Here is a 43,701-nt window from a genome sequence, read left to right as displayed (position 1 = left end):
CCGCCTTCCAGGATATCATCGTGATCTAATCGAGTATTTGATAGCATACGGTAAAAAGCAGTTTTTAGGGTATGAGTCTGGGCTAACTGATTGATAACTGCTGTTCCCGAAGATAATAAATCTGATAGACAACTTTCCAATCTGGCAGCAATACGATTATCTGATAAAAAACCCTTGTAAATACCTGAATAGCAATGATCTAACATCACTAAATATACGAAAAATAAACCGTAATTAACTGATAATCAGCGTATTAATTAATTATATCTGCTAAATAAATGTGTGTAAAGATTAGCTCCGAAGGAGAGGGAAACAAGGGATAATGCTTTTTAACCCAGCATACAATCTAAAGGACAGGGTTTTACCCAAAAACTCAAAATCCCTCTCTTTTGGAGAGGGATAGCGTTAAACTGAGCCTAGCCCTCAAACTTTCATAGGGTGAGGCTTTTCGTATGGAAATGCTCTTAAAAAAAAGCGCCTCGAATAATCGAAGCGCTTTCATTTATGATTTTTTTTTAAAATCTTACTTAGCCAATTCTTCTGCCATTGCAGCACCGATTTCAGCAGGACTTTCTACTACACGAATACCACACTCACGCATGATTTTCATTTTAGCAGCAGCTGTATCATCAGCACCACCAACGATAGCACCAGCATGACCCATTCTACGTCCGGCAGGTGCAGTTTGACCAGCGATGAAACCAACAACAGGTTTGGTACCGTTCTCTTTGATCCAAAGCGCAGCTTCAGCTTCCATTCCACCACCAATTTCACCAATCATGATAATACCATGAGTATCTGGATCGTTCATTAATAACTTAACAGCTTCTACAGTTGGCGTACCAATAATTGGATCACCACCAATTCCGATTGCAGTTGTAATACCTAAACCAGCTTTAACAACTTGATCAACCGCCTCGTAAGTTAAAGTTCCAGATTTTGAAACCACACCTACATGACCTTTTTTGAAGATGAAACCTGGCATAATACCAATTTTGGCTTCATCAGCAGTAATTACGCCTGGGCAGTTAGGGCCGATAAGCGTAACATCACGATCAGAAATATATTCTTTAACCTGAATCATATCCTTAGTCGGGATACCTTCAGTAATACAAACAATAACTTTAATACCGCCTTCGGCAGCTTCCATAATCGCATCAGCAGCAAAAGCTGGTGGAACGAAAATGATAGACACATTTGCACCCGTTTGATCAACGGCATCTTTAACAGTATTAAAAACAGGCTTATCTAAATGCAATTGCCCACCTTTGCCAGGGGTAACACCACCAACAACGTTTGTACCGTATGCCAGCATCTGCTCAGCATGGTAAGTCCCTTCGTTTCCGGTAAAACCCTGAACGATAACCTTAGAATCTTTATTTACTAAAACGCTCATGTATCAATATTTTTTTTGTGCAAAGCTAATATATTGGAGCTGGAATTCAAATCTTTTTTTAGGTTAAAATTGCTCTAATTCGTGGATTTAATATTTGTTATGCAATTTTATAGATTTCCTATTTCATCGAAATTAACAATGTTTGATCAAGCAGTTTCCGTAAAATTTTAGGCAATAAGTTAATCCAATATTCGATATTCTAGACTAATTTTTTTGAATGATTAAGCAAGAAAGTGACGTGTATTTCCAGCTATCCTATTTGGATAACTGAACTAGCGATTGAATATTTTGTACACCAACAGACTTATCGATATTTGGCTCACGCATTTTTGATACGTTAATTGCAACTGCTAAAGATGGATTGGCAGTTTTGGTGAATGCAGCAATATCCTTAAGGGTAGTTGATAAAATTTTCAAGGATAAAAAAAACTGTCTATCAGTATATTTTATCGTTTGAACATCGTCGCTCGGATCAAGGTATTCGTTATTTAATTTCTCTGCATAATAGAATTGCACTCGATCTAAAAAAATTAATTTATCGGTTATTTGTGCTAAAACCTCGTTAGAAAGATTCAATCCCTTTATACCCAATACTTGATTATCCTTCATAAGAAAGTCAAGTCCTTCGAAAGTAAATGTTGTTAAATTTTCTTTATTAAAAATATATTCAGCCTTTGGAAGATTGGTGGTATTAACCTTATTATATTTAGTTAAGTTCTTATTGAATTCATGTCTAGTGTTTACCAGGTTTTCAATTAATATATCTCCATTAATTGATTCAAAATTGACTGTAGCGATTGTATAATTAACAGTACTTGCAGTTTGAGCAAATAATTTATCAGATGTGATAGCTAATGAGGATATTAGGGTAAGAACTAAAAAGAACAATGGGGATTTTTTCATGGTGCAAAGGTAAGAACAAAAGCGCAATTCACAACATCATGTCTAACTAATATTACAGATTAACATCAATTTTGGAAACATTTATATTGATAAAAATCAAATTTTTGTATTTTTAGGCATACAGCTTCAATAATTTTTTGTCAATATTAAAAATTTATATGCCTTAAGATTTTTTAAGATACTATTCAGATCCAACCAAAACGTTTAAATTTACCTCAGAGACTAAAGCAATATGACTAAAGATCTAAGCTCAAACCTATAAATCAAAGTTCAGGCCAACAGCCAAACATCAAAATATGAAAAAAAAATGCTTCCAAATTATAATCGCTTTTGCTGTTACTTTAGTTAGTATCCACGCTAAAGCTCAAAATAATGATACGACAAGGTACATTTTGCAAAACGATGTAGATGTGGCCAAAGAAGAAGCAGGCACACACAATGGCGGTGGAAATACCATAGGTTTTAATTTCTTCGGCGATGCAAAAAACTTAAAAACCGCTTTTAGGAAGAGGGTTTTGAAGCCAGGTTCATCCATTGGTTACCACCTACAAAAAGAAGATGAGATTTATTATGTGATAAGTGGTAATGGAAAAATGAAGATGAATGGGAAAATTTTTGCTGTAAAACCGGGTGACGCAATTTTAACCAGACCAGGAAGCTCTCACGGAATAACTCCAAATGACGATAATAATTTGGTGATTATGATTGTTTATGAAAAGAAATAAAATATTAGAATCCTTATGGATTAAAGTAGCACCTCTAAACTAAGTAGCACTTATAAAATCTAATAAAAGGCTAAGCCACTATAAATGGAACTAGAAAAACATTACACCAATAGAACAGGATGGCTGAGGGCTGCCGTACTGGGCGCTAATGATGGAATTATTTCGACAACAAGTTTGGTTATTGGCATTGCCGCAGCAAGCGACACGAGAAGTCCGATTGTGTTAGCCGCATTGGCTGGTTTGGTTGCCGGAGCATTATCTATGGCAGCTGGCGAATACGTTTCAGTAAGCTCACAATCGGATATTGAAAGGGCAGACCTTGAAAGGGAAAAAATAGAACTAGAAACCATGCCCGATGTTGAGTTAAAGGAACTTGCCAAAATATATGTTGCGCAAGGACTAGACGAGGATTTGGCCATGCAAGTTGCTATAAAACTTACAGATAGAGATGCATTAGCGGCCCATGCCAGAGATGAGCTAGGGATTAATGAACATACACAACCCAAACCACTTCAAGCAGCTTTAGCCTCTGGCGCATCTTTCATTAGTGGCGGAATATTGCCATTCTTTGTTGCACTCTTTGCTCCTATTAAATCGATGGTTTTTTACCAATACGGCTTTGCAATAGTATTCTTAGCTTTATCAGGCGCTATTGCAGCAAAAGCTGGTGGCTCCGACATGATAAAAGGCATTATAAGAATCTGTTTTTGGGGAACGGTTGCAATGGTAATAACCGCATTAGCTGGATATATTTTTGATGCTAGAACAGGTTAGCTATTGGGCTTTTGGCAACTGTAAATAGTAGCAAAAACCCAATTAAACTAAACCGGATTGAAGTGTTATCTCCCGATTCTTCATCGAGAATAGAAACAAAAAGCCGGACTAACTTTAATTGTTAACCCGGCTTTGCTTTACTAATTATTTTAAATTTAAAGGCCTTTATCTTCAGTTTTAATTTTTGGTTCTACTTTCCAACCTTTTGCCCACTCTGCCTGAGCAGCTTCATCATGAAAAGTCCAGGCAACAAAACGACTTACTTTTTGTCCTTGCGACATTTGTACAGTGGTAACCTCAAAAGCATTGGCTTTAACTAAGGCGCTATATATACTTTTTAAGTTCGCACTTTTTGAAACCAAAGAAGTAAACCACAGAACTTGATTTTTAATTTGCTCGCTTTGGATAATCATTTGCTCTACGAAAGCACGTTCGCCACCTGGGCACCAAAGCTCTGCCTTGTTTCCACCAAAGTTTAAAACGTGTTTAACTTCCTTTTCATTACCACCTAAATTACGCCATTTTTGGCGAGTGCCTTGTTCAGCTTCCTTTAACGAAGAGTGAAAAGGTGGATTACAAACAACGGCATCGAAACGCTCTCTGCCACCAACAATACCTCTAAAAATTCCCATTCTCGAAGATTGCTGACGAATTTCTACAGCACCTTGCAAGGGTTTATTGGCTTCGATAATGCGTTTGGCAGAATCTACCGAAAGCGGATCAATCTCCGAACCAACGAAGTTCCATCCATATTCCTGATGACCAATGATGGGATAAATGCAGTTTGCACCAACACCAATATCAAGTATGTTAACATTAGCTCCTTTTGGGTTTTTACCCTTATTGCTAGAACCTAAAAGATCGGCTACATAATGAATGTAATCTGCTCTACCCGGGATTGGCGGACAAAGAAAATCTTGAGGAATATCCCATTGTGAAATATTGTAAAAGTATTTCAACAATGCTCTGTTAAGTGCTTTAACAGCATCTTGATCTGCAAAATCTATAGAATCATCATTGTGTTCGTTTTTGAAAACGAAACGTTTTAGTTCTTTTGAAGTTGCATTAAGTTGTTTGAAATTGTAACGCGAACGGTGTTTGTTGCGTGGATGTAACTCGCTTTTTTCTTTGCGGTTATTTTGTTCTTGTTGAGCCAATGTGATCTGGTTTAATTAAACAAGCTGTGTGCATGTTTCTACTGCAAAGGTAGGATAATTAGTTTAGAGTTATGAGTTTTAAGTTTGGGCTACCAACCGCTGAGGCTATTACATGAACACAGAGTCGCAATTTTAATAAACTATCTCTTTGAAAAGGATAACCTGTAGCGTTGTCAATGGTCTTCTCGGGCTTTACATTAAATCTTTTTGTGGGTGTTTTTGCTAATTTAATTTTGCTGCATCAAAAAGGATATCATTCCAATCCCGTTTAGCAACGCCGGCTTTTTGCTACTATTTGAGGTTGCATTATGGCAATGCGATAGTTTTAAATTAAACAGTTCATTTAGGTTTCCGCAGCATACAAAGAGCTGTGAATGCTTCCGCGCAAAACTGAAAACTCCAAACTGAAAACTCCCAACTAACTTTCCTCGTTCCTCTCGATCATAGCTGGTTGAATCGCTTTCAAATACTTCGCCTCATCGAACTGATTTTCGCTTTTAGCAATTACGATTGTTGCGACTCCATTCCCAATAACGTTGGTAATTGCTCGTGCCTCACTCATAAAACGATCAACTCCAATTAAAATAGAAATGTGCTCAATCGGCATAATTTTTAGTGCCGTTAAAGTAGATACCAACACAATAAAACCACTTCCTGTTACACCAGCAGCGCCTTTTGAAGTCACCATTAATACACCCAAAACTGTAATTTGCTGTCCGAGGGATAAATCGACATGAAAAACCTGACAAAGAAAAATTACCGCCATGGCCAGGTAAATCGCCGTGCCATCGAGGTTAAAAGAATACCCTGTTGGGATAACCAAACCCACAACCGATTTATCACAACCTATCGCTTCCATTTTCTGCATCATACTTGGCAAGGCAGATTCTGATGAAGAGGTTCCCAATACAATTAAAATCTCCTGACGGATGTATTTAAGGTATTGCCAAAGGCTGAATTTATAATACCTACAAATGCCATTTAGAACAATAAAAATGAACAGGATACAAGTTAAATAAACTGAGCCCATCAATTTTGCCATGCCAACAATGCTTTGCAAACCATGCGTACCAATACTAAAAGCCATTCCGCCAAAAGCGCCGATTGGTGCCAAACGCATAATCACTTTCATAATCTTAAAGAGCACTTTGGAGATTTTATCAAATGCATTTAAAACAACAGTTCCTTCTCCGCCAAGCTTATTTAATCCATAACCAAAAAGAATGGCAAACAATAAGATTTGCAAAATATTTCCCTCAGCAAAAGCTGCAATAACATTGTGTGGAATAATGTGCAAGAAGAATTCAGCCCAATTCATTTCCTTTGCCTGTTCTGCATAACCCGCAATTTTTGTGGCATCGCCCGACTTGGCAATCATGCTTTCACCAGGCTTAAGAATATTGGCAACAAGCAAACCGATGGCAATGGCAACTGTACTCACCACTTCAAAATATAAAAGTGCCTTTCCTCCTACTCTACCAACCTTTTTCATATCGCCCATGTGCGCAATACCCAAAACAATGGTGAAAAATATGATTGGCGCTATGAGCATGCTAATCAAGTTAATAAAACCCTGACTAATTAATTTCGCTGTTGGCGCAAACTCAGGAAAGTAGGTTCCAACCAATATGCCAATGGTAATGGCAACTAAAACCTGAAATGTTAAATTGGAAAGGATAGATTTCATTTTATGCCTTTAAAATTGAAATATAGATTAATTTTTTCTTTGCCTAAAATTTATGAAAAGAAAGCCTTTCTTAAAATAAAATGAATAATGTACCAATTGTAAATTTGCTTTGTGCGCTAATAACATAAGCAATTCCAATTAAGAATAAGGGCAAACATAGCTTCCTCATTATTTATAAATGTTCACTTCAATTTTACCATCTGCAGTAACTGTTCCACGGTACATGCCTTCGGTATTAAATGGCATGGCCACATTTCCTTTCTTATCCAAGGCAATAAGGCCACCATCGCCACCCATTTTACCAACTTTATCCAATACAATCTTTGAAGCTTCGGTTACAGATAAATTTTTATATTCCATTAAATCGGAAATGGTTTTAGCAACCACATTGCGGATGTAGTATTCGCCCCAACCGGTGCAAGAAATTCCTGCTGTTTCGTTATTGCAATAAGTCCCTGCGCCAATAATTGGTGCATCTCCTACCCTGCCATATTTTTTGTTAGTCATACCACCAGTAGATGTTCCAGCAGCTAAATTTCCTGCTTTATCCAATGCCACGCAGCCAACTGTTCCGAACTTATAATCGTGGTTTTTAACACCAAATAATTCCGATTTTTTACTTCCATGATCTAAAACCGCTTTGGTAGAATCTTCTTTTATCGCTTGTTGCAATCCATCCCAACGTTCTTTTGTCCAGAAATATTTTGGATCTACAATTTCCAAACCTGCTTCTTTTGCGAATTGATCTGCACCTGCGCCAACCATCATTACATGTTCAGATTTTTCCATTACGGCTCTTGCCGCAGAAATTGGATTTTTGATCTTAGTGACTCCTGCCACAGAACCAGCCATTAAATTTTTACCATCCATAATAGCGGCATCAAGCTCATTTCTACCGTCGTGGGTAAAAACAGCACCTTTACCGGCATTAAAATGAGGATCATTTTCCAGGACATGAATTGTTGCTTCCACAGCGTCTATGCTAGATTTACCAGCTTTAATTTCTGCATAACCGGCTTGAAGCGCCTGAGTTAAGGCAGCGATATAAGCTGCTTCCTTTTCGGGAGTCATGTTCTTTTTTAAAATGGTTCCGGCACCGCCGTGAATAACCATTACATATTTTTTCTGCTGCGCAGAAACATTCAGCGCCATTACTGAGATTAACAGTACTGCAAATATTTTTAGAAATTTCATCCTCAATAGATTTTATGAAGACGTTAAATTAAACAATTCTCTCGGGATAAACGGAATTAAGCCTTAGCAATGCCTTCTGATGAGAATTGCAGATCGTAAAGCTTTTTGTAGTAACCGTTTAGTTTAAGCAACTGTTGGTGGGTTCCCTTTTCCTTGATTTCACCCTTATCGAGCACAATAATTTGATCAGCCTTTTGAATGGTCGATAATCTGTGCGCAATTACGATCGACGTTCTTCCCTCCATTAAGTTATCAATCGCTTTTTGAATAAGCAATTCCGTTTCAGTATCTACTGATGAGGTGGCTTCATCTAAAACCAAAATAGCAGGGTTGTGAACCAAAGCTCGAATAAACGAAATTAGCTGTGCCTGACCAGCAGAAAGCGTTGCTCCTCTTTCCATTACATTGTATTGGTAGCTTCCGGGCAATCGCTCTATAAACTCATGGGCACCAACTTTTTTGGCGGCGTTTACCACGTCCTCTATAGTAATTTCGGGATTATTTAGCGCAATGTTATTTAAAATCGTGTCGGAGAATAAGAATACATCCTGAAGAACGGTAGCAATATGGCTTCGTAAATAATCCAAATCAAAATCTTCGATAGGAATGCCATCAACTGTAATTTCTCCCTTTTTAACCTCGTAGAATCGATTCAGAATATTAATTGTTGAGGATTTCCCAGCACCAGTTGCACCAACCAAAGCAACTGTTTCGCCAGCTTTAACATTAAATGATAAATCTTTTAAAACATAGCTTTCATCATTATAAGCAAACCAAACATTTTTAAATTCTATGTTTCCAGCCAATTTTTCTGGTTTCTGAGTTCCCTCATTTGGAGTAGTTTCATCGGTATCCAAAACCTTAAATACCCGTTCTGCGCCAACCATGCCCATTTGTAGCGTATTAAATTTATCAGCCAGTTGACGAATGGGCGTAAACACCATACCCAAATACATAATAAACTGCGTGATGGTTCCAGGCGTTACATCCAATGGTTTAGCCAAGATACTTTTAGCACCATACCAAACCAGCAAGCCTAAAGACATTGCCGAGATTAATTCTACAACAGGAAAAAATATCGAATAATACCAGTTAGAACGAATATTGGCATCGCGATAGCGTTTATTTATAGCGTAGAACTTTTTGTATTCCTGTCTTTCTCTCGCAAAATACTGCACAATAGAAACACCCGTAATGTGTTCTTGCAAAAAGGTATTCAGGTTAGAAACCTCATTTCTTATCTCTTGGAAAGCTACCTTAATTGCTTTTTGAAACTTTCTTGTAGCAATAATTAATAGTGGGATTGGCAATAAAACCACCAAACTCAATTCCCAATCGGTATAAAGCATTACCCCAACAATTACTACAACCTGTAATGAATCGCCGATCATGGAAATTAAACCCTCAGAAAAAATATCGGCAATGGTTTCCAAATCGAATACTGTTCTGGTGATGAGCTGTCCAATTGGGGTCTTATCGAAGTATTTTAAACGAAGTTTAGTAATGTGGTTAAAAACATTAATCCTTAAATCTCGAATAACCGATTGACCCAAAGTATTGGTTAAAAGTGTGTGGTTATATTGTATTAAGGTTTGCAATATTAACATGAAGATCATGAGTATCGTCATGTTTACCAAACCAGAATATTGTCCAGTTAAAATATAATGATCGAGCGTATATTTTATTAAAAACGGACGAACTGGAGATATTGCCGCCAATAAAATCGTTAAAATAACCGACCAAACAAAAACAGCACGATAAGGCTTTACATATTGAAAAATACGTTTCAGCAATCCTGTGTTATATACCTCTCCTGTTACTGCCATTTTTTTAATTTTGAATGAATGAGTTTTGAATGAGTAAATGTTGCCATTCCATCATTCTCTCAATCTCTCATTATATGTACGGGTATTCTACTTTCACTAAGTACAAACCGCAAGCAGGTACCGATTGTCCGGCGTTGCTGCGATTTTTGCTTTCAATTATCTCACTGAAATCTGTTAGGGTAATCTCGTGTTTACCAATCCTAACTAAAGTTCCCATAATGGCCCGAACCATATTTCTGAGAAAACGATCGGCTTGAACGGTAAAAACCAAACCGTCTTCTTTCTCTTCGAATCGAGCTTCGGTAATTTTACAATTATTGGTAAAAGTTTGCGTGTTCGATTTGCTGAAACAAGAAAAATCGGTATAATTTAATAACAAATCAGCTGCTTGATTCATTTGCTCAACATCCAATCTATCTTTAACCAACCAAGATCGGTTAAGCTTAAAGGGATCTTTTTCAAAATGAATATAATATTTGTAGGCACGAGCAGTTGCATCAAATCGGGCATGAGCATCATCATTAACCGAAATTATTTTCTTCGCTGCAACTTGGTAAGGCAACATTGCATTTATTCCTGCAATTGCATTTAGAACCTTAGCTTCCTCTAAATTTTCTACATCAAAATGAGCATAGAAATCTGTAGCATGTACACCAGCATCTGTTCTGCCGCAACCTAATGTTTCTATGGGCTGGCGGTAAAAAGTTGACATGGCTTTATCCAACAACTCCTGAACAGTTATTGCATTGGGTTGAATTTGCCAGCCGTGATATAAGCTGCCATCATAAGCAATTTGTATGAAATACCTTTTTTTACTCAAAGCGATGCAAAAATACGTTTTAGAGCGTAAGGAACAAAGAATTAAAATGGTGGAGTTTGGAGCAAATACATTAAAATTAATATTGGTTGACATTTAAATTGAATACGCTGTGAGCACATTTTTTTTGAAAACGTACGTTCCTCCTTTTTATGGCGGTCTGCAGTCCTGCTAATAGCCCAAAGTCCTCCCCGATGAAGAATCGGGTCCGGGCTATCTGGCAATATCAGGTTTAGGAAAAAAATTTGCACCTTTCTAAGGCATTAGCAACCCCTTTATGCATAAGCCCCAGCCTAAATTTATAAACCCGACAAAAGTGGAAATCCTTTTTTGTTATTCCGGCTTCAATTACATCAAAAACAAAAAAGATTGGAACATTGCGGGACTGCAGAAAATTCGGAGTTCTTCCCTCCATTTGCAAATTAAGTTTGTATTAAAAACAATCCATTTTAATGCGCCAGCCCTGAGCGTCCGATCATTATTCCCTTTTCTTTGCTCCATTATCTTACTGGTTCTTTTATCCTACAGATAAAAAATCTAAATTTGTCTGAAATATTTGATTAACATGATACAAAGAGTACAATCTATCTGGCTTTTTTTGGCCGCTATCGCCTTGATTTTGATGTTGTTTTTACCAATTTTATCCAAAGAAAATAAAACAACAGAAACTACTATACATACAGTAGGTTTGTACCAAGATGCTGTTGGCAAACCTGGCCCGGGCTTCATGAAAGAACAATTTACGCCACTTTTAATTACGAATATCGTGGTGGCTGTTCTTTGTTTCTTTAATATTTTTAATTTTAAAAGAAGAAGTTTACAAAAGCGGATTGCCATATTCTCTATCGTTGCTATTGGCGGCTTTGCTTTTTGGTGCAGCATTTTTGCTCAAAAATTACCTGGAGGAATAGCAGGTGCACATTTCGATTTCGGCGCTTATTTACCGGCACTTTCGATTTTATTTTGCGTACTTGCCATTTTCGGAATTAATAAAGATGAAAGGTTAATTCGTTCGGCTGAACGATTAAGATAGTTTACATTGATCAACAATAAAAGCCAATCATTTTGCAATGATTGGCTTTTTGCATTAAAGATTTCTACACTACTTGATCTTCTTAATCAGATCGTTTGCAAAGCCCTTTACGCTTAAATCGAGTTGAGCTTTACCAATATTACCCAATTGGGTTTTAAAATTTTTGGCAATATTTAGGCTCTCGACCGATCGAATGGCGACTTTCAAAACCCCTGGGTCGGTATCTACCAAAGATTTTTCAAGCACCTTACTTGCATCTGTAGCACTTAACTTCTGACTTCCATAAGCTGCAGCCACCCTTACCGCTGTAAATTTATTCGAGGCCGCATCTGTAATGATATCCTTTACAGAATCGTGCTTGATGTAACCCGCCAGATACGCCGCCTTAATGGCTAGATTTTCATCATTCCCATCAATTAAAGCTTTTAGTAGGGGTAAAACCGCCGGACCAAACTTTGCGGCTCCTCCAGGATAATCAAGTTCATCTTGCCTTAAAAAAGCAATTACTTGTTCATTTAATTCTTCTATAGTTGGCATAATAGTTTTATTTAAAGTTTTACACTTAAACCGCTACCTATCATGGTATTTTGCTCTCCACTTGCTAAATCAGGTGGTGGGTTCGTAATGTTAAAAGTTCCATTTCCAGTCATTAAGCGGTTATTATCGTTAACATGAGGCAACCCTAACACATGCCCCAATTCATGACCTAAAGTCCAGCGAGATGCCGTTCTAACCACTACAGCCCCAGGTCTTCCGTTGGGATAAGCAGCGCAACCATTATAGCCCGGCACCGTACTGCGAACCATGTAAACCACCACCTCATTGGCCCCAACAAAATTTCTGTTTCCAAACAAGGTAACTTGCTCTGCAGTTACGCTACCCATCGTACATCCGCCAACATCTACATCGGTTAACGAAGCTAAATTGAGGTTTTCTGTTGTTGCCCAATCTACTCTGATCCCAGCGATTGCATAAACTTCCTGCATGGCGGCAAACTGCTCATTCATGGTAAAAGTAGTTGGCTGAGCTAAAATTTTAATATGCACACGCAGCCTTTCCTTTAAAACCCTTGAACCTGCCGTGGTAGACCAATAAATGCTGCCATGCTGGAAGTTGGAGATTCGAGCTGCACCTCCAAAAACAACCATTTCATTGGATATGGGATAGCCCAAAGCACTTTTTTCCCAGCCTAGAGACGACCAGTGCTGCCTGATGTAGCCATGCACCTCAAATGCGCCTGTAAAAGGGCTCCAATAAATGCTTCCGCCTTGAAAATGATTGTATTTGCCAACGCCATCGGGGCAGGTACTTTCATTTGTTAAAGGATAGCCGAGGAAACTTTTTTCCCATCCAAGTTGAGAATATTTGGCCCGAATGGAGCCGTGAACTTCCCAGGCGCCAGTAGATGGGCTCCAATAAATACTCCCATATTGAAAATGATTGTAACGCCCTATGTTGTCCGGGCATTTAGATTCATCGGTAATTGGGTAACCGAGTGCACTTTTTTCCCAACCGAGGCTTTGCCATCTGGCCCGAATAAGGCCATGTACTTCATGCGCACCAGCGTTAGGATGCCAATAAATAGAGCCATTGGCATAATGCTGATACTTACCAGTTCCATCCGGACAGGTAAGAATTCCAGTTAGCGCCGGGCCAAGCCAGCCAGTTGCACCGCCCAACGAACTGTACTTAGCCGTAATTGGATGCAAAAAAATGTGTGGAAAATCTCGTTAAACCACGAGTTTCCCAGGGTCAATTTTGGTAATTTTTGACATTTTCAGAAAGGTTTTTGTTTAAGGTTTGTACTTAATCAAGCGATCGGAATAAAACAAGGAAATAGATATGAGCACCTTTATGCGGAAGAAATTATAATTAAATATAGCTATTTTGTTTAAACAAACCTATAACTTATTTATATTCAACACTTTTTATTTCACTGACTTACTGTAAAATACGAAATATTAACCTTACCTTTGCGGCTTAAATAAATAAAAGACGAATGACAAACCCATTTCAATTATTGGGGATAAGTGATGACGTCGTTAATGCCGTAAAGGATCTTGGATTTGAAACTCCAACACCTATTCAGGAGCAAAGTATTCCTGTACTGTTAGAAGGCACTAATGATTTTGTTGGTTTGGCCCAAACAGGAACAGGAAAAACAGCCGCATTTGGTTTGCCGCTGTTAGAACTAATTGATTTTAAAAGTAATAAGCCACAGGCACTAATTTTGTGCCCTACTCGTGAGCTTTGCCTACAAATCACTAACGACCTTAAAAACTTTTCTAAAAACGTTGCTAATGCACATGTGGTTGCCGTTTACGGTGGCGCTAACATTATGCAACAACTACGCGAAATACGCCAAGGCGTTCAAATCGTAGTGGCCACGCCTGGCCGTATGTTGGATATCATTGGCCGTAAAGCCATCGATTTTTCTGCAGTTAAATATGTTGTGCTTGATGAAGCTGACGAAATGTTAAACATGGGTTTCCAGGATGACATTAACGACATTTTATCAACTACTCCTGATGACAAAAAAACCTGGTTATTCTCGGCTACAATGCCAGCAGAAGTTCGCCGTATAGCTAAAAACTATATGGACAACCCTGTAGAATTAACAATGGGCACAAAAAACACTGGTAACGTAAACATCGAACACGAATATTATATCGTTCGTGCTCGTGATAAATACGCGGCCTTAAAACGTATTGTAGATTTCAACCCAGAAATTTTTGCAGTGGTATTTTGTAAAACCAAATTGGATACACAAGATGTTGCTGAGCATTTAATTAAAGATGGCTACAATGCTGATGCTTTACACGGCGATTTATCGCAACAACAACGTGATAAAGTAATGCAACGTTTCCGTGAGCGTAACATGCAATTGTTAATTGCTACTGATGTTGCTGCCCGTGGTATCGATGTAAGTGGTGTTACTCACGTAATTAACTACTCTTTACCTGATGAGATTGAAAGTTATACCCACCGTTCTGGTCGTACCGGTCGTGCTGGTAAAACAGGTATTTCAATCTGTATCATCAACTCTAAGGAAGTTGGAAAAATCCGTCAGCTGGAACGCATTATTGGTAAACAATTTACCAAAGCTGAGTTACCTACGGGATTTGATGTTTGTGAAAAACAATTATTCTCTTTAGTACATAAAGTACACAACGTAGAAGTTAATGTAGAGCAAATAGATCAATACATTCCTCGCATAATGGATGAGTTTAAAGATTTATCTAAAGAGGATGTGATTAAACGTTTTGCATCATTAGAATTCAACCGTTTCCTAGATTACTATTCTAAAGCACCAGATTTAAACGCTGCAGTTGGCGATGATCGTGGTGAAAGAGGTGAACGTGGAGAAAGAGGTGCTGGACGCGGACGTGGTAGCGAAGGTTATACACGTTTGTTCATCAACTTAGGATCTGTAGATGAATTTACACGTGGCGATATGTTATCATTTATCTGTAACAATGGAAAAATTGGTGGCAAAAGCGTTGGTAAAATTGATTTAAAAGGTGTTTTCTCTTTCTTTGAAGTGGAAGATGCTGTAGCTGATACTGTTTTCGAAGGCTTTAAATCTGTTGAGTTTAACGGACGTGCAGTACGTATCGAAAAAAGCGGAGATAATCCTCGTGAAGGCGGCGGCGGTGGCGAAAGACGCGGTGGCGGTGAAAGACGTAGCGGTGGTTTCGGCGGTGGCGGCGAAAGAAGAAGTGGCGGTGGCGGTGGTTACCGTGGTGGAAATAGCGGAGGTGGCGACAGAAGAAGTTCTGGCGGTAGCGGACGTAGAGAAGGTGGAAGTCGTGATGGCGGAAGCGGAGGCGGTTTCAGAGATTTCTCTGGACGTAGCCGTGAAGATAAAGGCGGAAGTCGTGAGGGTGGAAATCGTGAGGGTGGAAGTGGCGAACGCAGAAAAAAATGGTAAATCACTAAACCAAATATTTTACAAGCCGGTTTCGTTTATTCGAGACCGGCTTTTTTGTGTAGTGTTTATAAATACTTAAAAACGAAATTTGGTTCCGTACATTACAAGTAAGCGCAAAGAGCGCTAAGTTTTTCGCAAAGGATACAAAGTTTAATCCTAGTCGTTCCATTTGGAACGACTTTTTTGTTTAAAAAAATCCAGCTTCTCTTTCTTTGCGTTTTCACTTTGTGTACTTTGCGGTTAATAAAAAAAAACTTAACTGAACCATGGCCAGAACAAAAAACCACATCGAACTTCAATTTTTAAGCGAACCATCAGATGTCAATTATGGAGGCAAAGTTCATGGTGGAATGATGATGAAATGGATTGACCAAGCCGCTTTTGCGTGTGCGTTACAATGGAGTCAATCGTATTGTGTAACCGTTTATGTTGGCGGAATTCGGTTTTTTCATCCTGTGCATATTGGTCATTTGGTTAAAATGGAAGCGAGGATTATTTATACTGGCAAAACAAGTATGCACATTGCTGTTGATGCTTATTCCAAACCCGTTGGTCAGGCAGAATTTGTTAAAAACACCCATTGTATTATTGTTTTCGTTGCAGTTGATGATGACGGGCAGCCTAAACCAATTCCAGTTTTTAAGCCAAAAACAGAAAAGGAAATTGCCATGCATGGTTATGCAATTAAATTAATGGAGCTACGTAAAAGTATTGATAAGGAGATGGAACCCTATATCGTTTAGTTTATATTAGGGCATATCCTTTTAGCAAGGAACTTATATTCCAAACCCGGTTGGAGCGGATACCTGCCTTGAGCATAAGGCCTGCAGGCGTATGAGCATAAAACGGGACTAACCTTAAAATGAAATACAGGTTTTGCTTTTCAAAATTTAAAAAAAAATCTTTCTGCATAAAAACGCAAAATGACGTGGGATAATTCTTATTTGGGCAAATTTAAAACCTGATAAATTTATCAATCTGCTCGTTTGTGAATTTAATCGTGTCTTCTTGAATTAAATTCCCCTCGATGTCCAATTCGGTTTTGATGTTTGGAATGTGAATCCGTAAGGGCAAAACATTTAGGTGGATATAATGACAAACGCCTGTAAAGTGATCTACACCTCGAATATTTCCATATTTACCAGATGAAACGCCAACCAGAGCGGCCTTTTTATCGTAAAAACTATTCGGGAAATCGCAGGCATCAATTAAAACTTTTAGTACGCCCGGATAGCTGCCATTGTACTCGGGCATAACGAAAATAAACTTGTCGGTTTCCGAAATCAAATCCTGTATTTTTTGAAAAGCCATAGAGCGTTTGCCAAACATATCTGTATTTAAAACATCGGCAGGCAAATGCTCCAAACTGAATAAGTTAGATTCTATACCTTTTATTTTAAGTTGTTGTTGGTAATATTTGGCAACTTTTAACGTATTGCTATTGGGTCTATTTGTGGCAGCTATAATTGTAATCATAGGGAAATTGTTAATAAGATGTTTAAAACCCGAATCTCCTTAATGCTAAAATTGCCATATAGTTTGTATCTTAGCTGATTGAGAAAAAGGGCGTAAACAGTGCAAAAATAGAACTTTTTGCCGATTAAAACGCATGAATAACACAGCCCAAATAAACGTTACGTAAATTTCGGAAAGATAGATGAGCAAAATTATTGCATTAGCAAATCAAAAAGGTGGCGTTGGTAAAACAACTTCATCTATAAACTTAGCGGCTAGTTTAGCTGTATTAGAATACAAAACCTTATTGGTAGATGCTGATCCTCAGGCCAATTCGACTTCTGGTATCGGTTTCGATCCCCGAAATATAAAAGACAGTATTTACGAATGTATCATCAACGATATCGATCCCTTGCAGGCGATTCAGAAAACGGACACACCAAATCTTGATTTATTACCAGCCCATATTGATTTGGTAGGTGCCGAAATCGAGATGATTAACCTCAATAACCGTGAGTATAAAATGAAAGCGGTTTTGGAGAAAATTAAAGATCAGTATGATTTTATTATCATCGATTGTTCTCCATCATTGGGTTTAATTACAATTAATGCCTTAACGGCTGCAGATTCGGTTATTATTCCTGTGCAGTGTGAGTATTTTGCTTTAGAGGGTTTAGGGAAATTATTAAATACAATTAAAATTGTTCAAAACCGTTTAAACCCTGAGTTGGAAATCGAAGGTATTTTGCTCACCATGTACGATGTTCGTTTACGTTTATCGAACCAAGTGGTAGAAGAGGTGAGAACGCATTTCCACGAGTTGGTTTTCGATACGATTATTCAACGTAATACCCGTTTAAGTGAGGCGCCAAGTTACGGCGTTTCGGTAATTATGCATGATGCAAACTGCAAAGGCGCTATAAATTACCTTAACCTTGCCCGCGAAATTGTGAAGAAAAACGGTTTGTTAAAGGAAGAAGAAAATATAGATACAGCAACTTTATAAATTATAGATGACATCTTTTCAGCGAAAAACAGGTTTAGGAAGAGGATTAAGTGCGCTTTTAGATGATAGCGAATCTACTCATCCGCCTAAGCAAAATGTAAATCATTTAAGCGAGACCGAGCAGATTGGCAATATTAGTCATGTAAGCTTAACGGATGTTGAAACCAATCCATTTCAGCCGCGTACCGAGTTTGATCAGGTTGCACTGAATGAACTTGCAGATTCTATTAAAATCCAAGGCTTAATCCAGCCGATTACAGTTAGGAAAACTGGTGCCAATAAATATCAGCTAATTTCTGGAGAGCGTAGGTTTAGGGCTTCCAAATTGGCAGGCTTAACGCAAATTCCAGCTTATATTCGCAGTGCTAACGACCAACAAATGTTGGAAATGGCATTGATAGAGAACATTCAACGTGAAAACTTAAATGCAATTGAGGTTGCCTTGAGTTTCCAAAGGATGATTGATGAAGTGGGTTTAAAACAAGAGCAATTGGGTGAACGTGTTGGTAAAAACCGTACAACGGTTACTAATTATTTGCGACTATTAAAACTTCCGCCAGCCATTCAGGCATCGATTCGCGATCAAAGAATTTCGATGGGCCATGCCCGTGCTTTAATCAATGTAGATGGTGTTGATAAACAATTATTCATTCATCAAGAGATTTTAGAAAAAGGTTTATCGGTTCGTAAAGTGGAGGAAATGGTTCGCAACTTGCAACATTCGCCTCTAAAAGTGGAGGATAAACCTAAAGTCAAAGCCAATTCCTTTCAATACCAGAAATTACAAGATGATTTGGCCTCTAAATTTGCCACTCGTGTAAAATTAAAAGTTACTCAGAATGGCAAAGGAGCGATAGAAATTCCTTTTATGAGTGATGATGACTTGAATAGAATTTTAGAATTATTAGACTGGTAATGCAAAGGACTAAGCTTTTAACGCTAATTTTTTTATTTACATGTTTGTTTGTAAACTTGGCATTAGCTCAAGTTAAGGATTCTGTAGTAAAATCGGTTGACACTGCCAAAACCAAGGTAAGGCCGCCCATGACTAGGCAAGATTCTATGAAAGCCAAATATGTTAATCCTGGTAAGGTTGCAGGTAGAAAAGCAATTTACAGGTCTTTAATTATTCCAGGTTGGGGCCAATTGTACAATATGCAACTACTTAATGATGGTTATGGAACACGAGCGGGTAAAAATCAAACTTTCCAAAAAATTTATACAGGTGGCAAAATAGTTGCCATTTACGGTGGTTTTACGGTGCTAACGATGTCTTTTATAGAGAGTTCTAAAAACTACAAATTATACCTAACAGAACTTCAATACAGAGATATCAATAATGGACGCCCTGATCCTAACGGGCCCTTTGTGAATACCGACGGCGTTACATCCCGTTATTCAACACAAGGAATAACTACTGGCAAAGACACTTTTAGAAGAAATAAACAAATTGTACTTTTTTCTTATGGCTTGGTTTATTTGGCGAATGTGGTGGATGCATATGTTGCAGCCCGATTACATTTTTTTAATATTGATGATGACCTTAGTTTTAAGGTTACACCAACAATGATTAATACCAATACCGTGTATGGATTTAGCAATACTCCAGCTTTAAAACTTTCCCTAACATTTTAATATTATCACATGAAAATTGCGCTTTTAGGATATGGCAAAATGGGGCAAATTATAGAAAAATTTGCGCTTGAACGTGGTCATGAAATCGTTCTAAAAATAACGGTTGATAATCAGGAGGACTTAACCAGGCAAAACTTAAAAGCTGCCGATGTTGCCATTGATTTTAGTACACCAGATTCGGTTTTAAAGAATATTGATGCCTGCTTTGATGCCAATGTTCCAATTGTTGTTGGTACAACGGGTTGGTATGGTAAACTGCAAGAAGTAAAGAATGATTGCAATAGCAGTAACAATACCTTGCTATATGGGTCTAACTTCAGTATTGGCGTAAATTTGTTCTTTAAATTAAACCAAACTTTAGCAAAGCTGATGAATAACTATCCAGCTTACGAGGTTCAGGTAGAAGAAATTCACCATACGCAAAAACTGGATGCGCCAAGTGGTACTGCAATTACGATTGCCGAGGGAATTGTAGATAATCTAGATAGAAAATCGGAATGGTTAAATGAGGTTGTAGGAACAAATATAGAATTGTTTCCTAAAGCTGAGCAGTTGTTGATAGAATCGCACAGGATAGAAAATATACCAGGAACGCATACCGTAATTTACAGTAGCGAGGTTGATGAAATTGAAATTAAACATACTGCGCATAGCAGAGCAGGCTTTGCGTTAGGTGCAGTTGTAGCGGCAGAGTGGGTAAAAGACAAAAAGGGATTTTTTAGTATTACAGATATCTTTGAGTAAAAAAAGTTGGTAAGTCGGGAGACGAAAGCCGAAAGACAAAAAAAGAAATAAAACGAATAGCGTAAACGCTTTGCGCTCCCTCTCCTCCGGAGAGGGTTGGTGTGAGGCTTTTAACCATCAAATAGAAATATGAATTACAAATTTTGGCAGAAGAAAACCGATGCCCCAAAAAAGAAAAAAACTAAAACCCGCGAATGGGTTGATGCCATTGTTTTTGCTGTTGTAGCTGCCACCATTATTCGTGTATTTTTTATTGAGGCCTATACCATTCCTTCTGGATCAATGGAGCGCTCATTGTTGATAGGTGATTTTCTTTTTGTAAGTAAGGTAAATTATGGTGCTCGTATTCCAATGACACCTGTTGCTTTCCCTTTTGCACACCACACACTACCTTTAACAACATCAACCAAAGCCTATTGGGATGGCGTTCAATGGAAATATCACCGTTTGCCAGGATTATCAGAAATAAAAAGAAACGATGTAGTGGTTTTCAATTTTCCAGAAGGAGATACCGTTGCGGTAGAAAATCAGGCAGATAGCTATTACAATATGGTTCGAACAATGGGTAGAGAACAGGTAAGAAACAGTTTCACAATTGTAGATAGACCTGTTGATAAACGTGAAAACTTTATAAAGCGGTGCATTGCCATTTCTGGAGACGTAATTTCCATGAAGAATGGTGTAGCAAACGTAAATGGAAAAGACGAGCCATTAAAAAATACAGGCATGATGCCTTACAAAATTTCTTTTAAAACGAACGATTTTAATATTACTACACTAACCGATATTGGTTTAGAAACCGGAACAATGCAACAAGTAGTGGGCGATCCTAGTAGTTATGTTGCAAATGCCTCTCCAGAAATGGCAGATAAATTAAGATCATTAGATTTTATTAAATCTGTTGCTTTAAGTCCAGATTCCATTGGTCCTGAGCAGGGTGGAGTTTTTCCGAACGATCCCAATCGTGTATGGAACCGAGATAACTTTGGTCCGATAAAAGTACCCGCCAAAGGTTGGACGGTTAAAATCGATAGCCTAACAATGCCGCTTTACTATCGGGCAATTAGAACTTATGAAGGCAATAAAGTAGAAAAGGTAAATGGTGTTTGGTACATCAACGATAAACCTGCAACAACCTATACATTTAAAATGAATTACTTTTGGATGATGGGTGATAATCGCCATAACTCTGCCGATTCACGTTACTGGGGCTTTGTGCCAGAAGATCATATTGTTGGTAAAGCATTATTCGTTTGGATGAGCTGGGATAGTACAGCATCTTTCCTGCATAAGATAAGATGGAGTAGATTATTTATGGGGATTCATTAATCTAATTTAACACGATAGATAAAAGGGCTTGCAAATTAAATTTGCGGGCCTTTTTTGGTCAATAGCTTTAAAGAAAACAAATTCTTTTAATAGGCTAAAGCTTATTTCAAGCTATCTATCCCCAACTTCTCCGCCAGTTCATTTAAGTCTTTAACCACTACATCAATAATTGGAATTCCACTTACTTTCCTTTCCAGTTCAAATTCATATTCCGGTTCTCCTGGAATAATTACTTTTTTATTGGGATCTACAGTTTTTGCACTTTTAAAACGCTCAACCCAATTGTCAAGGTGGTTTTTAAAATCTTCCGCTGGGCGGAAACCATCAACCCTCATGGCACCTAAGAAATGACCAAGTCCTTCGCCAACCGGATTTGCCGAGGGCTCTAAGAAAGCAACAAAAGGCGGTACCCATGGGCCATAATTCGCTCCAGAAAGCACAGCTGACAAAATATCTACCGTAGCACTTAAGCCATAGCCTTTATGGCTTCCGTGATCTTTGTCGCTGCCCAATGGCAACAACGATCCGCCGCTTTTTAACTCGTTAGGATCATTTGAATTTTCTCCATTTTTATCTTGAACCCAGCCATCTGGAATACTTTTATTCGCTCTTTGAGCAATTTCCAATTTTCCGTTTGCAGCAGCAGCAGTTGCCATATCTACAATAACCGGTGGATATTTTCCTGCTGGAAATGCATAACACATTGGGTTGGTTCCCAACAAGCGTTCGTTGGCATAGGTAGGGGCAACCAGCGGACTAGCATTCGTCATGCTAATGCCGATCATGTCTTTTTCTACAGCCATTAAAGCATGGTAACCTGCGATACCAAAATGGTTGGAGTTTTTAACTGAAACCCATCCACTACCATATTTTTCTGCTTTTTCTATGGCTACTTTCATCGCAAATGGTGCAACCACTAAACCTAATCCTGTATCGCCATCTATAGTGGCTGTGGTTGGTGTTTCATGAACGATTTTGATATTTGGAGTAGCATTGATTCTATTCTTTTCCCAAAGGCGAACATAACCACTTAAACGAGCAACGCCATGCGAATCTATTCCACGTAAATCAGAACGAATTAAAACATCAGTGGCAAGGTCGGCATGTTCATCAGAACAACCCATTTTCTTGAAAACGTTGTAGGTGAAAGTTCGAAGACTGGTTTCTGTAAAGGTTATGAAGTTCATTTTAGTATCAAGTATTGAGTAACAGGTATCAAGTTCAACTTCGGACATCGGACTCCCGACTTCGAACTTTTTATGGCAATAATAAAGTAAAATCTCCGCCCAATGGCTCAAAGTTTTCAATACAGGAAGAAAGAAAATCTTCTCCATAATTAACATACATTGGAGCTATGTTCAGCGTTCTCTCCTGCATTGTTCCGCTTGGGAAAAGCCTTTTCTTAACATTATCAATTTGAGTTAAGGCAGTTTCGTGTTTACGTTTCTCGGCCCTGAATAATTTTTTCTCAAGGTTTGCCAACAAGTGATTAGTCTTTTGCTTGGCCGAATCTGTAGATACAGAAAGTGTCTTATCTATTTTATAGGCATTGAGTTTTATTTGATCGAAAATGCTATTAATTGCCCTCGTTTCGTCAGCCAAACTTAATTGTGCCGTTGAGTTTCTCTTAACCCAAATGTTTTTCAACTCCTCCACGGGAAGAAAAATATCTTCTAAGGAAAAGCCTAAATTATAAAGGTTTTCAGCACTGCGTGGATCGATTAACAAAGCAGAATTACGAAGTAAAAGCACAGGGAAATCCACTTTATAAAAATCAAAATTCGCTTTTAACTGCATCCAATAGGCCACTTCTGCGCCGCCACCAATATAAGCGATATTTGGCAAAATAACTTCCTGGTACATAGGTCGCATCACTACATTCGGACTAAAACGTTCTGGATGTGCTTCAATTTCTGCCCGAAGTTCTTCTTCTGTAAAACTGATTTCGGTATGGTTGACAAGGTATTTGTCGTTTTCGAGAATTAAACGTTCACGTAAATCATCTTTTAAATAAAAGAAATTTATATCTCGTCCATTAACTTGAGTTTTGTATCCTAAATCCTCCAGCTTTTTAGAGCTTTGTTCGATGTTTTTAGCGCTGTTATGTTCAATAACATCGGCAGTAATAATATTGGCGAAAAGCTTTTTTAAGGATGGTTCATCTGCATTTACAATCACCAGTCCGTATTTTTCAAATAAATTATTTACTAAATACCGGGTTGCATCAGCTAAATTATCGTGTTCTAAGTATGCATTTTCTACCAATTTAGCAATGTGTTTACCATTTTTAGAGATTCCCAAATAACCTTTATAGGCGGTTACAGCGGCGGCAACTGTTTTAGTGCTTAATCTGCCCGTTGCGCCATTTGTATTTTGAATCCAGCTGATATTTTTTTCATCAACGCTTACATGGTTAATCTCCTCAAAATCATGATCTTCGGTTGCCATCCAGTAAATGGGAACAAAATTTTTGTCGGGATGGGCAATCTTCAACTCGATAGCCAAGTTGATAGCAGTTACAATCTTATAAATAAAATAAAGCGGGCCGGTAAAAAGATTAAGTTGATGGCCTGTTGTTACTGTGAAAGTATTTTCTTGCCCTAAAAGATCGATGTTTTTGTTAACTGATTTATTGGGGTTTAGATTTTGGTATTGGCTTTTTAATACCTCAACCAATGTTTCTCTATTGCCTAGGAAGTTTCTTTTCTCTATTGCCTCTGCCAAACCATCCATATCTGGGCGATAACTGTAGAAAGCCTTAAGCTCTTCCTCGTTATTGATATAATCTAAAACCAATTTCGAAAATGAGCCAGTTTCCTGATAGGAGATATATTTTGCCTGCATAATTAGCGAAAGTAATGCAATTTAAGCATAATTATAAAGCCAACTAACTATTTTACAATTGTTAAATAATTACAGATTCTAAGAATAAAAATTTGATGAACATAAAAAAACCATTCAGAATTTTAGAATGGTTTTATGTACTGAAATTTAAGAGAAATACTGCTATTCGAAAGCTCTCTTAAATGCACTTATCCTGGCAGCATTAAAGTCTTTTGCAGCTTTTGAATCAGGAACCAGCGCATCGAAAACATGTGTCATTCCGGGATAAATATGCAATTCTGTAATTACACCAGATGCTGCTAATTTTTGTGCGTACTCAATGGCTTCATCGCGTAAAACATCCATTGTACCAACTGCAACAAATGTCTGAGGAAGATTCGACAAGTCATCAACCAAAATTGGTATTGCAAGATCTGGGATGTTATCTTTTACATCTTTTAAATAGCAACTGAAACCATAAAGGTTCATATCTCTATCCCAAACACCAACATTGGTAATCTCTTTACTACTTTCTGTAATGCCTCTATGGTCGAGCATTGGATAGGTTAATGATTGATGTACAAGTTTAGGTTTGTTATTTTTTCTGGCCAACAATGCACATGAAGTAGAAAGTAAACCGCCTGCACTGCCGCCGCCTACAGCTATTTTATCGGGATTAATATTAAATAGCGATGCGTTTTCTGAAACATAAACCAATCCCTCGTAACAATCATTAATGGGTGCAGGATAAGGATGTTCTGGTGTTAATCGGTAATTTACTGAAACGATTACACAACCAATAGCCAAAGCCATTTGGTACAAGGTAGAATCTTCTTGTTCAGGCAAACCGCTCATTGTTCCGCCGCCATGCATCCAAAAGATACAGGGTAATGATGAACCAATACTTAGCGGTGTAAAAACACGAAGTTGTGTTTCAATGCCGTCAGAATTGGTGAAGTATTTATTTTCTACCGTTAACTCGTCGGTCGATTTTACGCCGACTTGCTCAGCCATCATTTTCAAATTGTTTCTGAAAACCTCTTGTAAAGGCGTTCCTTCAGGCGGTGCCGGCTGACTAGTGTAAGCTTTTAAAACAGGCACCAACTCAGGTGCTAATTCAAATTTGTATTTCATGGTTTTTAATTTGCTTGTCCGATATCTAAACGATTAAATTTTCCATTATCATCCCCATTGAATTTAAAATAGGTTTTGAAATCTCCCCACTGCGGAGAATGAAAGTTGCCAGTAATTTCATATCCATCAGTAGATACATGATCGATGCTTGTGAATTTTTCTTTCCCGATGGTTTGAGTAGAAAACTGGTGAAAATCTCGGGGATTGCCATCATCGTACAGTTTTGCATCTGGGGTGAATAGAGAAAGCCATTTTGCCGAATCTCCACTTTGCCAGGCTTCAAAAGCTCCTTTTACTTTGGTATTGGTTAGTTTTGATAAATCCATATTTTATTCCCTTTTAGATAGAAATTTGCCATAGCATTTATAATCAAATACTATTAAGCATTGTTAATATGGGATGATAGGAAATAGGAAGTATCGGATTGGGAAATCCTAAACTAAAAGATGATTTACACGAATTTAAAAAAACTTATTGCTGCTTACGGAATTCGTTTTGTAACATTTTAGAATGTCAAAATCAGGTTTTTCCGAATTAACTAGCTAATCATTGATTTAATACTCGGAAAGTTCCAGAAAGGCATGTATTACCAATCGAAGAACATGGGAAAGATGAGGTGTAAATGGCGCTGAGGCGAAGCTGAGTATTCGTTGAATACAGTAGCTTTAACCAATTTTTCGTCGGATGTTTTCATCATCGGCTTGTCCACTTGCGGATATTACTGTAAGTGTTAATGTTAGAATAATAGAAAGGGTACGTAGTATTATCATAAAATTTCCGGTTAAACCAAAAATTATTTCGCTATGATGCTTATCGCATACCCACCACCCGGTGCACAATATTGGGTTAACTTAGTTTTATTCGTTACTTCCATTTTACGAATAGTATAAGCTTTTGGATTGGTTTCATAGTTCGCATCTTTTGCATCAGCATAAATGGTTGCGGTATATTTTTTACCGGCATCTAAAAAGCTGAAATCGATTTTCGAAGTACGTGCCTCTTCATCATTCGTACGACCAACAAACCAATCGTTTTTGCCCTTTGCTTTACGGGCGAACGTGATATAATCTCCAGGTTCAGCCTCTAGAACCTTGGTATCATCCCAATCAATGGCAACATCCTTAATAAATTGGAAAGCATCCATATATTTATTATAGGTTTCAGGTAAATCGGCAGCCATTTGCAATGGACTGTACATGGTAACATAAAGTGCCAACTGACGAGCCAATGTAGTGTGGACAAATGAATTATTTTCAGGATTGTAAGCACTTACTTTAGTTTCGAAAATACCAGGTGTGTAATCCATCGGACCGCCAATTAAACGGGTAAATGGTAGAATGGTGGTGTGATCTGCATTGTTTCCACCAAAAGCTTCGTACTCCGTTCCACGGGCAGATTCATTTCCAATTAAGTTTGGATAAGTACGGGCTAAACCTGTGGGGCGAACCGCTTCATGGGCATTCACCATGATTTTATATTCTGCCGCTTTTTGAATGGCATACAGATAATGATTGTTTAACCATTGCCCGTAATGATGTTCGCCACGAGGAATCATATTGCCTACATAACCACTTTTTACAGCATCATAACCATTGGCTTTCATAAACATGTAAGCGGTATCCAAATGTCTTTCATAGTTACGAACCGAAGAAGAAGTTTCGTGGTGCATAATCATTTTAATGCCCTTACTTGCCGCATAACGATGTAATTCCTTTACATCAAAATCAGGATATGGAGTAACGAAGTCGAAAACATAATCTTTCGTTTTGCCAAACCAATCTTCCCAACCTTCGTTCCAACCCTCAACCAAAACAGCATCCAAACCATTTTTGGCAGCGAAATCTATGTATTCTTTAACATGAGCCGTATTTGCTGCATGTTTTCCGTTAGGTTTGGTTTTGGAATAATCAGTTACACCCAATTGAACACTGGTTAAATCATTGTAGGCCCAAGTGCTTTTTCCAGTAATCATTTCCCACCAAACACCAACGTATTTTGTGGGTTTAATCCACGATACATCCTTGAATTTTGTGGGCTCATTTAGGTTGTATGTTAGTTTTGAGGTTAAAATATCTCCAGCTTTGTCGCTTACAATAATTGTTCTCCATGGCGATAAGCAAGGCGCTTGCATATATCCCTTATCTCCTACTGCATCGGGCGTTAACCACGATTCTAAAACCATGTTTTTATCATCGAGATTTAACGACATTAACGAGTAATTTATTAAAGCTGCCTCGTGAATATTGATGTACAAACCATCTTTACTTTTCATCATCAAAGGTGTTTGCAAACCTGTTGGTGAGAAAGTAGTTTGCGATGCATTTGGTGTTACCGCGGCTTTCATTTTACCACGAACTTCTGATAAGTTTGAAGTTACCGTGCTGTATTCCTGCGTGTCATAATCGCCTGGCAGCCAAAAAGCTTTGTGGTCGCCTGCTAAGACAAATTGCGTTTTCTCTTCTTTAATTACGAAATAATCCAAGTTCTTCTGTTCAGGAAACTCATATCTGAAACCCAAACCATCGTTAAATAAACGCAAGCGAACAATAATAAAACGATTGGTTTCCTTTTGTGTTAACGTTACCGCCAACTCGTTAAAATGATTTACAATTTCCTTTACTTCGCCCCAAACTGGCTTCCAGGTTTCGTTGAAAGTGCTTGTTTTGGTATCGGTAATGGTGAAACCGCTCATTAACGATTTGCCTTCCTTAAGTTCCAGCCCCAGTTTACTCGTTTTGATTACATCTTTGCCTTTATATTTAAGACTATAAGTTGGCACACCACCATCAGCTAAAGAAAAGTTAGCAATTAAATTCGTATCGGGCGATTTCAGCTCTTGTCCGGAAACGTTCCCGAAAAAAAATAAAATGCAAATAAATGCTAAAAATTTAGAGAGATTAAGGGATTTGTTGTTTAGGTTTTTATTCACTGTATATAGTTTATTTTATGATTCTTTTTCATTCGCTCGTCATGCTGAATTTACATCAGCATTTTTTTTGCTAAGCCGCCTTGTTATTAAGACCCTGAAATGAATTCAGGGTGACGACCGACTTATAGCGCTTTGTTTCTAATCCAATAACAAAGCCTCGTCATCATCCGTCAAGCTTAACTGAATGCTATCACTCCCTGCAATTCCTTCAATTGAGCCACGAATATGCGTTGCGTTTAACAACACCTTTTCAAGCTGCTTTTCACGAGCTTTCCATAAACGCTCCATTGCATCGCGTTCGCGTTGGATGGACAATTTCATACTCATAAATCCCTCACGAATGGCTTTCCATTGTTCAGAAAATTCAGTTCCTGTTAAATAATCGTAAAGCATGTGCATTTTATCTCCACGATTTTCTTGCGATTTTACGGCATTTGCCAAACGCAAAATACCTTCGCGTAAAACAAAGGCCACCGCATTAACTTCTTCAAAAGAGCAAATCCAAATCCCATCTCGCTGACCAAAGCAATCCATTCCTTTCGGGTAACATTGACTTACGATTACCGCTACATCAACGCCCATGCTGCGCATGTCTTTTTTCAGTTTTTCAATCCAATCTCCGCCAAAATCCTTTGTTCGTTTGCTTTCATAAATAATTTTGCCACACTCCTGCCCAAACTGGTTCCTTACCACTTGAACGCAATCTGCACCACGAACACCTTTACCAACTTCCTCTATTAAATCGAAAGGGAAATTACTACGCAACAGCTCTTCTAAAATCAGCTCTTGTACCTCGCCTTGTAACTGCATGCTACCTTGCTCCGCTTTACGTTTCATTTCTTCAGCCAGTTTTTTCTGGTCGTCGAGTTGCTTTTCTAATTCCTTTAAACGTAATTGATGCTCGGTATCTTTAATGCTGTTTTTCTCTGCTTCTTGTTTACGAATTTGCTCCACCAACTCTCCTCTTTGTTCTTGCATTTTACGCTGAAAAGCCACTTCCATTTCCTCTTCCTTAACTTTCATTCGCTCTTCGCGACGCATAAAATCGAGTTCTTTTTCCCGGGCAAGTTTTAATTTCTCTGCATTATCTTTCGCATTTCCCTCTAACATTTGCAGTTTAGTTTCAAAATCCGCAGAAATACTTTTACGGAGATTTTCTTCTAAGTCGCCTTTAAGCTTGTTTTTTTCTTCTACTAGTTTAGCATCAAAAGCTTTCTGTTGCTGTTGTTTTTCTGTTTCGAAAACCAACACCTTACGTTGATATTCTTCGTCTTTTTGTCTAGCATAAGCGGCCGCTTTTTCACGTAACTCTTTCTTATAATCTTCGGCCATGGCTTCTTCCATCGGAAAAACATGTGCACAGTTGGGGCATTTAATTTCAGTAGCCATAAATATTTTTTTACCACAGTAAACTTTGCGGCTTACGCAAATATATTAAAGCTTTTTAGGATTGCATACACGAGTTTTGCACCATTTACTTCTACAGAACTTTCGAGCGGACCTCATGCCCAACTGTTAAAATTTTACTCACAGGGCATTTGGAAGCAATGTCTTCCAGCCTAATTTTTTGTTCGGCTGTTAAATTTCCTGTACAAACAATTTCTTCAAAAAAGATGGTTTCGCCATTTTCAGTATCAATGTTCACCTCAACCTCAATTTTATCAACCTCCCAACCTTTTCTGTCGATATACATCCTTAAAGTTATTGCCACACAAGATGCCAAGGAAGCCATTAACAATCCTTTTGGGGCAAATCCTTTGTGCGTTCCACCTAGTTCTACGGGCTCATCCACAATAATATCATGCGACCCATTACTTACCGAACATGCATAATGTTCTTTATTTATCGTTGCTTTAACCATCTTTTTCTTATTAAACTTTCCAAATATTATGCTTTAACTTTAAAAGTTAGCAAGATCATAATCTTTTTTTTGAAAACGGGCGTTTAGCATTTCATTGATGCTGTAGCCCTGCCATTTGCTTTACTTCGTTGTTAACCTCGAGGGTTAACACTACGTGCTCGCGTCTGTCAGGTTTAGAAACCATGTTTCTGCACCTTGCAAGCCATTAAAATGAAAAACTGTTTTTTGTGTATTAGCCCCGATTGAAGTGTTACCCTGCAGCAAGGAGGTACGACGAGGCGAAGCGTAAAAGCAAAAAGCGGGAACATGGTTTGTTACCTTTACTGCACTTGCGCTACTAAAAAAATTTACAATTTTCAAACATTATAACATAGCGTTTGTTGAAATAAAAAACACATAGTTATGAAATACAGAAAGTTAATCGGAAAATACTTGGCGCATAAATCGAATAATAATGCGCAAATCGCCTTGGGCTTAGTTGCTGGTTTGGCAGCAGGTGCAATAATTAGCATCTTATTTGCGCCAGATAGCGGTGCAGGAACGCGTGGAAAAATAGCCAGTGGAGCAAAAAATTTGCGCTATGGCTTTCAGGATAAATACAATCTTTTAAAGGAAAAAGTATTTGGCGTAGAAGCAATTGAGGAAGATATTGTTGAACACGAAGTGCCTCATTTTAAACATACAGTTACTAAAAAAGCAAAATCGGATATTAAAGATATTTTAGAACATGCACACGAAAATGTGCAAGTGCAGGAAGGTCAGGGATAATTCCTGCTTTCTGCTTATCATAAAATTAGAATAACGGAATAGTTTTACGGATTTAGACGCTTAATTGTTATACTTTTGGATATCAATTAGGCAAATAAAGTTGATTACTATTCATGTTTTTTATCCTCTCTAAAATATTATTATTCGTAATTAAACCCCTCATTTGGGTTTCCATTTTAATAATTTGGGGAATATTAACGAAGAATCAAAGGCGAAAGCAGCGACTAATAGTTACTGCTTTTGCTGTTTTATTTCTTTTTTCTAATGGCTTTATTGTTGGAAAGCTTACTAATGCCTATGAGGCAGATTATCCTAAAGAACAAAAATTTGATGTTGGGATTGTGTTGGGTGGTTTTTCCAGCTTAAATGATCGGAACAATAAAATTGCATTTAATGCTGCTGGAGATAGATTATTTCAGGCAATATCGTTGTATAAAAATGGCGAAATAGCTAAAATATTAATCAGCGGTGGAAATGGAAATCTTATCGATACTACAGCAAAGGAAGCTAATAATGTTGTTGATTACCTTAAGCTAATTGGCATTCCTGATTCTGCAATTCTTATCGAAACCCGAAGTAGAAATACCATTGAAAATGCCCGTTATAGTTTAACATTAATAGATAAAACAAATCCTAAAGCAAAAATTTTAGTGATTACCAGTGCTTGGCACATCCCAAGAGCCAAATTGATTTTTGATAAGCAATCGAAAAGCAAGATTGAATATTATCCTACCAATTTTAGCGGAAGTACCGAATTTGATCTCGGCGATTACATCATTCCTAGTGCATCGGCATTAAGCACTTGGGAAATGTTGTTTAAAGAATGGATTGGATTAGCAGTGGACAGTTTTAGGGCGCAAAATGGTTAAACGTCTAAATTGGTTGACTGGAAAATATCAACTGATAACTGCAAATTGAACTAGCTTTCAATCGCTTTCACAAGCATATCCTTTAACTCCAAAATATTTTTTTCTGCCACAGAAGAAATAAATATTGATGGAATATTGGGTAAATCTTGTTTCATTTCGTCCATCAGTTCCTCATCTAACATATCCGATTTAGTGATGGCCAGAACGTGTGGCTTTTGCATCAACTCCGGATTGTATGATTCTAATTCACTTTTCAGAATTTCGTACTCTTCTTTAATACTTCTGCTTGTATCGGCAGGAACCATAAACAATAAAACAGAGTTACGCTCTATGTGACGCAGAAAGCGATAACCCAATCCTTTTCCTTTCGATGCGCCTTCTATAATCCCGGGGATATCAGCCATTACGAAAGATTTTCCACCTCTATAACTTACAATGCCCAGATTGGGAACGATGGTAGTAAAAGGATAATCGGCAATTTCTGGTTTAGCTGCAGAAACTACAGAAAGCAAAGTAGATTTACCAGCATTCGGAAAGCCTACCAAACCTACATCAGCCAAAACCTTAAGCTCCAGAATATTCCAAACCTCTTGTCCTTGTTCTCCTGGTTGTGCGAAACGAGGGGTTTGTTGTACAGAGTTTTTAAAGTGTGCATTACCCAAACCACCACGACCACCAGCCGTTAAAATTTTGGTTTCGCCATCTTTGGTAATTTCAAAAAGAACTTCTCCTGTTTCAGCATCTTTGGCAATGGTTCCCAAGGGAACTTCAAGAATTTCATCGGTACCTTGCTTACCAAATTTGTGCGAGCTTCCGCCAGCCATACCATCTTCTGCAATGATGTGTTTACGGTATTTAAGGTGTAGCAATGTCCAGATATGAACACTTCCCTTAACAATAATGTGGCCGCCACGACCGCCATCACCACCATCGGGACCGCCCATAGAAGTTAAAATATCGCGGTGTAAGTGTGCTGAACCTGCACCACCCTTACCAGAGCGGCAACAAATTTTTACATAATCTACGAAATTCGAACCTTGTGACATATTATTTTTCCTTTAAATAAAAATGGCGGAAAAAATTAAATTCCTTCCGCCATTTACAAAAACTCTTATTATTTAGTATTGATCGATTACAGCGCAAAGATCATTATAAACTGTTTCTATTTCTCCGATTCCGTTTACCTTGTTCAACTTTCCTTGTTCCTCATAGTAAGGTAACACATGAATAGTTTTTTCGAAGTATTCTGAAATACGTTTTTTTAATTTTTCAGCGTCATCATCTGGTCGTCCACTAGTTTTATGGCGTTCCGCAATGCGTTTTGTTAATTCCTGCTGATCAACATCCAAAGCAATAACACCAGCAATTTTGCTGCCTTTACGCTCTAAAAATAGATCGAGTTCAACTGCCTGAGGAACCGTACGTGGAAAACCATCAAACACAAACCCTTTTGCATCGGGATTTTTATCTACCTCTTCTTCAAGCATTGCAATTGTAATTGCATCAGGCACTAACTCGCCATCTGCCAACAACTGGCTAACTTTTTTCCCTAATTTGGTTTCTCCCTTTACATGCGCTCTGAACAAATCGCCGGTTGAAATGTGTATTAATTGATATTTTGATATCAATTTTTCGGATTGGGTGCCTTTACCCGCCCCCGGAGGGCCAAAGAGAACTAAATTAAGCATCAACGTGGTTTAGGTTATCTTTAAAATTAATAAAGCCTTACCGCCATGGGGCGACAAGGCTTCATCCAAATTGTGCACTTGTAGGGATTCGAACCCCAAACCTTCTCATCCGTAGTGAGATGCTCTATCCAATTGAGCTACAAATGCGAAGAATGCGCTAAATAAAATAAATCTATTCTACTTTTACGTGCATTTCCGTTTGTTAACGGACTGCAAAAGTAAGATTTGAGATTTAATTTCGCAATTAAATTTGAAAAAAAATCATTTGCTATTTAGCACAATCCAATATTTATGCTTTAAGCGCATCGTTAATCGCTTTGAAATCAGGTAAATCACCTGCATTTTCTAAAACTTCTGCGTAAGCGATTTTTCCTTCTTCATCGATAACAAAGGCTGCTCTTTTCGAAACACCTTTCAATCCGAATACAAATTCATCGTAAAAAGCGCCATAAGCCGCCGACACTTCCTTGTTAAAATCAGATAATAAAGGAAACTGATAGCTCTGAACTTCTTTAAATTTAGCTAAAGAGAAAGGAGAATCTACAGAGATACCTAAAACTTGCGCATCAATGCCCTCATAAAAGCTGAAATTATCTCTCATGGTGCATAACTGTTCTGTACAGGTTCCGGTAAATGCCATCGGGAAGAAGTGTATAATTACTTTTTTACCTTTGAAAGCTGATAAAGAAACTTCAGTTAATTCTGAACTGTATAATTTAAAATCTGGGGCTTGATCGCCAATTTGTAAAGACATATTTGTTTATTGTTAAATTGTTCTATTGTTTAATTATTTTGAAACTTCAGACTCCTGACTTCGGACCTCCGACTTTCTTCATCTGCTCATCAACAATCTTCAGTCCTTCTTCAAAACTATGCGGATTGTAGCTTAAATCTCTTATCGTTTTATCCAATACAAAACCAGTTTTTGCTGGTCGCTTTGCTGTTTGATTCAAACTTTCAGAGCTTACCTCCGAAATAATAGATTGATCGAGCACCCAATAATCGGCAACTTTTCGCACTAAATCTGCAATACTCATGTAATCTTTGCCCGATACATGATATATTCCTTGTGCATTTTTTTCAACAGCCAAAATACAGGCCTCAGCTAAGTCTTCAGCTAGGGTTGGCATGCGCCACTGGTCGTTTACTACATTAATAGGCAAACCTTTTTCTAAAGCACCTTTTGCCCAAAGCACAATGTTACTTCGGCTCATATCATTCGTGATACCATAAACCAATATCGTTCTTAATATCGCCCAGTTCGCATTTGAGTTAATTAATAATTCTTCCGCCAATACTTTTGATTCTCCATAATAACTAATTGGGTTTACCGCATCCTCTTCTTTATAAGGTCCATCTGCACCATCGAAAACAAAGTCGGTACTTAAATGTATTAGCTGAATATTTTTTTCTTCGCAAAGCGATAATAAAGTTTGTACGGCATCGACATTAAGCTGGTGGCAAAGTTCTTTGTTTGCCTCTGCAGTATCAACATTAGTCATCGCTGCAGTATGGATAATGGCATCAGGCCTATATTTCTCAATAACATATTTTACTTGATCAGCATTAAGTATATCCAATTCGGCATATTCGTAACCATCCACAATAGGGTAACGATTTGGACCTTTTGATGTCGCAATCAAACTTACTCTTTGCTCTGCTAAAACTTTTTCTGTTATTTTTTGCCCTAATAGACCGTTGCTGCCTGTTGTTAAAATGGTTTTCATAGGTTGATTTTATGCCTCTAAATTATCTATAAAAACCTTGTTGAAAAAATTTATAATATATATTTAAAATTAGGTAAGAATAACTTAACTTTGCCAACCGAATTGGAGCCCCTATAAACAGCTTTAATTCATTGATTGTAATAAATTTACTCACAACAGATATGCCTAACTTAGGAAAAATAGCACAAATTATCGGCCCAGTGGTTGACGTTAGCTTTGCTGATGATGCCCATCTACCTAAAATTTTTGATGCGTTAGAAATAACGAAAGAAAACGGACAAAAAATTGTTTTAGAAGTTCAACAGCACTTAGGTGAAGATCGCGTTCGTGCAATCTCGATGGATTCTACAGATGGTTTAGTTCGTGGAATGAAGGTTCTTGATACTGGTTCAGCAATTAAAATGCCAGTAGGCGACCAAATTAAAGGTCGTTTATTTAATGTAGTTGGTGAAGCGATTGATGGTATTACTGCTGTTGATAAAACAGACGGTCGCCCTATCCATGCTACTCCTCCTAAGTTCGAAGATTTATCTACTGAAACTGAAGTGCTTTTTACAGGTATTAAGGTTATCGATTTATTAGAGCCTTATGCAAAAGGTGGTAAAATCGGTTTGTTCGGTGGTGCTGGTGTAGGTAAAACGGTATTAATCATGGAGTTGGTAAACAACATCGCTAAAGCTTATGCTGGTTTATCAGTATTCGCAGGTGTGGGTGAGCGTACTCGTGAGGGTAACGATTTACTACGTGAGTTTATCGAATCAGGCGTTATTAACTATGGTGACGAATTCTTACACTCAATGGAAAAAGGTGGATGGGATTTGAAATCAGTTGATACTGAAAAATTAAAAGAATCTAAAGCAACATTGGTATTCGGTCAAATGAACGAACCTCCTGGTGCACGTGCTCGTGTAGCATTATCAGGATTAACAGTTGCAGAATATTTCCGTGATGGTGATGGCGAAGGCGCTGGAAAAGATATCCTTTTCTTCGTTGATAACATCTTCCGTTTCACTCAGGCAGGTTCTGAGGTATCGGCTTTATTAGGTCGTATGCCATCTGCGGTAGGTTACCAACCAACATTGGCAACTGAAATGGGTTTAATGCAAGAGCGTATTACTTCAACCAAACGCGGTTCAATTACATCAGTACAAGCGGTATATGTACCTGCGGATGATTTAACTGACCCTGCACCGGCAACAACATTTGCCCACTTAGATGCAACTACAGTACTTTCCCGTAAAATTGCTGAGCTAGGTATTTATCCTGCGGTGGATCCATTGGATTCTACTTCTCGTATCCTTTCTCCTGCTGTTTTAGGTGATGAGCACTATAACACTGCACAACGTGTTAAAGAAACTTTACAGCGTTATAAAGAATTACAAGATATCATCGCGATTTTAGGTATGGACGAACTATCTGAAGAAGATAAATTAGTTGTATCAAGAGCTCGTCGTGTTCAACGTTTCTTATCACAACCTTTCCACGTAGCTGAGCAATTTACAGGCTTAAAAGGTGTGTTGGTTGATATTAAAGATACCATCAAAGGTTTCAACATGATTATGGATGGTGAAGTTGATGAATATCCTGAAGCTGCATTTAACTTAGTTGGTAGCATTGAAGATGCAATCGAAAAAGGTAAAAAATTATTAGCAGAAGCGAACTAAGAAATGCGTTAGGCGTTAGGCGGCAAGCGTTTTAAGCGCTCTACGCTCCACGCTTTACGCCAAACTAAAAAAGAATGAATTTAGAAATATTAACTCCAGATAAAAAAGTTTTCGAAGGTGAAGTAACAGCAGTTACGGTTCCTGGTACTTTAGGTTCTTTTCAGATTTTAAAAGACCACGCCCCTATCATCTCAACTTTAGAAGATGGAGAAGTTATTATAAAAGCAAATAAAACTGACGAGCAACGCTTTTTTATTAAAGGTGGCGTAGTTGAAGCCATTCACAATAAGATTGTTGTTTTAGCAGAAGGTATTGCTTAAAATAATATAACCTCATTTAAAGCCTTTTCGATTCATTTCGGAAAGGCTTTTTTGTTTGAAAAAATACTTGCATTTTAGCTAAATTAGAAAGCAAGCATGATTTGATGTTTAGATTAGGGCGGTCGTCACCCTGAATTTATTTCAGGGTCTTTCATGATAAAAGATGCTAAAATAAATTTAGCATAACGAGGTAGGCTAAATTGAGAGTAGTACAATGTATGATTCAGGAATTTTAACCGAACTAACATAAATACAGGATACTGATTGTAAGTTATTGTCAAACATCAAAATCTTTAAGTATTAAAACATGGAAAAGCTACCCAACATACATCCTGGCGAAATTTTAAATGAGGAATTTCTTCTTCCTTTAAATATTACAGCCTATCGTTTAGCGAAAGAAACAAACATTCCACAAACTCGTATTTCTGAAATAATTAAGAGCAAAAGAAGAATCACTGCAGATACTGCGCTACGCTTTAGCCTTTTTTTTGGAAACTCTGCCAAGTTCTGGCTAGGCGTGCAAGATGATTACGATATTGAAAATGAATTAAATGAAAAACAAAAAGAATTTGATAGTATAAAGCTATTTGCAATTGCATCATAAATAATTAAGTCTCAAGATTTAAAATCCAGAAGCTTTCAATTTTATTTAACAAAACCACAAACGGCATTCGTAAATTCTTTATTTTTCTCATAGTATAACATGTGAGAGCCATCAATCTGAATTACTTTTTGGTTAGGAAATTTATAATTTTTGTAATAATCCGGGCTAATTGCATAATCATTTTTACCACTGATAATTAGAACGGGTGTTTTTATATCCTTATTTATCAATGTGTAGTCCGAATAATATTCAGGATATTTTTTAGTCTTTGTACTATCAATTAGAGGAACAAAAACTTACGTTCCAAAATCGGATGTTCTTTTGTAAGATGATTCTATACTATCCACTTTAATTATGGTATTTACATTATCAGCAATGAACTTATATCCGAGATGATTAGCACTCAATTTTTTCCGAATAATAAGCATCTGATTTATCAAAGCGTCTAAATTATTCTCTTTTATCACCGTATCCTTTTTTAATAATCGGTATCCGAATTCTATTTGGGTTTGCAAAGCTTTTGCATCCATGAAATGGGCGGTAGAGTTAGCCAAAATTAATCCTGATAAATTTTCAGGATATTTCTGTGCATAGTTTACCGCCAGTACGCCACCAAATGAGTGACTAAGGATATAAACTTTTTTTAATCCTAATTTCAATCTAACTTCTTCTATATCCTTAATAACCCTTTCTAGACTATAGTCTTTGGCATTTTGCGAATGTCCTGAGCCTCTCTGGTCTAGATACACCATTGTTAAACACTTCTCCAGGTTTGAGCCTCCCATTTTTTCGAAAGAAAGGTAATCTTGTCCGGGTCCGCCATGTACGTAAATACATGCAGGACCTGTTCCCGAAACTTTTACGGCCAACTTAACACCATCAGAAGTCAAAATTGTTTGATTCCCTTTTTTTATATTTTCTGATGAATCTGAGGAAGAACAGCTATAGAACAGCCCAATTAGGAGCATCGATATAAAATGGATATTTTTCATGGAAATAATTTATTGATGTACTTATTTATGAAATTACACTGATTATTTATTTTTCAGCAACCCAAACCCTTATTTTAATCGTATCTTATAGTAACAGATTCTTCTAAATATGGTTTCATTCAAGTGGCTATTGATTTTATGGCTAGCGATTCTTTCATCAAGAGCAGATTGTAAAGAGTTTTCTAACCTTGAAGAGTATCTTAACATTTATCCCACAGGAAAACACAATGGCACAGATGGCCATTGGCTAAAAACTGATAGAGAAAAACAAACCGAAATCTGGAACCAGGCTAATAAAATCAACCTCAAAAAACTTAAAGGCTATTCAGAATATCAAGATATTTACCAGCGCTGCGATTTTTATAAATGGTTTGGGCATAAAACGGATTCGCTGGGTTTTGAAACCCGCTGGGCCGAAGCAGCAAAAGAAACAACATCAAAGCTTAAGAAGCTGCTCAACCCGATTGCTGTTGCGGCAGGGAATTCGAATAAAGAAATCGAAGAATTTGTAAATACAGGCAACCGGGTAATTTTCGATGATATCTGGAACGACCTAAAATCGCTTTACGAGCACGAACCATTAAAAAAGGCAGACGCAGAAACCTGGGATGGGCATTTATTACTGAAAGAACAAAACCTAATTGACCCGTATTACAGAAAACTAAGCGAAGCATCCCTTAAAAAACTTCAAAAATTATTAAGAAAAGAAACCACGTTTGCTAAAATATTACCTGGCTTCGAATTTGAGGGAAATCTTTTAAGTATTCAGGATAGATGGCTTTACGGAATGAAAATGATGCATTATCAAAATCCCGATATTAATAGGTAAAATAGCGTTAAGTTGTTACTCTATTTTCAATTTTTATCCCTAAAAAATCTATTTTAAGAAGAAAAATAGAAAATTTATAATGCAAGCATAACAAACAGACCATATACCGTTTCGATATTTGGTCTAAGGCTATCGGCATTATATCACTAATCCAACTCCAATAAAGAATAATATTCTGATTTAGACTAATTTATAAGAATTATATTCTTATTTCATTTTTTTTGGATTTCTCTTGCATATTAATGAACCAAAAACTAAATTGGTTTTTATAAACAAAGAGATAATAATGACTTTTCAAAACAACAATTTACAAAATAACGCTACTGCAATTGCAGCTGGAAATGTTGTGTTGTTGCCTGTCATTATTCTGAACCTACTACTCCTAAATATTTTATGGGGCAGCAAGCGGACGCAGATTAAATAGATTTTAAAAAACTAAATATAACTAAAGCGTCCTGACACAAACAGGACGCTTTTTTTTAAACAACAAAACACGGTATTATGAAGTACTATAATTCTAATACGATTATTTACCTTGATGGAAAGTTCGAAAAGGCTGTAGATAGCAGCACTGACCTTTACGGCCAGTCGATACATTACGGTTATGCAGCCTTTGAGGGCATCAGAGCATATAAAACCCACAACGGAAATCGCATATTCAAAGCAGCTGCCCATTTTGACCGTTTAGAGCGCTCATGCCAATTGGCAAATATTCCTTTCCCATGGGATAAACAAGAACTAATTAAGGAAACCTACAAGTTACTTACTTTAAACAAATTAAAGGATGCTTATATCCAACCCTTGGTTTTTTGCCACCCTAACATGAAACTGAATGAGCCTACGGGAGTTTCCATTTTCATTTGCGCCTGGGATTGGGATGCCTACTCAGGCAATAAACTATTAAAATTAACCATATCAGATTACGAAAGACCGAATCCGAAATCGATTCCAATGGAGGCGAAATTGAGCGGAAACTATGTAAACTCCATTTTAGCAACAACTGCAGCCAATATTAAAGGATATGATGATGCGCTACTTTTAGATATGCATGGATTTGTTGCAGAATCATCTGGGGCTAATATTTTCTTGGAAAAAGATGGAAAACTTTACACACCATCTTTAGGAAATATTTTACCTGGAATTACCAGGGCAACAGTTAAAGAACTTTGTACGGTTTTGGATATTGAGTGCATCGAAAAGAAATTAACCGTTGAAGATTTAAAACAAGCTGATAGTGCATTCTTATGCGGAACGGCAACTGAAATTGCAGGCATCGCCTCGATTGATGATATCGTTTTCCGTACCCTTTGGAGAGAATCTATTGGTTACACCATACAACGTGCCTATAAAAACCTTGTGCTTGAAAAAGTAAACTATGAGGTGATTATTTAGTATCAAGTAGCGAGAATCAAGTATCAAGATAAGTTACAAAAACAATAACGAACAGAACCACAATATACATTTTAACCAATGAGCGAATTAAACAAATACAGTAAAACATTTACACAAGACCCAACACAACCTGCAGCGCAGGCGATGCTTTACGGAATCGGATTAACTGATGCAGATATGGCAAAAGCACAGGTTGGTATTGCAAGTATGGGTTACGATGGTAACACGTGCAACATGCATCTAAACGACCTTGCGAAAGATGTCAAAGTTGGAGTCTGGAAAAATGATTTAGTGGGTTTGGTTTTCAATACTATTGGTGTAAGTGATGGAATGAGTAATGGTACCGATGGCATGCGTTATTCATTAGTAAGTCGCGATGTGATTGCCGATAGTATAGAAACCATTTGCGGTGGACAGTATTATGATGGCATTATTTCCATCCCAGGTTGCGATAAAAATATGCCGGGCGCAATTATGGCAATGGCCCGTTTAGACCGCCCATCAATAATGGTTTATGGTGGAACAATAGCACCGGGGCATTACAAGGGCGAGGAATTAAATATCGTTTCTGCTTTTGAAGCTTTAGGGCAAAAAATCTGCGGGAATCTTTCCGAAGAGGATTATCAGGGAATTATTAAACATACGTGTCCGGGTGCCGGCGCTTGTGGCGGTATGTACACCGCAAATACAATGGCATCGGCAATTGAAGCCTTGGGTATGAGTTTGCCTTACTCATCTTCCAACCCAGCGATTAGTCCGGAGAAAAAACAAGAGTGTTTAGATGCCGGTAAATACATTAAAATTTTATTAGAAAAAGATATCAAGCCATCTGATATCATGACGAGAAAAGCATTTGAGAATGCAATTCGCTCAATCATTATATTAGGTGGAAGTACCAACGCGGTATTACACTTTATTGCAATGGGTAAAGCTATAGGTGTTGAAATTACGCAAGATGATTTCCAAAAAATGAGTGATGTTACACCTGTACTTGCTGATTTCAAGCCAAGCGGCAAATATTTAATGCAGGATTTGCATCAATACGGCGGTATTCCGGCGGTATTGAAATATATGCTAAATGAGGGCTTGTTACATGGAGATTGCTTAACCGTAACCGGAAAAACGATGGCTGAAAATTTGGCTGATGTAAAATCGGTTATGGATTACGACCAGAAAATTATTCAAAAATTAAGCGAGCCAATCAAAGCAACTGGTCACTTACAAATCCTTTATGGAAATTTAGCGGAGAAAGGTTCAGTTGCCAAAATATCTGGCAAAGAAGGTGAAAAATTTGAAGGTCCTGCAAGAGTATTTAATGGCGAAAAGGATTTAGTTGCAGGCATTTCCTCAGGCAGAATTAAACCGGGTGATGTTGTGGTTATAAAAAATGAAGGGCCTGTTGGCGCTCCTGGGATGCCGGAAATGTTAAAACCCACCTCACTAATTATAGGTGCAGGCTTAGGTAAATCAATAGCGTTAATTACTGATGGTCGCTTTTCTGGTGGAACACATGGTTTTGTTGTTGGTCACATCACTCCGGAAGCTTACAAAGGCGGATTAATTGGTTTAGTGCAAGATGATGACCCGATTGAAATCGATGCTATAAATAACACCATTAACTTAATGGTTAGTGAAGAAGTTATCGCAGAGCGAAGAAAAAATTATGTACAACCTGCTCTAAAAGTAAGCAAAGGTGTGCTTTATAAATATGCTAAAACAGTATCAGATGCAGCCAGTGGTTGCGTAACTGATGAATATTAAGTAATAAACATGGTTCGTGGAGACACGAACCATGGCGAAAGTCATCCCGACTAACAATTAGATATTAAAATGAATTACGATGCAAATCATCAAAAGTATTCAAAGTAGAATTTATGAAATTCGGGGTGAAAGAGTAATGTAAGATTTCGATTTAGCATCACTTTATGAAGTTGACCCAAAGGTTTAAATCAAGCCGTAAAACGAAATGTTGAACGTTTTCCAGATGATTTTATGTTTCAGCTTACAGATACTGAATTCAAAACTATCCAGTCACAAATTGTGACCGGTTATGGTGATACCAACTTGAAGTCACAAATTGTGACTTCAAGTTGGGGAGGTACAAGAAAGCTTCCTTTCGCTTTTACAGAGCAAGGTGTAGCCATGCTAAGTGGAGTTTTGAGAAGTGAAAGGGCAATTAATATGAATATTGCCATCATGAGAGCTTTTGTTGATGTAAGAAAAATCTTATTTAAACAAAATAACATCAATGAGCAATTGTCGGAAATTAAAGAGCGACTTGGAGAACATGATATTCAACTAAACGAACTCTACGATGCAATGGATAATATGCTCGATGCAAAAATTGCTCAATTGAAGTGGAAAGATAGAGAGCGGATTGGATTTAAAATGAAAGAATATTAGAACCGTAAAACAGAATTATGGAAACTGCACAAGATACAATACAACAAACCGAGGCCCAAGCAGAAACCTCGAAAAAATTATTCAAG

General features: G+C 37.6%; 43 protein-coding genes and 1 tRNA gene (1 of these 44 only partly in view). 20 read left to right on the top strand and 24 right to left on the bottom strand.

Going from position 1 to position 43,701, the window contains the following annotated elements:
* The 3 genes from EZ449_RS22825 to EZ449_RS11110 all read right to left on the bottom strand — a co-directional run.
* Window positions 1–206, bottom strand: a 206-nt coding sequence (locus EZ449_RS22825; protein ID WP_205942949.1) for a hypothetical protein, incomplete at its 3' end; no start/stop codon positions are given.
* Between the two features lie 317 nt (window positions 207–523).
* On the bottom strand, window positions 524–1,396 hold the full coding sequence (gene sucD, locus EZ449_RS11115) for a succinate--CoA ligase subunit alpha (RefSeq protein ID WP_131558666.1): 873 nt from the start codon (window positions 1,394–1,396) through the stop codon (window positions 524–526).
* Between the two features lie 255 nt (window positions 1,397–1,651).
* Window positions 1,652–2,299 (bottom strand): hypothetical protein, encoded by a 648-nt coding sequence (locus EZ449_RS11110; protein WP_131558664.1) that lies wholly within the window; start codon window positions 2,297–2,299, stop codon window positions 1,652–1,654.
* Window positions 2,300–2,595: 296 nt separating this feature from the next.
* Between EZ449_RS11110 and EZ449_RS11105 the strand changes: the two genes are divergently transcribed.
* Together EZ449_RS11105 and EZ449_RS11100 are read left to right on the top strand one after the other, a co-directional pair.
* Window positions 2,596–3,024: a cupin domain-containing protein gene (locus EZ449_RS11105; protein ID WP_131558661.1), complete on the top strand. Its 429-nt coding sequence runs from the start codon at window positions 2,596–2,598 to the stop codon at window positions 3,022–3,024.
* Window positions 3,025–3,108: 84 nt separating this feature from the next.
* Window positions 3,109–3,798, top strand: coding sequence for a VIT1/CCC1 transporter family protein (locus EZ449_RS11100; RefSeq protein WP_131558659.1), 690 nt, complete (start codon window positions 3,109–3,111; stop codon window positions 3,796–3,798).
* 155 nt (window positions 3,799–3,953) lie between these two features.
* On the opposite strand, the gene rlmF is transcribed toward EZ449_RS11100, so the two are convergent.
* From rlmF to truA, 5 genes are all read right to left on the bottom strand, one after another.
* Entirely contained in the window at window positions 3,954–4,955 is a 1,002-nt protein-coding gene (gene rlmF, locus EZ449_RS11095) for a 23S rRNA (adenine(1618)-N(6))-methyltransferase RlmF (protein ID WP_131558657.1), read from the bottom strand.
* A 418-nt stretch (window positions 4,956–5,373) separates the two neighbouring features.
* Window positions 5,374–6,642: a C4-dicarboxylate transporter DctA gene (gene dctA / locus EZ449_RS11090; RefSeq protein ID WP_131558655.1), complete on the bottom strand. Its 1,269-nt coding sequence runs from the start codon at window positions 6,640–6,642 to the stop codon at window positions 5,374–5,376.
* 168 nt (window positions 6,643–6,810) lie between these two features.
* Window positions 6,811–7,836 (bottom strand): isoaspartyl peptidase/L-asparaginase family protein, encoded by a 1,026-nt coding sequence (locus EZ449_RS11085; protein ID WP_131558653.1) that lies wholly within the window; start codon window positions 7,834–7,836, stop codon window positions 6,811–6,813.
* Between the two features lie 56 nt (window positions 7,837–7,892).
* A complete protein-coding gene (locus tag EZ449_RS11080) occupies window positions 7,893–9,662 on the bottom strand; it encodes an ABC transporter ATP-binding protein (RefSeq protein ID WP_131558651.1) in 1,770 nt (589 codons plus the stop codon).
* A gap of 70 nt (window positions 9,663–9,732) precedes the next feature.
* Window positions 9,733–10,482 carry a tRNA pseudouridine(38-40) synthase TruA gene (gene truA / locus EZ449_RS11075; protein ID WP_131558686.1) on the bottom strand — a complete coding sequence of 250 codons (750 nt, stop codon included), beginning with the start codon at window positions 10,480–10,482 and terminating at the stop codon, window positions 9,733–9,735.
* Between the two features lie 562 nt (window positions 10,483–11,044).
* Here truA and EZ449_RS11070 point away from each other — a divergent pair.
* Window positions 11,045–11,512: a DUF4293 domain-containing protein gene (locus EZ449_RS11070; protein WP_131558649.1), complete on the top strand. Its 468-nt coding sequence runs from the start codon at window positions 11,045–11,047 to the stop codon at window positions 11,510–11,512.
* A gap of 69 nt (window positions 11,513–11,581) precedes the next feature.
* On the opposite strand, the gene EZ449_RS11065 is transcribed toward EZ449_RS11070, so the two are convergent.
* Together EZ449_RS11065 and EZ449_RS11060 are read right to left on the bottom strand one after the other, a co-directional pair.
* Window positions 11,582–12,049: a HEAT repeat domain-containing protein gene (locus tag EZ449_RS11065; RefSeq protein ID WP_131558647.1), complete on the bottom strand. Its 468-nt coding sequence runs from the start codon at window positions 12,047–12,049 to the stop codon at window positions 11,582–11,584.
* Window positions 12,050–12,060: 11 nt separating this feature from the next.
* A complete protein-coding gene (locus tag EZ449_RS11060; protein WP_131558644.1) occupies window positions 12,061–13,221 on the bottom strand; it encodes a hypothetical protein in 1,161 nt (386 codons plus the stop codon).
* Between the two features lie 290 nt (window positions 13,222–13,511).
* Here EZ449_RS11060 and EZ449_RS11055 point away from each other — a divergent pair, with 290 nt between their 5' ends.
* Window positions 13,512–15,443 carry a DEAD/DEAH box helicase gene (locus EZ449_RS11055; protein WP_131558642.1) on the top strand — a complete coding sequence of 644 codons (1,932 nt, stop codon included), beginning with the start codon at window positions 13,512–13,514 and terminating at the stop codon, window positions 15,441–15,443.
* A 266-nt stretch (window positions 15,444–15,709) separates the two neighbouring features.
* Complete coding sequence (locus EZ449_RS11050; protein ID WP_131558640.1) at window positions 15,710–16,186, top strand: acyl-CoA thioesterase; 477 nt, start codon at window positions 15,710–15,712, stop codon at window positions 16,184–16,186.
* Between the two features lie 211 nt (window positions 16,187–16,397).
* Here EZ449_RS11050 and EZ449_RS11045 read toward each other — a convergent pair whose 3' ends face one another.
* Window positions 16,398–16,919 carry an NADPH-dependent FMN reductase gene (locus EZ449_RS11045; protein WP_131558638.1) on the bottom strand — a complete coding sequence of 174 codons (522 nt, stop codon included), beginning with the start codon at window positions 16,917–16,919 and terminating at the stop codon, window positions 16,398–16,400.
* 181 nt (window positions 16,920–17,100) lie between these two features.
* Here EZ449_RS11045 and EZ449_RS11040 point away from each other — a divergent pair, with 181 nt between their 5' ends.
* The 5 genes from EZ449_RS11040 to lepB all read left to right on the top strand — a co-directional run bounded on the left by EZ449_RS11040 (window position 17,101) and on the right by lepB (window position 21,612).
* Window positions 17,101–17,904: a ParA family protein gene (locus EZ449_RS11040; protein WP_056870038.1), complete on the top strand. Its 804-nt coding sequence runs from the start codon at window positions 17,101–17,103 to the stop codon at window positions 17,902–17,904.
* 7 nt (window positions 17,905–17,911) lie between these two features.
* Complete coding sequence (locus EZ449_RS11035) at window positions 17,912–18,820, top strand: ParB/RepB/Spo0J family partition protein (RefSeq protein WP_131558636.1); 909 nt, start codon at window positions 17,912–17,914, stop codon at window positions 18,818–18,820.
* Window positions 18,821–18,876: 56 nt separating this feature from the next.
* The gene (locus EZ449_RS11030) at window positions 18,877–19,539 is read left to right on the top strand and encodes a DUF5683 domain-containing protein (RefSeq protein ID WP_131558634.1); all 663 of its coding nucleotides are present in this window, start codon (window positions 18,877–18,879) and stop codon (window positions 19,537–19,539) included.
* A gap of 9 nt (window positions 19,540–19,548) precedes the next feature.
* A complete protein-coding gene (gene dapB / locus EZ449_RS11025) occupies window positions 19,549–20,283 on the top strand; it encodes a 4-hydroxy-tetrahydrodipicolinate reductase (RefSeq protein WP_131558632.1) in 735 nt (244 codons plus the stop codon).
* A 129-nt stretch (window positions 20,284–20,412) separates the two neighbouring features.
* Window positions 20,413–21,612, top strand: a complete 1,200-nt coding sequence (lepB, locus tag EZ449_RS11020) for a signal peptidase I (protein WP_131558630.1) — start codon at window positions 20,413–20,415, stop codon at window positions 21,610–21,612.
* Between the two features lie 101 nt (window positions 21,613–21,713).
* Here the strand turns inward: lepB and EZ449_RS11015 are convergent, their stop codons facing one another.
* The 7 genes from EZ449_RS11015 to EZ449_RS10985 all read right to left on the bottom strand — a co-directional run bounded on the left by EZ449_RS11015 (window position 21,714) and on the right by EZ449_RS10985 (window position 30,359).
* Window positions 21,714–22,799, bottom strand: a complete 1,086-nt coding sequence (locus tag EZ449_RS11015; protein ID WP_131558627.1) for an Ldh family oxidoreductase — start codon at window positions 22,797–22,799, stop codon at window positions 21,714–21,716.
* Between the two features lie 70 nt (window positions 22,800–22,869).
* Complete coding sequence (gene bshC / locus EZ449_RS11010) at window positions 22,870–24,456, bottom strand: bacillithiol biosynthesis cysteine-adding enzyme BshC (protein ID WP_131558625.1); 1,587 nt, start codon at window positions 24,454–24,456, stop codon at window positions 22,870–22,872.
* A 162-nt stretch (window positions 24,457–24,618) separates the two neighbouring features.
* Window positions 24,619–25,569, bottom strand: coding sequence for an alpha/beta hydrolase (locus EZ449_RS11005; protein WP_131558623.1), 951 nt, complete (start codon window positions 25,567–25,569; stop codon window positions 24,619–24,621).
* Window positions 25,570–25,574: 5 nt separating this feature from the next.
* Complete coding sequence (locus EZ449_RS11000; RefSeq protein ID WP_131558621.1) at window positions 25,575–25,895, bottom strand: nuclear transport factor 2-like protein; 321 nt, start codon at window positions 25,893–25,895, stop codon at window positions 25,575–25,577.
* Between the two features lie 467 nt (window positions 25,896–26,362).
* Complete coding sequence (locus EZ449_RS10995) at window positions 26,363–28,498, bottom strand: glycoside hydrolase family 97 protein (protein ID WP_131558619.1); 2,136 nt, start codon at window positions 28,496–28,498, stop codon at window positions 26,363–26,365.
* 138 nt (window positions 28,499–28,636) lie between these two features.
* A complete protein-coding gene (locus tag EZ449_RS10990; RefSeq protein WP_131558617.1) occupies window positions 28,637–29,887 on the bottom strand; it encodes a DUF2130 domain-containing protein in 1,251 nt (416 codons plus the stop codon).
* A gap of 91 nt (window positions 29,888–29,978) precedes the next feature.
* The gene (locus EZ449_RS10985; RefSeq protein ID WP_131558615.1) at window positions 29,979–30,359 is read right to left on the bottom strand and encodes an OsmC family protein; all 381 of its coding nucleotides are present in this window, start codon (window positions 30,357–30,359) and stop codon (window positions 29,979–29,981) included.
* A 402-nt stretch (window positions 30,360–30,761) separates the two neighbouring features.
* Here EZ449_RS10985 and EZ449_RS10980 point away from each other — a divergent pair, with 402 nt between their 5' ends.
* Window positions 30,762–31,127, top strand: a complete 366-nt coding sequence (locus EZ449_RS10980; RefSeq protein ID WP_131558613.1) for a YtxH domain-containing protein — start codon at window positions 30,762–30,764, stop codon at window positions 31,125–31,127.
* Between the two features lie 113 nt (window positions 31,128–31,240).
* Window positions 31,241–31,996 (top strand): YdcF family protein, encoded by a 756-nt coding sequence (locus EZ449_RS10975; protein WP_131558611.1) that lies wholly within the window; start codon window positions 31,241–31,243, stop codon window positions 31,994–31,996.
* 50 nt (window positions 31,997–32,046) lie between these two features.
* Here EZ449_RS10975 and obgE read toward each other — a convergent pair whose 3' ends face one another.
* The 5 genes from obgE to EZ449_RS10950 all read right to left on the bottom strand — a co-directional run bounded on the left by obgE (window position 32,047) and on the right by EZ449_RS10950 (window position 35,411).
* Window positions 32,047–33,042 (bottom strand): GTPase ObgE, encoded by a 996-nt coding sequence (gene obgE, locus EZ449_RS10970; protein ID WP_131558609.1) that lies wholly within the window; start codon window positions 33,040–33,042, stop codon window positions 32,047–32,049.
* 72 nt (window positions 33,043–33,114) lie between these two features.
* Entirely contained in the window at window positions 33,115–33,684 is a 570-nt protein-coding gene (locus tag EZ449_RS10965) for an adenylate kinase (protein WP_131558607.1), read from the bottom strand.
* 73 nt (window positions 33,685–33,757) lie between these two features.
* Window positions 33,758–33,831: transfer RNA gene (locus EZ449_RS10960), tRNA-Arg, on the bottom strand.
* Window positions 33,832–33,973: 142 nt separating this feature from the next.
* On the bottom strand, window positions 33,974–34,438 hold the full coding sequence (locus EZ449_RS10955; RefSeq protein WP_131558605.1) for a redoxin domain-containing protein: 465 nt from the start codon (window positions 34,436–34,438) through the stop codon (window positions 33,974–33,976).
* 46 nt (window positions 34,439–34,484) lie between these two features.
* The gene (locus EZ449_RS10950; RefSeq protein ID WP_131558603.1) at window positions 34,485–35,411 is read right to left on the bottom strand and encodes an SDR family oxidoreductase; all 927 of its coding nucleotides are present in this window, start codon (window positions 35,409–35,411) and stop codon (window positions 34,485–34,487) included.
* 161 nt (window positions 35,412–35,572) lie between these two features.
* Here EZ449_RS10950 and atpD point away from each other — a divergent pair, with 161 nt between their 5' ends.
* The 3 genes from atpD to EZ449_RS10935 all read left to right on the top strand — a co-directional run bounded on the left by atpD (window position 35,573) and on the right by EZ449_RS10935 (window position 37,999).
* Window positions 35,573–37,075 (top strand): F0F1 ATP synthase subunit beta, encoded by a 1,503-nt coding sequence (gene atpD, locus EZ449_RS10945; protein ID WP_109926210.1) that lies wholly within the window; start codon window positions 35,573–35,575, stop codon window positions 37,073–37,075.
* 74 nt (window positions 37,076–37,149) lie between these two features.
* Window positions 37,150–37,395: an ATP synthase F1 subunit epsilon gene (gene atpC, locus EZ449_RS10940; protein WP_123206811.1), complete on the top strand. Its 246-nt coding sequence runs from the start codon at window positions 37,150–37,152 to the stop codon at window positions 37,393–37,395.
* Between the two features lie 307 nt (window positions 37,396–37,702).
* Window positions 37,703–37,999 carry a HigA family addiction module antitoxin gene (locus EZ449_RS10935; RefSeq protein ID WP_131558601.1) on the top strand — a complete coding sequence of 99 codons (297 nt, stop codon included), beginning with the start codon at window positions 37,703–37,705 and terminating at the stop codon, window positions 37,997–37,999.
* A gap of 296 nt (window positions 38,000–38,295) precedes the next feature.
* Here EZ449_RS10935 and EZ449_RS10930 read toward each other — a convergent pair whose 3' ends face one another.
* Window positions 38,296–38,991: an alpha/beta fold hydrolase gene (locus EZ449_RS10930; RefSeq protein WP_131558599.1), complete on the bottom strand. Its 696-nt coding sequence runs from the start codon at window positions 38,989–38,991 to the stop codon at window positions 38,296–38,298.
* A 109-nt stretch (window positions 38,992–39,100) separates the two neighbouring features.
* On the opposite strand from EZ449_RS10930, the gene EZ449_RS10925 reads away from it, so the two are divergent.
* From EZ449_RS10925 to ilvB, 5 genes are all read left to right on the top strand, one after another.
* Complete coding sequence (locus tag EZ449_RS10925) at window positions 39,101–39,820, top strand: hypothetical protein (protein ID WP_131558597.1); 720 nt, start codon at window positions 39,101–39,103, stop codon at window positions 39,818–39,820.
* Window positions 39,821–40,321: 501 nt separating this feature from the next.
* Window positions 40,322–41,212, top strand: coding sequence for an aminotransferase class IV (locus tag EZ449_RS10920; protein WP_131558595.1), 891 nt, complete (start codon window positions 40,322–40,324; stop codon window positions 41,210–41,212).
* Between the two features lie 78 nt (window positions 41,213–41,290).
* A complete protein-coding gene (gene ilvD / locus EZ449_RS10915) occupies window positions 41,291–42,973 on the top strand; it encodes a dihydroxy-acid dehydratase (protein WP_131558593.1) in 1,683 nt (560 codons plus the stop codon).
* A gap of 231 nt (window positions 42,974–43,204) precedes the next feature.
* Complete coding sequence (locus tag EZ449_RS10910; RefSeq protein ID WP_225872288.1) at window positions 43,205–43,615, top strand: ORF6N domain-containing protein; 411 nt, start codon at window positions 43,205–43,207, stop codon at window positions 43,613–43,615.
* 17 nt (window positions 43,616–43,632) lie between these two features.
* Window positions 43,633–43,701 carry the start of a biosynthetic-type acetolactate synthase large subunit gene (gene ilvB / locus EZ449_RS10905; RefSeq protein ID WP_131558591.1) on the top strand. Its footprint extends 1,683 nt past the window's final position, so only the first 69 of its 1,752 coding nucleotides appear in the window; the start codon lies at window positions 43,633–43,635; the stop codon falls past the right edge of the window.

Origin of the sequence: Pedobacter frigidisoli, from assembly GCF_004331675.1 — a bacterium.
GTDB classification, from domain to species: Bacteria; Bacteroidota; Bacteroidia; order Sphingobacteriales; family Sphingobacteriaceae; genus Pedobacter; species Pedobacter frigidisoli.
Note: the sequence above shows the minus strand (reverse complement) of the source record. Positions and strands in the feature narration are given on the sequence as shown.

Excerpts from the sequence above, each read along its gene's own strand:
- EZ449_RS11015 (WP_131558627.1), bottom strand. The coding sequence starts at position 22,799 with ATGAACTTCATAACCTTTACAGAAACCAGTCTTCGAACTTTCACCTAC.
- EZ449_RS10965 (WP_131558607.1), bottom strand. The coding sequence starts at position 33,684 with ATGCTTAATTTAGTTCTCTTTGGCCCTCCGGGGGCGGGTAAAGGCACC.
- EZ449_RS10950 (WP_131558603.1), bottom strand. The coding sequence starts at position 35,411 with ATGAAAACCATTTTAACAACAGGCAGCAACGGTCTATTAGGGCAAAAA.
- EZ449_RS11065 (WP_131558647.1), bottom strand. The coding sequence starts at position 12,049 with ATGCCAACTATAGAAGAATTAAATGAACAAGTAATTGCTTTTTTAAGG.
- EZ449_RS10975 (WP_131558611.1), top strand. The coding sequence starts at position 31,241 with ATGTTTTTTATCCTCTCTAAAATATTATTATTCGTAATTAAACCCCTC.
- atpC (WP_123206811.1), top strand. The coding sequence starts at position 37,150 with ATGAATTTAGAAATATTAACTCCAGATAAAAAAGTTTTCGAAGGTGAA.
- EZ449_RS11100 (WP_131558659.1), top strand. The coding sequence starts at position 3,109 with ATGGAACTAGAAAAACATTACACCAATAGAACAGGATGGCTGAGGGCT.
- EZ449_RS10910 (WP_225872288.1), top strand. The coding sequence starts at position 43,205 with ATGTTTCAGCTTACAGATACTGAATTCAAAACTATCCAGTCACAAATT.
- EZ449_RS10955 (WP_131558605.1), bottom strand. The coding sequence starts at position 34,438 with ATGTCTTTACAAATTGGCGATCAAGCCCCAGATTTTAAATTATACAGT.
- dapB (WP_131558632.1), top strand. The coding sequence starts at position 19,549 with ATGAAAATTGCGCTTTTAGGATATGGCAAAATGGGGCAAATTATAGAA.
- EZ449_RS11105 (WP_131558661.1), top strand. The coding sequence starts at position 2,596 with ATGAAAAAAAAATGCTTCCAAATTATAATCGCTTTTGCTGTTACTTTA.
- EZ449_RS10925 (WP_131558597.1), top strand. The coding sequence starts at position 39,101 with ATGGTTTCATTCAAGTGGCTATTGATTTTATGGCTAGCGATTCTTTCA.
- EZ449_RS11110 (WP_131558664.1), bottom strand. The coding sequence starts at position 2,299 with ATGAAAAAATCCCCATTGTTCTTTTTAGTTCTTACCCTAATATCCTCA.
- lepB (WP_131558630.1), top strand. The coding sequence starts at position 20,413 with ATGAATTACAAATTTTGGCAGAAGAAAACCGATGCCCCAAAAAAGAAA.
- EZ449_RS11045 (WP_131558638.1), bottom strand. The coding sequence starts at position 16,919 with ATGATTACAATTATAGCTGCCACAAATAGACCCAATAGCAATACGTTA.
- EZ449_RS10990 (WP_131558617.1), bottom strand. The coding sequence starts at position 29,887 with ATGGCTACTGAAATTAAATGCCCCAACTGTGCACATGTTTTTCCGATG.
- obgE (WP_131558609.1), bottom strand. The coding sequence starts at position 33,042 with ATGTCACAAGGTTCGAATTTCGTAGATTATGTAAAAATTTGTTGCCGC.
- EZ449_RS11050 (WP_131558640.1), top strand. The coding sequence starts at position 15,710 with ATGGCCAGAACAAAAAACCACATCGAACTTCAATTTTTAAGCGAACCA.
- EZ449_RS10985 (WP_131558615.1), bottom strand. The coding sequence starts at position 30,359 with ATGGTTAAAGCAACGATAAATAAAGAACATTATGCATGTTCGGTAAGT.
- EZ449_RS11005 (WP_131558623.1), bottom strand. The coding sequence starts at position 25,569 with ATGAAATACAAATTTGAATTAGCACCTGAGTTGGTGCCTGTTTTAAAA.
- EZ449_RS10935 (WP_131558601.1), top strand. The coding sequence starts at position 37,703 with ATGGAAAAGCTACCCAACATACATCCTGGCGAAATTTTAAATGAGGAA.
- EZ449_RS11070 (WP_131558649.1), top strand. The coding sequence starts at position 11,045 with ATGATACAAAGAGTACAATCTATCTGGCTTTTTTTGGCCGCTATCGCC.
- EZ449_RS10980 (WP_131558613.1), top strand. The coding sequence starts at position 30,762 with ATGAAATACAGAAAGTTAATCGGAAAATACTTGGCGCATAAATCGAAT.
- ilvD (WP_131558593.1), top strand. The coding sequence starts at position 41,291 with ATGAGCGAATTAAACAAATACAGTAAAACATTTACACAAGACCCAACA.
- EZ449_RS11055 (WP_131558642.1), top strand. The coding sequence starts at position 13,512 with ATGACAAACCCATTTCAATTATTGGGGATAAGTGATGACGTCGTTAAT.
- bshC (WP_131558625.1), bottom strand. The coding sequence starts at position 24,456 with ATGCAGGCAAAATATATCTCCTATCAGGAAACTGGCTCATTTTCGAAA.
- EZ449_RS10920 (WP_131558595.1), top strand. The coding sequence starts at position 40,322 with ATGAAGTACTATAATTCTAATACGATTATTTACCTTGATGGAAAGTTC.
- atpD (WP_109926210.1), top strand. The coding sequence starts at position 35,573 with ATGCCTAACTTAGGAAAAATAGCACAAATTATCGGCCCAGTGGTTGAC.
- EZ449_RS11040 (WP_056870038.1), top strand. The coding sequence starts at position 17,101 with ATGAGCAAAATTATTGCATTAGCAAATCAAAAAGGTGGCGTTGGTAAA.
- EZ449_RS11000 (WP_131558621.1), bottom strand. The coding sequence starts at position 25,895 with ATGGATTTATCAAAACTAACCAATACCAAAGTAAAAGGAGCTTTTGAA.
- EZ449_RS10930 (WP_131558599.1), bottom strand. The coding sequence starts at position 38,991 with ATGAAAAATATCCATTTTATATCGATGCTCCTAATTGGGCTGTTCTAT.
- sucD (WP_131558666.1), bottom strand. The coding sequence starts at position 1,396 with ATGAGCGTTTTAGTAAATAAAGATTCTAAGGTTATCGTTCAGGGTTTT.
- EZ449_RS11080 (WP_131558651.1), bottom strand. The coding sequence starts at position 9,662 with ATGGCAGTAACAGGAGAGGTATATAACACAGGATTGCTGAAACGTATT.
- dctA (WP_131558655.1), bottom strand. The coding sequence starts at position 6,642 with ATGAAATCTATCCTTTCCAATTTAACATTTCAGGTTTTAGTTGCCATT.
- EZ449_RS11085 (WP_131558653.1), bottom strand. The coding sequence starts at position 7,836 with ATGAAATTTCTAAAAATATTTGCAGTACTGTTAATCTCAGTAATGGCG.
- EZ449_RS11035 (WP_131558636.1), top strand. The coding sequence starts at position 17,912 with ATGACATCTTTTCAGCGAAAAACAGGTTTAGGAAGAGGATTAAGTGCG.